Genomic DNA, 56,578 nt, shown 5'->3' with positions numbered 1-56,578 from the left:
CCGAACAAGCCGGGCAACCTGCTGCCGAAGTGCCCCGTCAACTGGCTGACGGGCCTGAACTGCCCTGCGTGTGGTGTCACGCGCATGGTGCACGCGTTGCTGCACGGCGATGTCGTCAGCGCGTTCCACTTCAACGCCGTGTTGCTCGCGCTGGGCGTGCCTTTGGCCGTGTGGCTGTTCGCGCGCTGGACCCGCGACCGGTGGAACGGCGAACGGCGATCCGTGCCGAAGCCGGTCGGTTTCGCCGTTCTCGTCGTTGCCGCAGTGTGGGGCGTGGGCAGGAATCTGCTGGGGATCTAGGCCGTGTCCCGGAAGTTCGTCCGGTGGCAGGCGCGGGCGAGAGACCCGGAGACGGCGCCGCCGCGATGCCCTCATACCGGGCGTATTCGGGCATCGCGGGGGTGTCGTCTCCGGGGCCCTCGGCCGCCACTGCCGCCCGACGAGACTGCCGGGACACGGCCTAGTCCCGGAGCTTGCGGCCCTGCGCGTCCGTGCCGCCGTTGACCAGGATGATGATCCCGTCGATCAGCGACCAGATGCCGCAGCCACCGCACGTCAGCAGCTGCGCGACGGCGATGCCGGTGTGCCCGGTGTAGAAGCGGCCGATGCCCAGGTTGCCCAGGAACAGCTGCAGCACGCCGGCGGCGATCTTCGACTTGTCCGACAGCGGCACGCCGGTGATCGGGTCGTAGCCGTACGGAGCGCCCGGGCTGCCGTAGCCGGGCGGGGGCGGCGGCACCGCGTACTGCGGGCCCGTCGGCGGCGGGTAGTACGGCTGGGTCTGCTGGGGCGGGTAGCCGGGCGGGGCCGGGGGCACGGCGAACGGCACCGACGGCGGCGCGAGGAACGGCGGGTGGGGCTGCGGCAGGTCGCGGAACAGCTCCGCGAGCTCGGCGTAGCTCTGCGCGCCGGACGCGCGGTTCACGCGGTCCTGGTACTCGCCGATGTCGAGCCGCGCCATCGCGAAGTGGTCGTTGAGCGCGGTGATCGCCTCTTCGCGCTGCTGGTTGCCGATGCGTTGCTGCTCGGGCCCGAATGCTTCTGACACGGCTCGCACGGTATCCGATGCAGCAGATCGATATCGGGAATACGCTGCGACGATGCTGGTCGGTGTCCCAAAGGAGATCAAGAACCACGAGTACCGCGTCGCGATCACACCCGCCGGAGTGGTCGAGCTGGTGAGCCGCGGGCACGCGGCCGTCCTCGAGCGCGACGCCGGTGCGGGGTCGTCGTTCCCCGACCACGAGTACGTGGCGGCGGGCGCGCGGATCGCCTCGTCGGCCGACGAGGTCTGGGGGTCGGCGGACCTGGTTCTCAAGGTCAAGGAACCGATCGAGCCCGAATACCACCGCATGCGCCGCGACCAGGTGCTGTTCACCTACCTGCACCTCGCGGCCTCGCCGGCGTGCACCGCGGCGATCGCGGCCTCCGGCATCACGGCCATCGCCTACGAGACCGTGCAATTGCCCGACGGGTCGTTGCCGTTGCTGGCGCCCATGAGCGAGATCGCCGGGCGGATGGCCGCCCAGGTCGGCGCGCACTGCCTGGAACGAGCCCAGGGCGGGCGCGGGGTGCTGCTCGGCGGGGCGCCCGGAGTGGCGGCGGGCAAGGTCGCGGTGATCGGCGCGGGCGTGGCGGGGATGAACGCGGCGGCGATGGCCGTGGGCATGCAGGCCGAGGTGGTCGTGCTGGACAAGAACGTCAACCGGTTGCGGCAGATCGACTTCACCTACCGCGGGCACCTGCAGACGATCGCCTCGAACGTCTACGAGGTCGAGAAGGCCTGCCAGTGGGCGGATCTGGTGATCGGCGCGGTGCTGGTGCCGGGCGCGAAGGCGCCGAAGCTCGTCAGCAACGAGCTGGTGTCGCGGATGCGGCCCGGCAGCGTGCTCGTGGACATCGCGGTCGACCAGGGCGGGTGTTTCGAGGACACGCGGCCGACCACGCACGACGCGCCGACGTACCGCGTGCACGACTCCGTGTTCTACTGCGTCGCGAACATGCCCGGTGCCGTGCCGAACACGTCGACGTACGCGCTCACGAACGTGACGCTGCCGTACGTCATCGCGTTGGCGGACAAGGGTTTTGATCGCGCTGTCGCGGATGACCCGGCGCTCGCCAAGGGTGTCAACGCGCGTGCTGGAGAGATCGTGTTGGAAGGGCTGGAGTGATTGCCGATCTGGTGGCGACCTATCTCGACCACCTCGCCGTGGAACGCGGCACCGCCCGCAACACGCTCGACTCCTACACCCGCGACCTGCGTCGCTACACCGAGCACCTGGAGTCCATAGGTGTCACCGACTTGGCCGCGGTGACGGAACTGCAGGTGAGTGAGTTCCTGGCCGTGCTGCGCGAAAGCGGGCTCGCGGCGTCGTCTGCCGCACGGACGTTGGTCGCCGTGCGCGGGCTGCACCGCTTCGCACACCGTGAAGGCGTTGTGCCGCATGACGCCGCACGGGCCGTGCACCCGCCGTCACCGCCGAAGAGGCTGCCGAAAGCATTACCCATCAATGAGGTTCTCACCCTCCTCGACACTGTGGGAAACCTCAGGGACAAAGCACTGCTGGAGCTGCTGTACTCGACGGGAGCACGAATCTCCGAGGTCGTCGGGCTGGACGTGGACGACATCGACGCTTCCGAGCGGACGGTCCTGCTGGACGGGAAGGGCGGGAAGCAGCGGCTGGTCCCGGTCGGGCGGCCGGCGTTGGCGGCGGTCGACGCCTACCTGGTCCGAGCACGTCCCGAGCTGGCGGCCAAAGGCCGTGGCACACCCGCGTTGTTCTTGAACGCACGGGGCGGAAGGCTCTCGCGGCAGAGCGCGTGGACCGTTCTGAAGACCGCGGCGGAGCAGGCGGGGATCACCTCGGTGGTGTCCCCCCACACGTTGCGGCATTCGTTCGCCACCCATCTGCTCGAAGGGGGTGCCGACGTTCGGGTGGTGCAAGAACTCCTCGGGCACGCATCCGTTACGACCACTCAGGTGTACACACTGGTAACCGTTACGACTTTGAGGGAGGTCTACGCAACTGCACACCCTCGGGCCACTGGAACATGAGGCTTCCACGGGTACGGTGGGCAGGTGCCGAACTTGGACGAGCCGTCCCCGCAGGCCATTGATCTAGCCGCTGTGCTGCACGCGCTGAGCGACCCGACGAGGCTCGCGGTCGTGCGCCAGATCCAGTCGAGCGGCGAGAGGCTGTGCGGGGCCTTCGAGGTGGACGTGGCTAAGTCGACCCTCTCCCAGCACCTGCGCGTGCTGCGCGAAGCGGGCATCACCCGAACACGCTGCCGGGGAAACCAGCGCTGGGTGTCATTGCGTCGCGATGACCTGGATCTTCTCTTCCCGGGTCTGCTGGACGTGGTGCTGTCCGCGGCGGACAGGCGAACACGAACGGATGTCTCGGTCTAACTCAGTCTTGACAAACACCGGCGAGGCGCGTTGCCGCTCGCACGGGTGCGGCCTACGCTGCGCCCGGAGAGACGACTACGACCAGACGAGGGAACGCCAGCCATGTCGACACCGGAGCACGCTTTCGCGCCCCGTGCCGACCTGAACCTGGCCCCGCACGCCGCGCCCGTGGACGACGTCGCCACGGAGCAGGTCGACGGCATCGGCCCGACGGGCAGACCGCGTCGCCACATCCCCGATCCGCCGCCGTTGCTGCACCACGGTCCGGCGAAGATCCTGGCTGTCTGCAACCAGAAGGGCGGCGTCGGCAAGACGACGACGACCATCAACCTGGGCGCGGCGCTGGCCGAGTACGGCCGCCGGGTGCTGCTCGTCGACTTCGACCCGCAGGGCGCGCTGTCCGTGGGCCTCGGCGTGCACCCGCACCAGCTGGAAACCACGATCTACAACGTCATCATGGAGAACGACACCGCCGTTCCCGACGTGATCCGCAAGACCATGGTCGACGACATGGACCTGCTGCCGAGCAACATCGACCTGTCGGCGGCCGAGATCCAGCTCGTGTCGGAGGTGGGCCGCGAGCACACGCTCGTGCGCACCCTTCGTCCTGTGATCGACCACTACGACTACGTGCTGGTCGACTGCCAGCCCTCGCTCGGCCTGCTCACGGTGAACGCCCTCGCGGCCGCGGACGGTGTGCTGATCCCGCTGGAGTGCGAGTTCTTCTCGCTGCGCGGGGTGGCGCTGCTCATCGACACCATCGAGAAGGTCAAGGAACGCTTGAACCCCAAGCTCAACATCACCGGCATCCTCGCCACGATGTACGACCCGCGCACGCTGCACTCGCGTGAGGTCATGGCCCGCGTCGTGGAGGCGTTCGGCGAGATCGTGTTCGACTCGGTCATCAACCGCACGGTGCGCTTCCCGGAGACCACCGTGGCCGGCGAGCCGATCACCCGCTGGGCACCGCGATCCGCGGGCGCCAACGCGTACCGCGCGCTGGCTCGCGAGGTGATCGCCCGGTGAACCGTCGCCCATCGCTACCGGGGGCCGCGGAACTGTTCAGGCTGACCGCTGCCGCGCCCTCCACCGAGGTCTCCTCGTCCGAGCAGGCTCCGCAGCAACGCCGAGGCTCCGGCCGCACCAAGCACACCACGAAGATCACGGTCTACGTGTCCGACGAGGAGCTCCTCGCCCTCGAACAGGCACGGCTCGTGCTGCGCGGTGAGCACTCCCTGGCCGTCGACCGGGGCCGCGTGGTGCGCGAGGCGATCGCCATCGTGCTGGACGACCTCGAAACGCACGGTGACGCGTCGTTGCTGGTACGCAGGTTGCGCGAGCAGTGACAGAGCCGGCCCCTGCTGAGACCCCGGTTGACGACGGCAAGTTCAAGGTTCGGCTCACGAACTTCGAAGGTCCGTTCGACCTGCTGCTCCAGCTGATCTCCCAGCACACGCTCGACGTGACCGAGGTGGCGCTGCACACGGTCACCGACGACTTCATCGCGCACCTCCGCGGCATGGGCGAGAAGTGGGACCTCGACGAGACCACCGAGTTCCTGGTCATCGCGGCCACCCTGCTGGACCTGAAGGCCGCCCGGCTGCTGCCCACCGGTGACGTCGAGGACGAGGACGACCTGGCGTTGCTGGAGGCACGCGACCTCCTGTTCGCCCGGCTGCTGCAGTACCGCGCCTACAAGCAGGTCGCGGCCCTGTTCGCCGAGCTGGAGCAGGGCGCGTACCGGCGCTACCCGCGCTCGGTGTCGCTGGAACCGCGCTTCGAGGGCCTGCTGCCCGAGGTGATGCTCGGCGTCACCCCCGACAAGTTCGCCCTCATCGCGGCCGCGGCCTTCCGCCCCAAGCAGAAGCGGACCCTGTCCGTCGCGCACATCCACCAGCACCGCGTGTCGATCCGCGAGACCGCCGACCTGCTGCGCGCGATGCTGATCGAGAAGGGCACCGCGTCGTTCTCGGAGATCGTCGCCGAGTGCACCGAGACCATGGAGGTCGTGGCGCGGTTCCTGGCACTGCTGGAGCTGTACCGCGAGAAGTCGCTGGCCTTCGAGCAGGAGGACCCGCTCGGTCCGCTGCAGGTGACGTGGGTCGGCGGGACGTTGGAGGACGCGCAGGCGCAAGTGCACGCCGGCGACGAGGACGAGGACTACGGCGGATGAGCGAGCCACTGGTCGGGCCGGACGCGGCGGAGATCGAGAGGCCGGGGCCGGCGTTCGACGGCACCGGGCCCGAGGCGGACGCCGCGCTGGACGACGCCGCCCCCGCCTCGGCTGAGCTGGAGGTGCCCGAGGTGGTGGCCGAGCCGGGCCACGTTCCACCCGGACCGGAGCCCGACGCCGCGCTCGACGACGCCGCCCCCGCCGCTGTCGTGCTCGACGAGCCAGACCCGGCCGACACCGAGGACGCCGCCACCCTCGAGGCCCAGCTCCTCGCCGCGGCCCCGGAGGAGGCCATCGAGGACAGCGGCCTGCCCGACCTCGCCGACGACGCCACCTTCGACGCGGCACTGGAGTCGGTCCTGCTGGTCGTCGACAGCCCGATCGGCGAGGACGCCCTCAGCAGTGCTCTCGAGCAGCCGGTGAAGCGGGTCAAGCAGGCACTCCGTAGACTCTCCACCCGGTACACCGAGTCCGGCAGCGGCATCGACCTGCGCAGGGCGGGGGACGGCTGGCGGTTCTACACGCGAGACCGGTTCGCTCCGTTCGTGGAGAAGCTGTTGCTCGACGGCCAGCGCGCGAAACTCACCCGCGCTGCTCTGGAGACGCTCGCGGTGATCGCCTACCGGCAGCCCGTGACGAGGGCGCGGATCGCGGCGGTCCGGGGCGTCAACGTGGACGGTGTGATCCGGACCCTGGTCGCACGAGGGCTCATCGAGGAGACGGGCACCGACAGCGACACAGGTGGGATCCTGTACCGCACGACCGAACTGTTCCTGGAGCGGTTGGGGCTGTCGTCACTTGCCGACTTGCCGCCAATCGCCCCGCTGCTGCCCGAAGTGGATGCGATCGACGATGTCTGAGAACGAGGGCGTGCGCCTGCAGAAGGTGCTCGCGCAAGCGGGGATCGCCTCGCGCCGCGCTTCCGAAGAGCTGATCGAGCAGGGGCGGGTGCAGGTCGACGGCAAGGTCGTGCGCGAGCAGGGTCGGCGGATCGACCCGGAGACCGCGGTCGTGCACGTCGACGGGCTGCGGGTGCAGATCCGCGAGGACGTCGTCACGATCGCGCTGAACAAGCCGTTCGGGATGCTCTCCACGATGGAGGACGACCTGGGCCGGCCGTGCGTGGGCGACCTGGTGCGCAACCGCAAGGAGCGGCTGTTCCACGTCGGGCGCCTCGACGCCGAGACCGAGGGGCTGCTGCTGCTCACGAACGACGGCGAGCTCGCGCACCGGCTGATGCACCCGAGCTACAACGTCAAGAAGACGTATCTCGCCGAGGTCCCCGGCCCGGTCGAGAAGGGCCTCAACAAGAAGCTCAAGGCGGGCATCGAGCTGGAGGACGGACCGGCCAAGGTCGACTCCTTCAAGCTCATCAGCGCCGTGCCCGGCAAGGCGCTGGTCGAGATCGTGCTGCACGAGGGTCGCAAGCACATCGTCCGCCGCCTCATGGAGACCGCCGGGTACCCGGTGCAGTCGCTGGTCCGCGTCGCGGTCGGTGACGTGTCGCTCGGCAACCAGCGGCCCGGTTCGATGCGCGTTCTGAACCGCCAGGAGGTCGGCGGGCTGTACAAGCTCGTCGGTCTGTGACCGGAAGCTGAACCCCGCTCGTCCCTCCGGTGCCCGAACACCGGAGGGACGACCAGCGGTGAATCCCCATTCACCTTGCGACGAGAACGCTACGGCGACGACGTTGTAAGGGGTCGGAAGTGCGGATTGAACAACAGGGTGTGGACAATCGGTCTCAGGGGGAGATCGACATGCCACGCACCGAACGCCCGCTGGAGAGCGCGGACAGCGAGCTCGGCCGGTTCGCGGCCGATCTGAGGAAGCTCCGCGACGAGGCGGGTACACCGTCCTACCGCGCACTCGCTTCACGCGCGCATTACTCGGCGGCAACGCTGTCCGGCGCGGCCGGGGGCAAGAAGCTCCCGAGCCTCGCGGTCACGCTCGCCTACGTGAAGGCCTGCGACGGCGACGTGCGGGAGTGGGAACAGCGCTGGCGCGACATCGCCGCGCCGCCCGCCCCCGCGGGTGAAGCGCCGTACGTGGGCCTCAAGGCGTTCCAGAGGGAAGACGCGGAGCGTTTCCACGGCCGCGAGAAGCTCACCGCGAAGCTCCTCGAACTCACGCGGACGCGTCCGCTCGTCGGTGTCTTCGGCGCCAGCGGCTCGGGCAAGTCGTCACTGCTGCGCGCCGGCCTGCTGCCGCGGCTCGACCAGGCTCTGGTGCTCACACCCGGTGTGCAGCCGCTCGACGAGTGCGCCGTCCGCCTCGCGCAGCTCACCGGGCACTCCGCGGTGGTCCTGCACAGCGAGCTCACCGACCCCGCGGCTTTGGGCCTGCTCATCAGGCAGCACGACGAGCGCCTCGTCCTGGTCGTCGACCAGTTCGAGGAGGTCTTCACCCTGGCGAGCCCGGAGCAGCGCGACTGGTTCGTCCAGGCCCTCGTCGCGGCACCGCACGTGGTCATCGGCGTCCGCGCCGACTTCTACGGCCACATCGGCCGCCACCCCGAACTGGTCGAGGCCCTCGAAGGCGCCCAGCTCCTCGTCGGCCCGCTGACCACCGACGAACTGCGCCGCGCCATCGTCGAACCGGCCCGGCACGTCGGTGCCACCGTCGAGTCGGCCCTGGTCACCCGCCTGGTCGCCGACGTCGCGGGGCAGGCGGCCGCCCTGCCGCTCGTCCAGCACGCCCTGGTCGAGACCTGGCACCGCCGCCGCGGCATGACCCTGTCGCTCGTCGGCTACGAGGAGGCGGGCGGCGTCGAGCACGCCATCGCCCGCACCGCCGAGGCCGTGCACTCGCAGTTCACGGAGGAACAGCGGCAGACCGCCCGCCGCACGTTCCTGCGCCTGATCGCGCTCGGCGACGGCACCGAGGACACCAAGCGGCGCGCGAACCGCGAGGACCTCGACGCCGAGGTGCTCGACCGGCTCGCCAACGCCCGGCTGGTGACGCTCACCGAACAGCACGCCGAGCTCACCCACGAGGCGTTGATCCGCTCCTGGCCGCGGCTGCGCGACTGGATCGCCGAGGACCGCGAGAAGCTGCGCGTCCACCACCAGCTCACCGAGGCCGCCGCCGGGTGGGGCGGCGATCGCGACCTCCTCTACAAGGGGGCGCGGCTGGCCCAGGCCGCCGACCTCGACACCACCGATCTCACCGAACCCGAACGCGCCTTCCTCACCGCGAGCCAGGCAGCCGGTCGTCGCCGCACCCTCCGGGCCCGTGCGGTGATCAGCGTCCTGTCGGTCCTGGTGCTGCTGCTGGCCGGCACGGCGGTGTTCGCGGTGGCCAAGACGCGGGAGGCGACGCAGCAGCGCAACGACGCGCTGGCGGGCCGTGCCGCGACGGAGGTCATGCGGCTGATCCCGGCCGATCCGCTGCAGGCCGCGCGTCTCGCCCTCGCCGCGTACGCGGTGACGCCCGGCCAGGCGGCGCGCGACGCGGTGCTCAACGCCGACGCGGCGAGACTGGCGCAGAACACGCCGGCCGGACCCGAACTCGCCGACGGGTCCTCCACGATGCAGACGGACGGCGAGTTGTTCGTCGTGACCGGGAGGTCCGGCCCGGCCAGGATCGCGAGCAGGTACGACGCGGGGAGGAGCGGTCCGGCGATCGGCACCGACGTCGCCAGGGCCGTGCTCACCGCCGACGACCGGCGCGTCTTCGCCTTCGAGAGGTCCGGTGTGACGGGCATCTGGGACGTCGCGGATCCCGGCCGGCCGAAGCAGGTCGGTGTGCTGCCGTTCGGCTGGGGAGACGTCTGGGTCGACGTCGACCGCGCCGGCACGTGGCTGGTCACCACGACGTTGCGCGGCAACGGCCCGGACGCGCGTGCGGCCGTCTGGGACCTGCGGGATCCGGCGAGTCCACGGGAGTTCGCGCTGCCGTCGAACCGGGTGGCGCACGTCGAAGTGGCCCCGGACGGCCGGAAGCTGGCCCTGCTGGAGTGGGCGGACAGCGTCGAGGACAAGACGCTGCGGATCTGGGACATCGGTGACGGGGAGCCGGGCCAGGACAGGACGATGCGAGTCCCCAACGAGTTCATCGAGTCCGCGATCAGCAACGACGGGGAACGGCTGGCGCTGCGGTCCGCGAGCAGGATCGACGTCTGGGACATGTCGGTCGCGTCACCACAGGTGCGGGTGACGGTGCCGCGGGTGCCGGGGGACTTCACCGCGCAGTTCGCCTTCAGCGCCGACGACCGGCAGATCGCCGTGCTGGGCAAGAACGCCGTCGAGGTCTGGGACGTCGGCGGCGAGGGCGAGGCCGTCAACGCGGGATCCTTCGGCGCGTTCCGGGGACCGGACGGGCTGCGCTACCGGACGCGCGAGAAGGCCTTCGCCGTCATCGACGGCGGCCAGTCCACCTGGACCCTGGGCACCAGCCTGGACAAGGTCCGCAACGGGCTGTGCCGGGAGCGGGAGATCCAGTTGAGCGACGACGAGTGGCGGCGCTACTTCCCTGACGTGGCAAGGGTGCCCGTGTGCTGAGTGCGTGAGCCGTGGGCGGCCGTGCGCGGGCCGCCCACGGCCACTCCGGCGCCGGTTCGGGGCGCGAGCACCGGGTCTTCCCCGTAGATGTGTCCGCCTCGACGTTAGGGCGAACGGGTTGTTCACGGTCATGTGTTGGCCGCTGAACAAAGTTCTCTGAACAATGACGGGATGCCGAGACGGGAACGCCCTCTCGACGAGGGCGAGAGCGGTCTCCTGCGGTTCGCGGCGGATCTGCGGCGGCTGCGGGAGCGTGCGGGCAGCCCCACCTACCGGGAACTGAGCCGGCGGGCGCACTACTCGGCGGCGGCGCTGTCGGAGGCGGCCGGTGGGCGGAAGCTGCCGAGCCTCGCGGTCACCAAGGCGTACGCGAAGGCCTGCGACGCCGATCCGGAGGAGTGGGCGCGGCGGTGGCGCGCGGTCGTCGAGTCCGAACCCCGTGAGGCGAACGACAACCCGTACGTGGGGCTCGCGATGTTCCAGCCCGGCGACGCGCCGAAGTTCTTCGGGCGCGAGCGGCTGACGGCCGAGCTGCTCACCACCCGGAACCGCTGCACCGGCGTCTTCGGACCGTCCGGTGTGGGCAAGTCCTCGTTGCTGCGAGCCGGACTCATCGCCCGCACCCGCGAGCCGGTGCTGCTGTTCACGCCCGGCGCGAACCCCGTGGAGGAGTGCGCGATCGCGCTCGCCCGGCTCACCGGCGGGGAGGCGGCCGCGCTCGCCGGCGAACTGGAGGACCCCCGCGAACTCCGCCGCAGGCATCCGCACCTCGTGGTCGTCGACCAGTTCGAGGAGCTGTTCACGTTGTGCCGCAACGAAGAGCTCCGCCGGTGGCTGATCGAGGCGCTCCTCGGTTGCGCGAAGGTCGTCATCGGAGTGCGGGCCGACTACCACGGTCACTGCGCCCAGTACCCCGAGCTGGTCGACGCCCTCGAAGGCGCGCAGCTCCTCCTCGGCCCCATGACGTCCGACGAGCTCCGCCTCGCCATCACCGAACCCGCGGCGGCCGTGGGAGCCAAGGTCGAGACCGCGCTGCTGGCACGGCTCATGGCCGACGCGGTCGGGCAGGCGGCGGTGCTGCCGTTGCTGTCGCACGCGCTTGCGCAGACCTGGCAGCACCGGCGCGGCATGACGCTGACGCTCGCCGGTTACGAGGAGGTGGGCGGTCTCGAACACGCCGTCGCCCGCACCGCGCAGGAGGCGTTCGACTGGCTGTCCCCGGCCGGGCAGGAGCAGGCGAGGCAGATCCTGCTGCGGCTCGTGACCGCGGACGGCACCCAGCGCCGCGCGCAGCAGTCCGAACTCGAAGCCGACGACGAGGTGCTGGTCGCGCTGGCCGCGGCGAGGCTCGTCGTGATCGACCGCGACGGCGTCGAGCTGGCGCACGAGGCGTTGATCCGCAGCTGGCCCACGCTCCAGCGCTGGGTCGAGGAGGACCGCGAGAACATCAAGGCGCAGCGCGAACTCACGCACGCCACGCGGACGTGGGAGTCGCTCGACCGCGACCCCGGTGCGCTGTGGCGGGGACGCCGCCTGGTGAACGTCCCCGGAGGACTTTCCCTGAACGCCGCCGAACGCGCCTTCCTCGCCGCGAGCCGGGCCGCGGAGCAGGAGGTGTCGGCGAGCGCCCGAAGACGCACCCGCCGGCAGCGCCAGCTGCTGGCCGCGCTCGCGGCACTCGTGGTCGTCGCCGTCAGCTCGACCGTTTTCGCTTTGCGGGCGGGCATCGCCGCCGAGGAGCAACGCGCCAACGCGGCCGTGCTGACGGCAGTGGGAGAGGCCGCCGCCCTGCGTTCCACGAACCCCGCCCTGGCGCAGCAGGTCGCGCTCGCCGCCTACCGGCTCGTGCCGTTGCCCCAGGCGCGCAACGGGTTGAGGCAGGAGGACGTGCCGTCCCAGGTGCTGCGCGAAGCGCAGTCCGACGTCACCGCGCTGGCGGTCGGCCCGACCCGGCAGCAGGTCGCGACCGGGCACCGCGACGGGGCGGTCGTGCTGACGGCGCTGGACGACCTGCCGTCCCCACGCACCTCCCACGACGCCACCAGGCACTCCGGTGCCGTCACCGCGCTCGCGATGGACGCGGCCGGCGGCCTCTTGGCGTCCGCCGCCGAGGACGGCACCGTGCACGTGGTCGACGTCTCCCTCGGCAAGCCGCGCGAACTGGCCCCGCTTCCCGTGCGCGCCACCGCGATCGCCTGGCAGGGCGGCACCCTCGTCACCACCGGCGCGGACGGCGCCCTGAGCTTCTGGACCGATCTGCGCCGCGAACGCCCGAGGTTGCTCACCACCGTCCAGCCGGGCCTGGGGCCGCTGGCGGGCATGTCGTTCCGCCCGGACGGCCAGGTGCTCGCCGCCGTCACCACCGGCCACGCCGTGCACCTGGTCGACGTCACCGACCCGCGCGACGTCAAGCTCCTGTCGCTGACCAGGGAGTTCGCCCGCGGTGCCCAGTTCGCCGGCGCGGACCGCCTCATGACCACCGCCGGCACCGCCGTTCACCTCTGGGACACCGCCGACCCGCGCGACCCGGTCCTGCGCGCCGTGGTCCGGTCGGGCGGTGGCGAGGTCACCTCCGCCCGGCTCACCGCGGGACAGGTCGCGGTCGCCACCGACGACGGGCTGGTGAGGCTCTGGCGGCTCGGGGACGGCGAACCGGTCGAGCAGGCCCTGCTGCGCGGGCACACCGGGCCGGTCACCGCGGTCGGCCTCACGCCGAAGGGTGACGAGGTCGTGACAGGCGGTGCGGACCGGGCGGTGCGGCTGTGGAACGCCGACCCGCGCGACCCGGCGGTGAGGATCTGTGAGCAGGCCTTTCCGCGGATGAGCCGCGAGGAGTGGGAGCAGTACTTCGGTGATCTGGACTTCACCCCGCCGTGCCGCGGCTGAAAGTCCCAGCACCGGAGTGGTGGAACGATCACGAAGCGCACGTCCGGATGGTGAGCGATTAGCGGTCCGTTAGACGGAGGGCAAACCTCTGGTGGACAATCCGGCCAGGAGGCGGCATGCCAAGAGGGGAACGTCCGCTGGGTCCGGAGGACACCGCGCTGCTGCGGTTCGCCGGTGACCTGCGCAGACTGCGTGACCAGGCAGGCAAACCGAGCTATCGCGAACTGGCCCGGCGCGCGAACTACTCGCCGACCGCGTTGTCCGACGCGGCCGGTGGGCGCAAGCTGCCCTCACTCGCGCTGACGCTCGCGTTCGTGCGGGCCTGCGAGGCCGATCCCGCCTCCTGGACCAAGCGGTGGCGCGAACTCGCCGCTGAGCACAGCCAGCCGCTGCACCCGAACGCTCCGTACCCCGGCGGCGAGCCCTTCACCGAGGCCGACGCGAAGCGGTTCTTCGGCCGCGAGTGCCTCGTCGAGCAGGTCGTCGAGTCGGTCAGGGCGACGCCCGTCACCGTCGTCTTCGGCGCCTCCGGATCGGGCCGCACGTCGCTGCTGCGGGCCGGTCTGCTGCCCGCCCTGGACGACGCCGTGGTGATCACGCCGGGGCAGGACCCGGTCCAGGACCTCGCCGCGGCCCTCGCCGAGGTCTTCGAGAACACGACCGAGAGCCGGCTGGCCGAGGAGCTGCGGCAGGACCCCGACCACCTCCGGCTGCGGATCCGCCAGCACCGCCCCGGCCTCGTGCTCCTCGTCGACGACTTCGAGCGGGCGCTGGACGCGGACGACTTCGTCGCCGCCGTGACCCGCTGCCCCCACGTCGTGCTCTCCGTGCGCGCCGACGAGCGGCGGCGCTGGCACGACCAGGGCGTCGACGCCGCCGAGATCACCATCGAGCCGATGAGCGCCGACCAGGTGCGCCGCGCGATCACCGAACCCGCGGCCAAGATCGGCGCCACCGTCGAGACGGCGGTGATCGCGCGACTGGTCGCCGACGCCGCGAACCAGCACGCGCTGCCGCTGGTGCAGCAGGCGCTCGTCGAGACGTGGCGGCGCAAGCGCGGCATGACGCTGTCGCTCGCCGGCTTCGAGGAGTCCGGCGGCATCGAGCACGTCGTCACGCAGTCCGCCGAGACCTTCTTCGCCGGGCTCGGCGAGGCCGACCAGCGCGCGGCCAGGCAGCTGTTCCTGAGGCTCGTCTCGGTGCCGCGCAACGGGATCGTGCAACGCCGCAACCGTCTGCTGGACGTCGACCCCCGCCTGCTCGGCCTGCTGCTGAAGGCGAGGCTGGTGACGGCCACCGAGGACGGTGTCGAGCTGACCCACGACGCCGTGCTGCGCTGGCCGAGGCTCGCGAGGTGGATCGACGAGGAGCGCGAGAACCTCAGGACGCACGAGCAGCTCGTCACCGCGATCGAGCTGTGGGAGGCGAGCGACCGCGACCCGCTGGCGCTCTACCGGGGCGTGCGGCTGCGCAAGGCCAAGGACCTCGGCGACTTCCTGACGTTGCAGGAACGCCGGTTCGTCGACATGAGCACCAGGCGCGAGACGCGCCGCTCGACGGCGTTGATCGCGGTCATGGCGGTGCTGATCGCACTGGTGCCCGGCACCGTCGTCTACGCGCTCTCGAACGAACGCAAGCTCACCGAGATGAACGACAGGGCGCTGGGCGGCAAGGCCCTGTCGCAGTCCGAGGCGCTGCTGGAGCAACGCCGGCCGTACGCCGACAAGTACGCGCTGGTCGGCTACGAGGTCAGCCCGTCGGCCGAGGCCGAGAAGGTGCTGCGCCTCGCGAACGCGGTCGCGAGCGGCATCCCGTTCACCGGCACGCCGAAGGACGACGCGGACGTGGTGGTCGCCCCGCGCGGGGAGATGGCGGCGGTGACCGACGAGGACGGCACCGACCGGATGTGGGGCATCGACGACGGCAAGGCGTCGCCCGGCAAGAAGTTCGCCGACCGCCATCGGGTCGTGAAGCTCGCAGAACGCCGTGCCGTCACGAGGGACTTCATCGGCCAAGAACACCTGTGGGCAGTCAACGACGCGAACGACATCACCTACCTGACGGCGTTGCCCAGCCGGTTCCGCACGCTCGACCTCAGCCCGGACGGGTCCCGGCTCGTCGGCAAGGTCGGCAGCTCGGTCGAGGTCGGGCTCCCGACGCCGGACGAGTCCGAGTACGCGGAGCTCTACGACCTGAGCGACCCGCGCAGCCCCCGCAAGCTCCCGATGCCGGTGAGCAACCCCGGCACCGTCGCGCTGAGCCAGGACGGCCGCGAGCTCGCGACCGGTGTCTGGGACTCGGTCACGGGCACCACGACGATCGAGTTCTGGAGCATCGGCGGCACCGCCGAGTCCGCGGGCCCGCCGATCTCCCAGCACGCGTACGCCCGCAGCATCACCTACAGCGGTGACGGGCGCTGGCTCGCCGTCGAGCACTCCGCGCCGGAGTCGATCGTCGAGGTGTGGCAGCGCGTGCCGAGTGGCACGCCCGTGCTGCGCGCACGGCTCGACACGGCGCTGCGGGCCGGAGCCCGGGTCACGTTCTCCGATGACGGCCGCGTGGCCGTGGTCCGCGACAACGTCTTCGAGGTCCACCAGCTCTACACGAGCGACCGTCCGGCGGACCGGCTCGTGTACGTCGTCGGGCACGGCAACTCGACGCGTGCGGTGTACCGGCCGCAGAACCGCGACTTCCTGGTGCGCAGCGGGGGCCAGGATCCGGAGCTGTTGCCGTACGACCTCGACACCGGCCGCATCATCAAGAGGATGTGTGAAAAAGACGGAGCGAGGCTCACTGACTCCGAATGGGTGAAGAGCTTCGGCGAAGTGGCGCGCGTGGAGGTCTGCTGAACCGCCGCGATGTGGGGCAAACAACCCGGAGTTGAGCGTGCACGCATTGTGAACTGGAGATCCACTCTCTAGGGTGACCGAGTGCGTGCGTTCACAAGGGGACTCATCGGCATTGCCGGGTTCCTCGCGCTCTGGGAGCTCTTAGGACGCTCTCCCCTTCTACCCGCGGATGCGCTGCCACCACCGTCCCTCGTGTTCGGTGAGCTGGTCGTGCAGTTGACATCCTCGGAATTCATCAGTCATGTCGTGGCAACGGTTCTGGCGGTGCTGATCGCCATCGCGATCGCCATCGCCATCGCCGTGCCGAGTGGACTGGTCCTCGGCAGCGTCCCGGCCGTGCGTCACGCGACCAGGGCGGTCATCGAGTTCCTGCGTCCCATCCCTTCTGTGGCACTGATTCCGCTCGCGCTCGTGGTGCTGGGCTTCGGCCCGGAAACGAAGATCACGCTCGCGGTCTACGCGGCACTGTGGCCGATCCTGTTCAACACCATCTACGCGCTCGACGAACTGGACCCGTTGCTCGTGGAGACGTCACGCGTCTTCGGCACGGGACGTGTCGGCGTGCTGTTCCGGGTGGCGCTGCCGAGCGCGTTGCCGTTCGTCCTCACCGGAATCAGGCTCGCGGCGACGACGGCGCTGATCGTGATGGTGAGCGTGGAGCTCATGGCCGGCAGCCAGATCGGCCTCGGCTACTTCATCATGGAGGCCCGCAGCGGGCCCGGCCGGATGGACCAGGTGCTGGTCGGCACCGTGGTCGCGGGCGCGATCGGCGTCCTGCTGAACAGCGGTCTCGAGCGCGTCCGCCGGCGTTGGGTGGCCTGGTGAACAAGTTCCTTCAACGGTGGACCGTGTTCGCCGGTCTTCTGGTCGTGTGGCAGCTGGCCGGCATGGCGGCCGACGACCCGTTCTTCCCACCACCGTCCGACATCGTGACGGCGGCCTGGGAGTGGTGGGTCCTGGAGCCGCAGAACGTCACCGAGCACATCCTGCCGTCGATCGGCCGGCTGCTGTCGGGCTGGGCGATCGCCTCGGTCGTCGGCGTGGCGCTGGGCCTGCTGCTCGGCCGCTCCGACCGGGCGATGGAGTACGCGGGACCGCTGCTGGTGTTCCTGCGCTCGATCCCGCCGCCCGCGCTGGTGCCGGTGTTCCTGCTGCTGTTCAGGGGCGGCACGTCGATGCAGCTCGCGACCATCGTCTTCGGCGTGATCTGGCCGGTGCTGCTCAACACCGTGGACGGTGCCCGTTCCGTCGACGTGACCAAAGTGGACACCTCCGCGGTCTTCCGGATCCCTCGTCACCAGTGGGTTCTCGGGGTGGTGCTGCCCGCGGCCTCACCGAAGATCTTCGCCGGGCTGCGGGTGTCGCTGTCGCTCTCCCTGGTGCTGATGGTCATCTCCGAGCTCGTGGGCACGGACAACGGCATCGGTTCACAACTCATGACGGCACAGCGCGAGTTCGACTACACGCGCATGTGGGCCGGCATCGTCCTGCTGGGCGTGCTGGGCTACGGACTCAACACCGCGCTTCTGGCGGTGGAACGCAGGGCTTTGGCTTGGCAACCGAGGAGCAGGGATGAGCAACATGCTTGAGGTGGCCGACCTAGGCCACACCTACGGTGACTACGAGGCCATCGGCGGCCTCACGTTCAACGTCCGCGCCGGAGAGCTGGTGTGCGTGGTCGGACCCTCCGGGTGCGGCAAGTCCACACTGCTGCGCACGATCTCGGGACTCATCGCGCCCTCCCGCGGTGACGTGTCCCTCCACGGTTCCCACCTCGCGGTGGTGTTCCAGGACTACCAGCGATCGCTCTTCCCGTGGCTGACGGTGCAGGGCAACGTCGAGTTCCCGCTGCGCTCCCTGCCGCGCGCCGAACGCCGCGCCCGCGCCGCCGAGGCCCTGGCGTGGGTGGGTCTCTCGGCGGCCGCCAAGAAGCGGCCGTGGCAGCTTTCCGGTGGCATGCAACAGCGTGTGGCGATCGCGCGTGCTCTGGCGTACCGGCCGGCATTGTTGTTGATGGACGAGCCGTTCGCCTCCGTCGACGCGCAGACCCGGTTCGAGCTGGAGGACCTGTTGCTCCGAGTGCGTCGCGAGCACGACACGACCGTTCTCGTGGTGACGCACGACATCGACGAGTCGGTGTACCTGGGTGACCGCATCCTGGTGCTCTCCGGCTCGCCCGCGAAGCTGGTGGCGGACCTGGAGGTGCCGTTGCCCGCCGAGCGCGACCAGGTGACCACGCGGACGGACGAGGCCTTCGTGGCGCTGCGGTCCAAGGTGGCCCGGCTGCTGAACGTCGGCGGCAAGCCCACCCTCGACGTGGACAAGTGGGCCGCGGCGGAACGGGAATCGCTCAGCGAGACCGTCTCGTCCTGACAGTCGCAACGGACAGCAGAGCCCCGGACCCGCCGCGGTCCGGGGCTCTGCTGCGTTCTCAGTGCCCGCAGGAGGATGTGGACACTGTGTGGAGCACACGGACGCCCGCGCTCGGGGGCAGAGCGCTGAGCGCCCGTCGTGCGGTCACGGGGACGTTCAGAGGTGGATGTCGATGTCGCCGTTGCCGACGCCGCCGTCGAGCACGTCGACGTCGCCGAGCTTCACGTCACCGATGACCTGGCCGAGGTCGGTGTGCACGTCGCCGACCTGCGCGACGTCCTGCACCACGTTGCCGGTGACGTTGTCGGTCACGTCGAGGACGTCCTTGACATCGACGTCCACCGAGCCGACGACGTCCTTCACCAGCACGTCGGTGTCGAGGTCGTGCACGTTCACCACGTCGGTGACCTCGGTGACGACGGAGTTGTCGTGGGCGACGCCGGTGACGGTCGTGACGACCTCGTTGGCGTTCACGGCGTCGAGGGTGCCGGTCACGTCGCCGATGTGGTCGAAGTCCGTGACCAGCGCGGTGATCGCGGTGGGGGCGGCGATGCCGGCGATGCCCGTGACGCCCTCGAGGTCGCCGGTGATCAGCTTGAGGCTGTCGACGGCGGTCAGGTCGCCCGCCTCGACCAGGACCTTGTCGATCGCGTCGATCTTCACGACGGACGCGCTGTCGAGCACCAGGGGCAGGATCTCGTGGACGTCGACCGGAGAGATGTCGCCCAGCCCGGCGGCCTGCAGGGTGCCCTCCGGGTCGAGCTGGAACGCCTCGCGGGCGTCCAGGTCGCCGAGCAGGGTGAGGGTGAAGTCGTGCAGCGTCTGCTGGGTGCCCATGGAACTCAAGCTCCTGTAGGTGGATCGGGGGATGTCGTGATGAACCGTATGGATGAACGACACCCCCCGGCATCGGGAGTTGGCCCCAGATCGTGACGTGACGAGGTCCCTAGGGGATCGGTTTCACTCGTTAGGGGAGCGGGGATCTCACCCTCTAGGGCTGATTTTTACCCATCAGGGACCGACGTAGTTCTCCGCGAAGGTGGCGCGGTAGGCGGGGGACTCGGCCAGGTGCTCCAGCCTCGCCTGGGCCAACCGTCCGAAGAACGGCGAGCTCACATCGGTGTGGATCATGTTCACCATCCACTGGGAAAATTCCTGTGCCCTCCAGACGCGGCGCAGGCAGTCCTCCGAGTAGGTCTTGAGACCGGTCTCGGATCCGGTGGCGTAGAAGTCGATAAGCGCACGTCCGAAGGTTGCGGCGTCGTTCATGGCGAGGTTCATGCCCTTGGCGCCGACCGGGGTGATGATGTGGGCTGCGTCACCCAGGAGGTAGAGCCGGCCGTAGGACATCGGCTCGACCACATGGCTGCGCATGTCGAGAACGCGCTTCTCGATGATCTTTCCTTCGGTCAGCGCCCACTGCGAGTCGTGCAGCGTGAAACGTTTGTGCAAAGCTTCCCAGACCCGTTCGTCGGACCAATCCGAAGCATTGGTTCCGACCGGTACCTGAAGGTAGAAGCGGGATACCGTGGGGGACCGCAACATGTGTCCGGCGAATCCGTCTTCGTGCAGCGCGTAAATGATGGCTTTAGTCGACGGAGGGGCTTCCGCGAGAATGGCGAGCCACTCGATGCCGTGCTGGTGCGTGAATTCTGAGAGCGCTCCCACAGGAATGGACGCACGACTCACGCCGTGGAATCCGTCGCACCCCGCGACGAAGTCGCTCGTGATGGTCTCCCGGACCCCGTCTGCGCTGGTGAAGGCCACCGACGGGCGGGAGGACGTCAGCTCCCGCAACTCCACGTCGCTGACCGAGAACCGGATGTCACCTCCTCTGTCCAGAAATCCCCCGATGAGGTCCTTGACCACTTCCTGCTGGGGGTAGACGTAGTGTTCGCGGCCGCCGTAGAGGTCGCTGTACGACACCTGGAACGCCTGGCCGCTCACGCGGAATTCACACGTTCCGTGACGGTCTGCTTCCATCAGCAAACGATCTGCCAGACCGAGTGACTCCAACATGGTCACGGAGCGATGCTCCAGGACTCCTGCCCGTGCTCGTGTTTCCACTTGGGCTCGACTAGCTTTTTCGAGCACGACGCAGTCGATACCTGACTGCTGGATCAAGTTTGCCAAGGTCAGACCGGCCGGCCCTGCGCCGACAACGGTCACGGAGCGCTTCAACTGGGGTTCTCCTAGCCCTAGACCTGCTGTGCTTAGATGCTCACCGCAGGTAGTTGACTGGAACCTGCTCGTGTCGGTCAACTGGGGTCTTTTGGAGCAGCGCCATTACTCTGAGTGGTTGACCGTCGCGATCCTTCCCCGCAACGACGACACCGCTCCGACAGGAGAGTGCTCCCGATGACTCGAAGAGTCCGCCGTATGGCCATCCGTGGCATCGCCCTTGCCACGCTGCTCGCCACCGTGGCGAGCTGTGGTGCGCTCGGCGGCAAAGAGCAAGCACCCCCGGCCGATGCGAACAGCAGCGGCCCGGTCGAGAAGGCCAAGATCAGCCTGGGGGTCCTGCCGATCCTCGACGTGGCCTCCGTCCACGTGGCGATCAAGAAGGGTTACTTCAAGGCCGAAGGCCTCGAGGTCGACCTCAAGGTCATCCAGGGTGGAGCCGCGGCGATCCCCGGCCTGGTCAGCAAGGAGCTGGACTTCACGTTCGGCAACTGGGTCTCGTTCTTCGCCGCCCAATCGAAGGACGCCGCCAAGGCGGTCGAAGGAATCAAGCTCATCTCCGACGGCTACCAGGCGAAACCCGACATGTTCCTGATCTTGGCGGCCGGTGACTCGGCCATCAAGAGTCCTGCCGACCTCGCCGGCAAGACCATCGCGATCAACACGTTCAAGAACATCGCGGAGCTCACCGCGAAGGCCACGCTCGAGGCCGCGAACGTGGACGTGAACTCGGTCAAGTTCAAGGAGATGCCGTTCCCGGACATGCAGGCGGCGGTCCAGAACAAGACCGTTGACGCGGCCTTCATGGTCGAGCCGTTCATCACCCGCGCCCAGCGCGCCGCCGGTCAGATCAAGGTGCTGGACGCCGCGGCCGGCCCGACCGACAACATCCCGATCGCGGGCTACGCGACCACCGGTGCCTTCGCGAAGGAGAACCCCAAGACCGTCGCCGCCTTCCAGCGCGCGATGGCCAAGGGCCAGGCCGACGCCGCCGACCGTCCCACGGTCGAGCCGCTGCTCGTCGAGTACGCCAAGGTCGACAAGGAAACCGCAGGTCTTGTCCACTTCGGCGCCTTCCCGACGACGCTCGACGCGACGCGTCTGCAGCGCGTCGTCCAGCTGATGCAGCGGTACGGGATGCTGGACAAGGAGCTCGACGTCAAGCCGATGCTCATCCAGCCCTCCGGCAGTTGACGAACAGCGCGGGTGGCTGTGATCAGGCCGTGATCACGGTCACCCGCGCGATCGTTTCCGCCAGATGAATTATCGTGCGAGGGCCGTTTAGCCGCGCAGGTCAAAGTTGTTGATTCTCGAACCACTGTTTTGTCGTCCGAACGGCGGTATGAGAACAGCGCGTTTTACTCCAAGATCCACCAGGTTTGCAGCTATTAAACGGGCGGGGAGTGTTGACGGTGCGCGGTCGTGAGGACCAGCGAGGCATCGACCGGTTCCGCCTACGCAACTGGCGGTTGCGGAGCAAGCTCGCAGTGGTGTTGCTAGTTCCGGCTCTGAGTACCGCGACTCTCGCGGGGCTGCGGCTGAACACCCAGCTCGACGACGTCGAACTCTTCGGCAACGTCCAGCGCGAGCTCGCCGTGAGCCACCAGGCCGCGAAGGTGGAAAACGCTCTACAGGTCGAACGTGACTGGGCAGTGCAGTGTGTGGCCGCCGGCAGGCAGAACGCGTGTCCCGAGCACGCCGCCAGGACGGGTCTCACTGACACGGAATTGGGCAAGTACCGGGATTCGGGCGCGACGGCCACGGCCTTGAGCGCGCCCTTGCAGGAGACGTTCACCAAGTCGCTCCAGTCGCTCGACGGACTGGCGAGCTTGCGCGTGACGTTGTTGACCACGAAGTACCCCGACGTCGCGGTGATCAGTGCGTACAACCAGATCATCGCCTCGCTCGGCACGGTGCACCGCGCCGCGATCTCCAGCCTGAGCGAGCCGCAGATCGTTCCGCTGGTGGCCGCCGCGCAGGCGCTGTACACGGCTCAGGAGCAGCTGGGCCAGCAGAACTCGATCCTGACGTCCACCGCGCTGCGCCGGGGCTTCGCACCCGGTGCCGCGGACGAGCTGCGTGCCGCGCAGTCGCGTTTGGACGCCGCGTTCAACGAGTTCAACGACGCCGCGTCGCCGGCGAACAGGCAGAGGTTCCAGGACATCGTGTCCGGTGCGTCCGTGGACGGTCGCAACCGGCTGGTGCGGCTGGCACTCGCGCAGGACTTCGAGCGCGAGCCGGTGTCCATCACGGACGCCGAGGTCCTCAAGATCGGCCAGGACACCGCGAACCTGGTTCGCGAGGTCGCGACCGACCTGGAGGGCCAGGCCGACGCGACGACCACGCGTCTCGCTGACACGGCTCGTTCGGACGCCTGGCGTGACGCGGCCCTGGTCGCCGTCTCGCTGCTGATCGCGTTCGGTCTGATGGCGATGGTCGCGCAGTCGATGCTGCGGCCGCTGCGCGTGCTGCGCCGCAGTGCGCTCGACGTGGCCCGCAACCAGCTGCCCGAGGCGATCAAGCGAATCCGTTCGCACCGCGACCCGGAACGGGCCGCGGAGGAGGCGATCGTCCCGGTGCCGCTCAACACGACCGAAGAGGTCGGCCAGGTGGCACGGGCGTTCGACCTCGTGCAGCGCGAAGCCGTCCGCCTCGCCGTCGAGCAGGTGGCACTGCGCGCGAACGTCAACGACATGTTCATCAACCTGTCGCGGCGGTCGCAGGCGTTGGTGGAGCGGCAGATCAGCGTGATCGACCGGCTCGAGCAGGACGAGCAGGACCCGGACCACCTGGCGTCGCTGTTCGAGCTCGACCACCTCGCCACGCAGATGCGCCGCAACAGCGAGAACCTGCTGGTGCTCTCCGGCACGACGGTCAACCGCCGCGTCACCCGCCCGGTCGCCATCGCCGAGGTGCTCGGCGCCGCGGTGTCCGAGGTGGAGAAGTACGCGCGCGTCCAGATCGCGCCGACGCCGGAGCTGATGGTGCAGGGCCGCGTGGTCAACGACCTCGCGCACCTCGTCGCCGAGCTGCTCGACAACGCGACGGCGTTCTCCAAGCCCACCACCAAGGTCACGGTGCGCACGATCGAGACCCGCAGGGGCGAGGTCGCGATCCGCATCCACGACCGCGGCGTCGGCATGCAGGAGAACGACGTCGTCGAGTTCAACGCGAAGCTCGCCGAGCCGCCAGAGGTCGACGTCTCGGTGGCCCGCGAGATGGGCCTGTACGTGGTCGGTCAGCTGGCGAAGCGGCACGAGATCCGCGTGACGCTGGCGAACAACGACGACATAGAGGGTGGTGTCACCGCACAGGTGATCCTGCCGGTCTCCTTGCTGCACAAGGGATCGGCGCCCGCGCTGCCGTTGCCGGCCGCGCCGCTGCCCTCCTCGGCCGAGTCCACCAGCACCGGTGAGGCCCTGTCCGGCGTGCCCAAGTGGACGCCGGAGCACCCGGTCGTCGTGCCGTCGCCCGCCACCGAGGACGAGAACTCCGGGCGCCACCGCATCGAGCAGACGTCGACCGACGGCCTGTTCACCGCGCGGATCGAGGCGACGGAAGACGCCGCCGAGGACGGGTACTCCTACGAGCCGCCGGTCGAACGCCCCAACGACCCGGCCACGGAGATCTTCCCCGCCATCGTCGACGAGCCGCTGATCTCGCACGACGACCTGTCGAGGTGGTTCCAGACCCCCTCGGCCCCCGAACCCTCCGTCAAGGACGTTCCGTCAGCGGAGCCGGAACGCGCCGCGCACCACGACGACGAGGACGCGGAGCCCGCCACCGTGAACGGCCTGCCCAAGCGGCAGCGTTCGGCGGACACCGTGAAGATCGAGGCGCCGACGGCGGTGCCGCGCGCGGTAGCCGACTACGCCGAGTCCGACTGGGGAGCGGCGGACGAAGGCTGGAAGGCCGCGGGCGCGCTGGACAAGGGCGCCGCCGCGCAGACCACGGAGAACGGTCTGCCCAAGCGCGTCCCGAAGGCGCGCCTGGTTCCCGGCTCGCTGCCCAAGCCGTCATCGCCGGCGCCCCAGCTGGCGACCGCGGCCGCCATCCCCGGCCGGTCGGCAGACCGGTTGCGCCAGCGGTTCGCCACGTACCAGAAGGGTGTCCAGATGGGCCGTGAGTCGCTCTTCGACTCCGCCGTCGGAGGCATCCCCGTGATCGCAGAAAGGGAACGCCAGTGACCACCGCGACTGAGGAACTGGACAACTTCAGCTGGCTGGTCGAGGACTTCGTCAGCAGGGTGGCCGGTGTCGCGCACGCGATCGTCGTCTCCGCCGACGGCCTGTTGCTCGCATCGTCGGACCGTCTCCCGCACGACCGCGCGGAGCAGCTCGCCGCCGTCTCGTCCGGACTGGTCTCGCTGAACCTCGGCGCGGCGCGCTGTTTCGAGGCCGGTGAGGTCAAACAGACCGTCGTCGAGATGGAACGGGGCTATCTTTTCCTGATGTCCATCAGCGACGGGTCCTGCCTCGCCGTACTCGCCGCCCCCAACTGCGACATCGGGCTCATCGGCTACGCGATGACCCGCCTGGTGGAGCGGGTCGGTCTTCAGCTGACGCCGGAGATCCGGGCCCAGCTGCACGTCTCCATGCGAGCCTGAGTAGAGAGAAGTTCCCATGAGCAACGGTGCTCCGGGTCGTCCGGGGTCACCTGGGGCGGGCCTGAACGTGATGTCGTCGAAGATCGTCGTCGCGGGCGGGTTCGGTGTCGGCAAAACGACGTTCGTCGGGTCGGTCTCCGAGATCACCCCGCTGACGACCGAGGCCGTGATGACCCAGGCCTCGGTAGGAGTCGACGACCTGTCCGCGGTGCCGGACAAGGTGACCACCACGGTGGCCATGGACTTCGGCCGGGTGTCGCTGGACAAGGACCTGATCCTGTACCTGTTCGGCACGCCCGGTCAGCACCGGTTCTGGTTCATGTGGGACGACCTGGTCCGCGGTGCGATCGGTGCCGTCGTCATGGTCGACACCCGCAGGATCGACGAGGCGTTCGCGCCCATCGACTTCTTCGAGGACCGAGACCTGCCGTACGTGATCGCGGTGAACTGCTTCGACGGCCTGATGCACCACCGGGCCGAGGAGATCCGCGACGCGCTGACGATCTCGGCGGCGGTGCCGATAATCCCGTGCGACGCGCGGAACCGGCAGTCGACGAAGCAGATTCTGATCGCGCTGGTGGAGCACGCGCTGCGCCAGCCTTCGTTCGCCTAGAACGTCGTACCCGCTCCCGCGGAAACGGGGCCGGTGCCGTGCGCACCGGCCCCGTTCGCGTTCAACCATCCGGTCCATCAGAACCAGAAGCGTGTGAACAGTTATTCGCCCGTTCGGCGGCGCCCTGTTCGAGGCCGCGGAACGGGAAAAACCCGTTGGTAGGGCACGTTTCCGCTCACCAGGTCGTACGTCCGGCCTGGCAGCGCGCTGATCACCTACGAACGCTCTTGACCGTGTCAGTGCCGGTTCACACTTGACCCTTCTTGTGCGCCAACGGGTCGGCGATACAGTCGGGGTGCAATTACCCTGCATTGCGAGGAGATTCCTGTGTCCCTGCGCAAAACAATTGCTGTGCTGGCCAGTGCCGCCGCCCTCTCGGGCAGCGTCATCGGCACCGCGGAAGCCGCGGCCCGCATCGTCACCTACAACTCGAGCAACACCGGCGAGTTCCAGGCGGCGATCGACAAGGGTGCCCAGGTGTGGAACAGCAGCGTCACGAACGTGGTGCTGCGCAAGGTGCCTGGCGCCGCGAACATCACCGTGCGCGTCGACAACCAGTGGCCCCGGGCCTACGTGACGAGCCTCGGCCGCGGCAGCTGGGTCATGGGCCGCCAGGCGGTCAACGAGGGCCACGACACCGTGCGCATCTCGTCGCACGAGTTCGGGCACCTGCTCGGTCTGCCCGACCGCCGGACGGGCCTGTGCACCGACCTGATGTCCGGTGCCAGCGCCGGCACTTCCTGCAAGAACCCCAACCCGAACGCCAAGGAGAAGGCTGAGGTCGAGGCGAACTTCCGTTCGCTGGTGACCGTCCAGCCGACGACCTTCTCGGACGCCGCCTAAGCAGCGGGTGGGTGGTTGTGGTCTCCCTGACGGCCACAACCACTCACGGCGAGACCACCAGGTCGACGCCCAGGGCCCCGAGCTCGTCCGGGTCGCCCGGCCCGCCGATCACGTGCACGCCGGCCGACCGCAGCAGCGGCACCATCAGCGCGAGGCCCCTCCGCGCCAGCCGTTCCGAGGGCGGCCTGGCCAGCCGGACACCCCAGACCGGACCGCGGTCCACCGTGGACAGTCCGCCGAACCCGCCGCCGAACTCGTGCAGCAGGACGTGCACGCCCATGTCGTGCAGCACTTCCAGGTTCTCCTCGCCGTCGGGCATCGACCTGACGTCCAGCGCCAGGAACAACGACGAGACCGGGAACGAACTGGCCCGCACCGTGGACCGCACGTGCGCGGCGAGGTCCGGGTCCCGCGACTGGTCAGGGGACAACCTGACGAGCACCGGTTCGCCGCGGGAGCACGCGTCCCGCAGCACCAGCTGCCCGAGCCGAGACGCCAGGCCGAGGGCGTCCGCGTAGGCCACGACGTCGTCGTGCCGGGTGGCACCCCAGCGCAGGGACGCCTCCACGAAGGCCGTCGGCCCCGAAACCCACGACACCGGCGCGTACTCCACGGAGATCTCGCCGTTCTCGAAGGCACCGGGCATCGCCGCGATCCGCGCGAACCGGGCGCGGTCGGCGGCGTCGGCCTCGTGGTCGTAGATGCCCCACTGCCTCTTGCCGCCGATCTCGGCTCTGCGCAACGTGGAGTGCGCACGTCTCAGCACGGCCGTGGGATCGACGCCGGGGCCGGAGGTGTGCACGAAGCCGATCGACGTCGACACCGCGACACCGGCGCCCTCCAGGTACACGGGCTCGGAGAGCTCCTCGTCGATCATCGCCGCGAGCGCCGCGACGTCGGGTGACCCGTGGATCAGCACCACGAACTCGTCACCGCCGACCCGCGCCACCACCGCGTCCGGCAGCACCGACCGCAACCGTCGCGCCACCTCGACCAGCACGGCGTCGCCCGCCGCGTAACCGAGGCCGTCGTTGACGATCGTGAGGCTGTCGACGTCCAGGTAGCCCAGCGTGTGCGGCTCGCCGGACGCGAGCGCGGACTCCAGCTTGTCGGTGAACGACGCCCGGTTCGGCAGCCCGGTCAGCAGGTCCGTCAGCGACTGGTGCCGCAGCCACTCCTGGAGCATGCGCTGCTCGGTGACGTCCTCGATCAGCGCGACGTGGAACTTCGGCAGGCCGTCCGAGCCGCGCAGCACGGACAGCACGACGTTCGCCCACACCGTGTCCCCGTTGCTGCGGGCCAGTTCCCACTCCCGCCGGTCGCTGTCCACAGAGGACGCGAGCATCCGTTCGCAGGCCGCGGCCAGCGCGATCGCGTCGGGTTCGGCGAAGAGCTCCTTCGGCATCTCCTCGTGGCCGAGGATGGCGGCCAGCGCCTCGTTCGCCTCCACGACCGCGCCCTGCAGGTCGAAGATCGCGATGCCCACCGCCGTCGTCGCGAAGACCTGGGCGAACCGGGCCTCGCTGTCGTGCAGGTCGCGCTGCGCGTCCTCGACGGCCTTCAGCAGCGAGACCTTGACCTTCTCCTGCTCGGCGAACAACTGGTCGCGCGTCGCCCGCACGTACCCCGACGCCAGCGCGCCGAGGACCTCCGGCGAGAACTCCTCACCGAGCACCTCCAGCGTGCGGCGCAACGAGTCCGGTCCGGTGAAGCGCTTGCGCACCAACCATTCGCCGACGGCCACCGCCGCCTGCCCAGCACGCAGCCGGGCGGCGTGCTCGTCGAGGTGCTGCGTCAGCTTCCGCCGCGACATCGGCGAGTACGCGCTCTCGATCAGAACAGCCGCCCAGCGCTGTGCGAGGGGCGAGGCGGGCATCAGGGCTTGCGACCGACCGCGGCGTAGAGGTTCGCCTTCGACGGTTCGTCGCCGACGTCCTCGGGGGTCTCCGGCCGCCACTGCGGCGTGAACACGATGCCGGGCTCGATGATCTCCGTGCCCGCCAGCATGTCCGCGACCTGGGCCTTGGTGCGGGGCGTGATCGGCTCCGCGGTCTTCGCGAAGATCTCCGCGCCGGCCGCCATGGCCGCCGGCATGCTGTCGGCGGTGAAGTGCGACAGCGCCAGGTACGACCCGGACGAGAGGGACTCCACGTAACGGGACAGCACGCCCCACGGGTCGTCCGCGTCCGGGATGAACTGCAGGACACCGACGACCAGGAGCCCGATCGGCTGGGAGAAGTCGAGGTGCTTCGAGGCCTGCGCCACGACCTTCTCCGGTTCGCGCAGATCCGCCAGCAGGGCCGTCACGTTCGGCTCGTCCGCCAGCATCAGTTCGGCGTGCGTGATCGCGACCGGTTCGAAGTCGACGTAGACGACCTTCGACTCGGGAGCGACCTCGTGCGCCACCTCGTGCACGTTGCCGACGGTCGGGATGCCCGAGCCGAGGTCGAGGAACTGCCGGATCCCGAGGCCCGCCAGCTCCAGCACCGCACGGCGCAGGTAGGCGCGGTTGAGCCGCGCCATGCCCCGCACCGGGAGGACCTTGATCAGGGCTTCCGCCGTGGCGCGGTCCGCCTCGAAGTTGTGTCCACCGCCGAGCAGGTAGTCGTAGATCCGGGCGGAACTCGGGACGTCGACGTTGACACCTTCCGGAACCCAGCTGACTCGATCGACCACAGCGGCACACCTCTCGCGATGCGAATTCTGAGCGTCGACAACCCTACTGGCCCCGGTTGTAGGCCGATCGAATGAATTGCGCCATCACACGAATGTGAGTCAGAGGATGAACCAATCGGTGCAACCACTGGCGAACCGGAACTTCACGGGTCCTCGCGGCGCGACCCCCATCACGAACATCCCCAGTTCGTCGACCGCCGCGGTCTCGTGGTCACCGTTCGGCGTCACCAGCGTGACCGGGCCGGTCGCCGGCATCACCTGGCCGGTCACCCCCGCCGCGGACACCTCGACCTGCAGCGTCACGCCGTCCGCGTCGAACACCAGCTGCCGCGCCGTGGCCGTGGACCGCGCACGGGCGAACAGCGTGTCGTCCAGCACGGAGTCGTACGACGTGATGAGCAGCAGCTCCTCATCGATGTTCCGCCAGGTGAACGCGGCCTTCGCGGCCTCCACGAACTCCGGCGGGACGTCGTCCTGGGGTGTGCTCAACGCGTCGCGCAAGGCGTCGAGCAGTACCTCGTCACTGTCCCAGTCGTGCCGCACCCAGCACACCTCCTCTCTTCTGCTGTGCCATTCCCTTGGCGGAGCCCAGGAAGGCCGAGATCGCAGGGGTCTTGCGCAACTTCTCCAGGCACCGGATCCGCGTCGGGCCGATGCTGCCGACCGGCATCGCGAGCTCTTCGCTCACGACCTGGTAGCTCGGCGGCGGGTCCGTCATCAGCTTCTGCAGCAACCGCTTGCACTGGTCCGTGAGCTCGGCGAACCCGTCGCGCAACGCCTGCCGCCGTTCCACCGCCAGCAGGTCCGCCTCCACGTCCGCGTCCGCCTGCTCCGACTCCAGTGCGTCGGACTCGGACAACGGGTCGTAGAGGTGCGTCCGCTGCTGCACGCGCAGCACGCGCAGGCATTCGTTGCGGGTGGTCGTCATGATCCAGCCCGGCAGCGCCTCCGGCTCGCGCAGTCGTCCGATCTGCTCCACGAGCCGAAGCCACAGCGTCTGGTTCACGTCGGCCGCGTCCGCGGGGCGCAGCCGGTGCTTGTAGATCACCGACACCACCAGCGGCGTGTAACGGTCGACGATCTCGTTCCACGCCGACTGATCGCCCTCGGCCGCCGCGCTCACGAGCGCGGCGATCGGGGATGCAGAACTCACGTCGACTCCTTGCGGTCACAACTGGCGGAGGCGGAGGTTGCCTCCCAGATACAACTATTTGACGAAAATTCCGTAGCCGGGGTGGAACTCCGGCCCCGTCAGCAGCTTGTCGCGCGCCTGACGTGCGTCGATGCCGTCCGAGACCATCGTGGCGGCGATCCTGCCGGTGACCAGGGGAGCGGCGAACGACGTGCCGTACCAGTACGCCCACAGCGCGAACGGCGTGGCCGCGGCCTCGCCGGGCAGCTGCCACTCGCCCTTGAGGTAGGTCGAGGCGCGGTTGCCGATCGCGCACGCGTCGACCCAGTGGCCCCAGTTCGAGTAGAACGCGGGCCCGATCGACCCGTCCCGCTCCTGCTGGGCGGCGGCGACGGCGGTGACCCCGCACAGCGCGGCGGGCCAGCTCGGCCGCTGCGTGCCCTGGTTGCCGGCGGAGGCGACCACGACGATGTCGTCGGGCAGCGCCTCGATGGTGCGCCGCAACGGCTCGGAGGCGACGTCGTCCGCGGTGAAGCAGCCGAGCGACAGGTTGAGCAGGTTGATCTTCTTGCGGCCCAGCTCGGTGATCTTGCGGCAGATCCGTTCCTCATCGCCGAAGCCGTTCGGGTCGAGGCCCGCCTCCGGGTCGAAGGTGACGCCGGGTGCCGCGTTCTGGATGACGCCCGCGACGAACGTGCCGTGCCCGCCCTGCAGCGCGAAGTGGTCGCCGCTGCTGTAGGCGGCGTCGACGTCGTCGGCCTCCTTGGCGTAGCGGCCGTCGAACCAGTCGGAGTGGTCGCTGTCGGCGCCCGAGGAGATGCCGGTGTCGATGATGCCGACGCGGACGTCCTTGAGGCGCTCGTCGAACTTCGGCGCCGAGACCGGGTCGGCCGGGTGGGGCCGGTCGCCGGGGTTGCCCATGACGAGACCGCCGTGACCGACGATCACGTGGTGCGGCTGCACCAGCGGCACGCGTTCGTTCGGCCACGTCCGCTGGTCCCGCAGCAGGCGGACAATGCGGGGAATGTCCTCCGCGTTGTCCGGCAACGTCAATCGCGCCAAACCGGCGAATCCTTCGCCCGGCCGGGCGATGATGTTGTTTTCCCGGAGCTTTTCGACCACGCGTTGTTCGTCCTCGGCACCGACGAGCAGCTGACCGGGTCGATAAAGGAATTCACGCCCGCGTTCGGCGTGGAAGCTGATGGTCTTGTCCTCGGCGATGAGCTGCAGGAAAGCTCTTTGGTAAAGCTCCGCGCTTTCTGGCGTTTTCGACACCACGGCCTCACTAAAGCAGCGTTGACGGGCACCCCGACCGAGCTTGATCAAGCTACCACAGCGGATAAAGTGTTGCCGTGACCGACTTTTGTGCGGAGGACGCGCTGGAGGCCAGGCAGCGCAACCCGCGCGCGGCCGTGGAGATGGCCCGCGCTGTCCTCCGCGCGACGGAAGATCGTTCGGAATGGTCGATCGCCGAGCGCGCGATCGGTCTCGCGTTGCGGGAGATGCACGACTTCCCCGGCGCGGCCCGGCACCTCCGCCGCTCGATCAGGATCGCCTCCGAGGCGTCGCTGCCCCGGCTGGCCGCGCTGGCCCAGATGAGCCTGGCGTGGGTGCTCGCCTACACGGGCAAGCAGAAGGCCGCGCTGACGTTGCTGGACGACGCCATGCCGGAGCTGACGGGCGCGGACTCGGTGGCCGCGCTGATGCAGCGCGGCGTCGTCTTCCACTACCTGACCCGCTACGACGACGCGCAGCGCGACTACACGGCGGCCATCGCCGGTGCGCGCCGCGTCGGGGACCGGCTGGTCGAGGCGCGCGCTCTCAACAACCGCGGCCTCGTGCGCGCGTACGTGGGGAACATGCGTGAGGCGTCGGCCGACTTCTCGCTGGCAGCATCGCTGCTGGGCGAGCTCGGCCAGGAGCTCGGCGTCGCCGACGTGCACTGGAACGCCGGCATCATGGCGACGCGCGGCGGTGACGTGCCCGCCGCGCTGACGCTGTTCGACAAGGCCGAGGAGGTGTACCGCCGCCTCGACGTGATGCGCCCGGTGCTGCTGGTCAACCGCCTGGAGCTGCTCGTCTCGGTGCCGCTGCTGGACGAGGCCCGCGCCGCGGCCGACCGCGCGATCACCGAGCTGAAGACCCTGAAGAACCCGCTGGGCGTCTCCGAGGCGCTGTACTTCCGCGCCCGGATCGCCCTGCTGGACGACGACCCCTCCGCGGCGCACTCGTTCGCCGCCGAGGCGCGTCGTCGGTTCCGCCGCGAGCAGCGCCTGCTGTGGGCGGCCGGCGCGCGCTACCTGGAGCTGCACGCGGCCGTGCTGCGCGGCGACCGGTCACGTCCGCTGCGCCTGGCGCTGTCGCGGGTCGCCTCCGAGCTGGACGCGATGGACTGGCGGCTGCCCGCGCTGGAGGCCCGCATCGACGCGGGCCTGGTCGCCGCGGACCTGGGCCACCGCGTGCGCGCGGTCGCGGAGCTGTCGGTGGCGGCCGGTGCGCGGCTGCGCGGCCCGGCCGGTCTGCGCGTGCGCGGCTGGTACGCGGAAGCGTTGCGGCGCAAGCTCTCCGGTGACGTTCGGGGAACCTCGTCCGCCCTCCGCCGCGGCATCGGGCTGCTGGACGAGTACCGGGTGTCGCTGGGCGCCGCCGAGCTGCGCGCGTCGGCGGGCGTGCAGGGCCAGGCTCTCGCGCTGGAGGGCCTGCGGCTGGCCGTGGCCTCCGGCAACGCCGCCCGCGTGCTGTCGTGGACCGAGAGCTGGCGTGCCGGCGCGCTGCGGATGAAGTCCGTGTCGCCTCCCGACGACCCGCGCCTGGAGGACGCGCTGGCGTCGCTGCGCGCGGTGGCGGCGGACGTGGAGTCCGCCGTTCTGGCCGGGAAGCCCGCGGGCGCCCTGCGCGCCCAGCTGGTGCGCGCCGAGCAACGCGTCCGCGACCTGACCCGCCAGGTGTCGGGCGAGGTCTCCGTCTTCAAGCCGCCGTCGGTCCCGTCCCTGGTCTCCGCCCTGGGTGCGTCGGCGCTGATCGAGTTCGTGGAGGACGACGGCACGCTGATGGCCGTCGTGCTGGCCGGCGGCCGCGCCTCCCTGCACTCCCTGGGGCCCGCGGAGGGCGTGGTCCGCGAGATCCGCCTGCTCCGCTTCGCCCTGCACCGCCTCGTCACCCTGCCGCCCCAGCTGCCGAACCTGGCCGTGGCCCGCTCATCGGCCTCGCACGCCGCCGCGCTGCTCGCCCGCCGCCTGCTCGACCCGCTGGCCGCTCGCATCGACGGCCGCCCGCTGGTCGTCGTGCCGACCGGAGCGTTGAACGGGCTGCCCTGGGCAGTGCTGAACCGCCAGGTGACGGTCGCGCCGTCCGCGTCCGTCTGGCTGCGCGCCACCTCGGTACCGGACGCCTCGGGTGAGTCCGTGCTGGCCGCGGGACCGCGCATGGCCGCGGCCCCCGCCGAGATCAAGGCCATCAGCGCCCACGTGCCGGGTCGCGTCCTGGTCGGCGGCGAGGCGACCGTGAGCGCCGTGGCGTCCGCAATGGACGGTGCCGCGCTGGCCCACATCGCCGCCCACGGCTCGTTCCGCGTAGACAACCCGCTGTTCTCCGCATTGGAACTGGCCGACGGGCCTCTGACCGTCTACGACATCGAACGGCTCCGTCAGCCGCCCACGCGCGTGGTGCTGTCAGCGTGCGACACGGGCCAGTCCGCCGTTCGTCCCGGTGACGAGTTGATGGGCTTCACGGCGGCGCTTCTCGGGCTGGGCACGCGGACGTTGATCGCGCCTGTCGTGCCGGTGCCCACCGACGGCACGGCGCCGGTCATGGTGGAGCTGCACCAGAGGCTTGCCGCCGGGATGGCACCGGCCGAGGCCTTGGCGGCGGTGCAGCGCGCCGCTGTGGACGACGCGGCTTACGCGGCCGCCGTCGGCTTCGTCTGCTTCGGCGCGGGGTGACGGGTTCGTCGGCGGGGGAGGAAGCGTGGTGAGCACCTCGTTCGCCGCGTCGCCCGCAGGACCTCAAGTTCACGAGCGCGATCGCGCCCGCACCGAGTCCGGCGACCAGCAAAGCCGCTGTCCCCAGGGCTTCCGTATGAGGACATCACCGAGAGGCATACCGGAACTTGAGTGTTTCGCTTACGGTTGCTCGTCATGACAACGAGGTCGTGGTGGGGCTGGGGCACCGTCGAGGACGCCGTCACCCCGGAGGAACGCCGTGCGCTGGTCGAGCGGGTGCGGGCGGTGCTGCCGGACGCGGACCTGACGTTCCACGAGCCGCCGGATCCCGCGGCGCTCGACCTGCCCGCGTCGCGGATCGAGCCGGGTGAGCTCTACTCGACCGATCCCGTCGACCGGCTCGCGCACGCTCGCGGGCAGGCCTACCGCGACGTCACCCGCAACCTGGCCGGCGACGTCGGCCAGCTACCCGATGCCGTCGCCCGTCCGCGCACCGAGCAGGACGTCGCCGACGTGCTCGACTGGTGCGGGTCGAACGGCGTGGCCGTGATCCCCTTCGGCGGCGGCACTTCCGTGGTCGGTGGTGTCGAACCGCGCGACCTCGACCGGGTCGTGACGATGGACCTGCGGCACCTGGACCAGGTGCTGGAAGTCGATCCGACGAGTCGTGCCGCGCGCATCCAGGCCGGGGTGCTGGGGCCGTCGCTGGAGGCCCAGCTCAAGCCGCACGGCCTGACGTTGCGGCACTTCCCGCAGTCGTTCGAGTTCTCGACGCTCGGCGGCTGGCTCGCCACGCGCGCCGGCGGCCACTACGCGACGCTCTACACGCACGTCGACGACCTGACCGAGTCGCTCAGGGTCGTGACGCCCCAGGGGATCAGCGAGTCGCGCCGGTTGCCGGGATCGGGTGCGGGGCCGTCGCCCGACCGGCTCTTCCTGGGTTCCGAAGGCACCCTGGGCGTGATCACCGAGGCCTGGATGCGCCTGCAGGAGCCGCCGACGCACCGGACGGGGGCCTCGGTGCGGTTCGCTTCGTGGGAACGGGCCGTCGAGGCGACTCGGCTGATCGCGCAGTCCGGGCTCCACCCGGCCAACTGCCGTCTGCTGGACCCGGCGGAGGCGTTCCTCAACGCCGGGTCGCCGTCCTCGGTGCTGGTGCTGGCCTTCGAGTCCGCGGACCACCCGGTCGACGCGGAACTCGCGCGGGCGCTGGAACTGTGCGGTGGTGGCGAGGTCGTCGAGGGCGCGGCGCAGCAGTGGCGGAAGTCGTTCCTGCGCATGCCCTACCAGCGTGACGCGATGGCTCAGCACGCGATGATCACCGAGACGTTCGAGACGGCCTGCACGTGGGACCGCTTCCCCGAGCTGCACGCGGCGGTGACGGAGGCGGCGACCAGGGCACTGCGGGAGGTGTGCGGCATCGGCATCGTCACGTGCCGCTTCACCCACGTCTACCCGGACGGCCCCGCGCCCTACTACGGCGTCTACGCGCCGGGACGCTGGGGCAGCCTCACCGCGCAGTGGGACGAGATCAAGGCCGCGGTCTCCGAGGCGCTCATCGCGTCAGGCGGCACGATCACGCACCACCACGCCGTCGGCCGCGACCACATGCCCTGGTACACGCGCCAGCGGCCGGACGTCTTCGGCGCGGCCCTGGCCGGTGCCAAGGCCGCGCTGGATCCTCAGGGCCTGCTCAACCCCGGCGTCCTCACGACACGACCGACCTGAGGATCAGCGCCGCGATGAACACCAGCGTGAACGCCAGGTCGAGCCCGAACCCGCCGAACCGGACCGGCGGCAGCACCCGGCGCACCGGCGACAGCACCGGCTCGGTGATGCCGTGGGTCACCCGGCGCACCTTCCACACCCAGTCACCGCGCGCCTGGAACGTGACTGCCCAGTCCACGATCATCCGGCCGATCATCACGAGGATGAACAGCGTCAAGAGCCAGTAGAGCAGCCAGCCGACCAAGCCGAACAAAATGGCCTCCTTCGTCCTGTACGTCCATGAAGCCACACGAAACTGAGAGGCGCCTGGCAACTCGCTGAGACAGTATTCAGCGCGTGGCGTACGACGAGGGCCTGGCCCACCGCGTGGGGGAGTCGCTGGGCGACCTCCCGGACCTGACCACGAAGAAGATGTTCGGCAGCCTGGTGTTCCTGTGGCGCGGAAACATGCTGGTAGGAGTGTTGAACTCCGACCTGATAGCGCGGGTGGGCCCCGAGGCGCAGGCCGACGCGCTGGCGCAGCCGGGCGCCCGCGTATTCGACTTCACCGGACGGCCGATGAACGGCTGGGTGGTCGTCGGCGGGGAGGCCGTGGCGGAGGACGAGGCGCTGGAGGACTGGATCGCGCGCTGCCGCGAGTTCGTGGAAGCGCTGCCGCCGAAGTGACCGGCGCGGTGAGGCGTCAGAAGCGCACCAGCGGGCCTCCCGTGAAGAACTCGTGGACGAAGTTCACGAAGAAGAACCCGAAGAACACCACGTTCAGCACCAGCACCACGTGGTGCCACCACCGGGGCCTGGCCGGGCGCGGCAGCCGGGAGTTCAGGTACATCAACGCGAACGGGAACATCAGCGCGCCCAGGTTCGACATGTTCGCCGAGATCTGCACGAGCTCCACGGGCAGCGCGAGGTGCAGCGCGCCGGCGATGACCGCCAGCACCACCAGCATGAACGGGTAGTAGAACCGGCGCGGGTCGTCCTCGATGCGGCGCCGCAGCCGGGGTGAGACGGCGTGCACGGCGTCGGTGAAGTTGCGCACCAGCGCCTCGAAGATGCCGAGCTGCGTGGAGAACAGCACCAGCACCCCGACCACGAGCATCAGGTAGAACATGCCCTGGCCGTAGAGCAGCCCGAGCTGTTCGGCGGAGAACGTCGGCACGTTCGCCGCCGTCGGCTGCTGACCGGACACCGTGACGAGGTGGGCCATCAGCACGGTGGGGAGCAGCATGCCGAGCATCGCGCCGACGAAGAACACGGCCCACTGGTCGATCAGCAGCAACCGGTACCAGCGGCGCCACAGCGAGGCGTTCTCCGGGGTGTCCACAAAGGTCACCCCGACCGGGCGCAGCTCCTGCTTGCCGCCGCGCATGCCCGCGATGAACCCGACGTGGTGGCCCATGCCGTACCCCTTGTCGCGGTAGTGGCTCATCGCGTACCAGTTCAGCCCGGACGCCAGCGCCGTGAAGCCGGCCAGGCCGCCGAGCTGCGTCGCCGTGATGCCCTCCGGGGGCGCGGCCGGGGTCACGAGGCCGCGAACGCCTTCCGACCACACGGAGAACGGCACGACCGCGAGCGTCACGACGATCATCACCAGCAGCAACGAACCGACCAGCACCCAGTTCGTCAGCTCCAGGGCCCTCGACACCTTGCGGGCGGCCGCCGTGATCAGGAAGACCACGACGAGCAGGCCGATCGCGAGCAGCCGCACGTACTCGATCTCGTCGGGGCGGTAGCCGCGGCCCGCGATCAGCGCGAAGAGCCCCTGTCCGGCGCCCGCCGCCCAGCCGCCGAAGATGAACGCGAAGTAGAACACCCCCAGGGACACCGGGACCCAGAACTTCCAGCCGGGCGGTACCCGGCCCCAGCCGACGACCGGCGTCTCGCCCGTGGCCATGACGTACCGGGCGATCTCCACGTTGTAGAACGTCTGCAGCAACGCCGACACCGTGATCACCCAGCCGATGCCGACGAAGCCGAACTTCCCGACCGCCTGCGGGCCGAGCAGCCACTCGCCGCTGCCCACCGAGATGCCGAGCGCGATGAGGCTCGGGCCGATGACGAACTGGACCACCTGGACAGGCCCGATCTTGCGGACCTCGAACACCTTCTCCGGTTCCGGCAGGTCCGCCACGTCGAGCGGCGGCCTGCTCACTCCGATCTGCATCGACGACACTGTCGACCTCCCGACACGTCGGGGAACGGAATCCACCACTTTCCCGGCGTACTGAGTACTCGGTCAACACCTCCCGCGGACAACCGACCTTCGGACGTGTCGGCGGCCCGAGAAGCAGCAGGCGCTCGCCGACCAGAAGGCCGCGGGCCGTACCACCGGGCAGATCAAGGAGTCGCTGGCCGAGTACGACCAGTGGGACCACTTCGACTACGACGCTCCCTTCGAAGGCGGCAGGACGTGTACGTCGAGGCGTCCAATGAGGACGGCAGCTGGACGCAGCTCGTCGGACTTCTTCACGTTGCACATCAACGGCAAGGCGTCCTACGTCCGCGGCGCGGGCCCTGAAGCTGCCGGCCGCCGGAGCCGGCCTGAAGGTTCTCCGGCAGAGCGGCACGTCCATGACGGTGAAGTTGTTCAAAACGAAGTAGCGTCGATGCATGACTGCTGAAGACATGCTCGCCGTCGCCGTCGAAGAGGCGCGGATGGGACTCGCCGAGGGCGGGATCCCCATCGGCGCGGCACTCTTCGACGGCGACGGCCGTCTGCTGGGCCGGGGCCACAACCGCCGCGTGCAGGACGGCGACGCCTCGATGCACGCGGAGACCTCGGCCTTCCGCAACGCGGGCCGCCAGCGCGGCTATCGCGGCACGACGATGGTCACCACCCTGTCGCCGTGCTGGTACTGCAGCGGCCTGGTCCGCCAGTTCGGCATCTCGAACGTCCTGATCGGCGAGGCCACGACGTTCCACGGCGGGCACGACTGGCTGGCGGAGCACGGCGTCGGCATCACGGTCGTCGAGGACCCGGCGCTGATCGAGCTGATGACGACGTTCATCGCCGAACGCCCTGAGCTCTGGTACGAGGACATCGGTCAGGAATAGCGTGGGACGCATGGCTGCTGTGCTGATCACCGGCGCGGACGAGGACGCGGAGGTCGCGCGCCGGCTCGTCCACGCCGGTCACACCGTCCGGTTCGCGCCACTCGACGGCGCCTCGGCCGAGTCCCTGGACTCGCTCGACGTGCTCGTCAACACCGGCGGAGCCGGGGAGGAGACGTTCGAGGCGGCCGTCGAGAGCACCGCGCGCGTCCTGCAGACCTACCTGCCGCTGCTGGAACGGTCCGCTTCCGCCGTCGTGGTGAACGTCAGCGGCCCCCTGGACTCGCCGTCCGCCGCGGCGGTCAACCTCGTCACCGTGCAGTACGCGAAGACGTTCCCCCGGATGCGGATCAACGCCGTCGAGCAGGACGCCGCCGCCATCGTGAGGATGGCGCAGATCGGACAGGACGGTCCGACCGGCGCCTACTTCGACGCGACGGGCACCGCCCTGGTGATCAGGACGAGTACCGCTGCGCCGCCTCGTCCACCGACCTCGCGATCGTGAACACCGCGTCGAGCCCGGTCGCCTCGATGGGACGCAACGCGGCCCGGGTCGACGCGACCACCACGAACTCGACGCCGGTCTTCGCCGCGCGCTGCTGCCCCAGGACCAGGGCCTCCAGGCCGGCGGACCCCAGGAACCGTACCCCGCCGAGGTCCACCACGACGGCCCGCAGGCCTTCCGTCACGTGGCTCTCCAGCGGGCCCGTCAGCGAACCGCTCGAGGTGGTGTCGAGTTCACCGGACACACGCAGCACGACAACGTCGGGGGTGAGCCGGTCGACGACCACGGTGGCCAGAGCAGTGGGGTCAGGCACGTGATCTCCTTCGTCAGCTGTCAGCACCCCACGTTAGCCCGGCCGGAAAGCTGCGGTCGACGGCCCCTCAACGAGGTGCGGCCCGCCCGCAGCGAGGAGTGGACGTGCTGGGTGAGGCGGGCGTGCAGTTCGTGGCACGCGGTGAAGCCGAGGCGGACGTCCTCGGGCGGGCACTGGACGGGCAGCAGCTGCGCGAACGGATCGCCACCGATCGTGTCGACCGCGGTCAGGAAGCCGACGAGGGCCCCGACGAGTCGCCGGTGCAGGCCGAACAGCGACAGCGCGTTCGCCAGTGCGAGAGTCGGGGCGGGCATGTCCTCCACGCCGGCGAACGGGTCCAGGTCGCGCAGCGTCACGGTGAACAGCACCGAATGGGTGCGCGCCGACCGCGTGCCGTAGGCGTCGCCGTGGATGTCGCGCAGCACCGAGCGCATCTCGCGGCGCGGCTGCCAGAACGCGTGGTGCCGGTCCAGCTCGGCGCGACCCTCGTCCGACAGCACCGCGGGTGAGGTGACCTCGGTCAGCGACCGCAGCGCCTCCTCCCAGCGGGCTTCCAGCGCCGCGTGGAACTGGGCCAGCGCCGGGTGGTCCTCCCAGCCGGTGGCGACGTCGTCGAAGCCGCGCATCCGCAGCTCGTAGCAGATCCACAGCGACAGCTGCAGGTCGTCGTCCTGCCAGGCTTCCCTGGTGCCGCCGCTGACGAGCAGCGCGGGCCGCGGCGAAGGCGGCTGGCGCAGCGCTGTGACCAGGGCTGAGCTCATGTGGCCGCGGGGAGCGGGGAGGCGCATCAGGTTTCCTCACGCGTTCGGGCGATCAGCATGTCCACAAGGGACTCGGGGTCCGGGCAGCGTCGTTGCCGAGCGGCACCGCAGCCGTTGTGGCGCAACCAGTCCAACTGCTGCTCCACAGTAGACAGAGTGCCGCGTTCGCGCAGCGCGACTGAGACGTGCTCCACGAGCGACACCGCCCGGTCGAACGCGGGGGAGAGTTTTCCGGTGTGTGGATCGGCGGCCAGTCCGTCGACCCCGTCGCGCGACGCCCGCCAATATGCCGCCCGCAGCACGGAGTCGTCCACCCGCTGTTCGGAGGGTTCCGTCACGACGAGTGCCCGGATCAGCTCGGCCAGGACCGCGACTTCCGTTGCCAGCTGCGGGATGTCCGCGACGCGCACCTCGACCGTCGGATGATCGGCGGACGGGCGGACGTCCCAGTACACCATCGCCCTGTCCATCAACGCTTCCGAGCTGATCAGCGCCTCGACGGCCCGGTCGTAGTCGGCGGGGCCGTGCCAGAACGGCGGCGGCCCGCTCACCGGCCACCGCGACCACACCATCGACCGCCAGCTGGCGTACCCGGTGTCCTCTCCCTGGTAGTACGGGGAGTTCGCGCTCAGCGCGAGCAACGTCGGCAACCACGCCCGCAGCTTGTTCGAGGCCTCCAGCGCTTCGGCCTCGGAGGAGACGCCCACGTGGACGTGCAGTCCGCAGGCACCCGTTCCGGTCACGAGCCGTCGATGGGAGTACTCGATCCGGTGATAGCGGGGGTCATCCGATCCGGGAGGGGGCCCGGCTTCGCCGATCGGCGGCATGCCCGTCGCCACGAGGCGGCACCCGGCCTCGTCGGCGGCGTCCACGAGCACCCGGCGGCCGAGCCGGACCTGCTCGGACAGCTCGTCGAACGAGGAGGTGACGCCGGTGGCGATCTCGATCTGGAACGGGGTGAGCTCGCCCTGCACGTCGAGGTCCCCTGGCGCGCGGGAGATCTCCCTGACCCGGGGTGCCAGTGCCACCGGCCGCCGCGAATCGGGATCCACGAGGAGGAACTCCTGTTCCACACCGACCGTGTAGTGATTCATCGGCGAGCGGGTACCCGCGTTCCATGCTGATCAATCCCGGGGTGTCCAGATGAGACTGCGGCGGAGCATCACCGCAGGTCCGGGCTGGACGCGGCGCAGGCACGGCAAGGGCTTCCGGTACCTCGACGCCGACGGCGGGCCGCTGTCCGCGAGCGACGTCGAGCGGGTGAAGGCCCTCGTCATCCCACCCGCCTGGCGCGACGTCTGGATCTCACCGCACCCGAACGGCCACATCCAGGCCGTCGGGTACGACGACGCCGGCCGCCGCCAGTACCTCTACCACGACAAGTGGCGGGCCGACCGCGACACGGAGAAGTTCGCCCGCGTGCTGGAGCTCGCCCCGAAGCTCGGGAAGTTCCGCGAGCAGATCGAGAAGGACATGAGGTCGCGCGGGCGGAGGCGGCTGCTCGCCATCGCGCTGCGGATGCTCGACCTCGGCGTCTTCCGCGTCGGCCACGAGGAGTACGCCGAGGAGAACGGCACGCACGGCGTCGCGACCCTGCTCTGCGAGCACCTCTCTGTCACCGGGGACAGGGTCCGCTTCCGGTTCCCCGCCAAGCACGGTGTCCAGGTCGACCACGAGGTCACCGACCGCGCGCTCGCGAGGGCCGTCCGGTCGCTGCTGCACGACCGGACGCCGGACTGCCGCGTCTTCGACCTCACCGCCGACGACGTCAACGAACGCTTCCGCGAACTGGTCGGCGACGAGTTCAGCGTGAAGGACCTCCGCACCTGGCACGCCACGGTCTTCGCCGCCCAGGCGTTCGCGCAGGCACTGCGCGAACGCGGCAAGCCGTCTAAGCGCGCGATCAGCGCGGTGATGAAGGAGGTCGCGCAGGACCTCGGCAACACGCCGTCCGTGGCGAGGAAGTCCTACGTGGATCCGCGCCTGGTGGAGGCGTTCGAGCACGGCAAAGTCATCGGCGGCGGTGACCCCGAACGGGCCGTGCGGAAACTGCTCAAGCAGGCTTGACGGCGGAGGCGGCGGCGCGGTCGCACTGACGGCACCACGCCGCGCCCTGCGCCGTCGCCAGCGAGGCGAACCCGGCGAAGAAGTGCAGCGCGTTCGAACCGGGGTTGACGTTGAGGAAGTTCACGACCTCGCCGTCGTAGCGGGCCAGGCCGAGCCCGAACATCACCAGGAACAGCACCGCCAGCAGCAGTCCGGTGCCGCTGAGCGCCTTCAGGCGCGGCACCGCGAACAGCAGGGCCGCGCCGAAGACCAGGTGGATGACGTTCTGCAGCGGGTTGACGCGCAGACCGAGCACCCAGGTGCCGGCCTCGCCCGCGAACGACGAGAAGCCGGTCACGAAGAACCCGGCCACGCCCCACAGCACCAGCAGGACCCCGGTGCCGATCGCCAGCTTCTGGGGCCACCGCAACCGGTTCATGAACCCAGTATCGCCAGAACCCGGCATTCCCGCTCGCTCATTTCACTCCTCCGCCAGCAAGTCGTGCCGCAGCTGCTCGAGGGACTTGGTGAGCAGGCGCGACACGTGCATCTGCGAGATGCCCACCCGGCGGGCGATCTCCGTCTGGGTCAGCCGGCCGAAGAAGCGCAGGACCACGATGGTCCTCTCCCGGCGCGGAAGGCCCCGCAGCATCGGCTGCAGGGCCTCGTGGATCTCCACGCCTTCCAGCGCTGGATCGTCGACGGTCGAGCTCTCCAGTGAGTCGAGAGGCGCGAACGCGACGTTCTTCTCGATGCGCAGGCCCTCGTAGACGTCGCTGAGCGACACCCCGAGGTGCCGGGCGATCTCCGAGGGGGTGGGAGACCGCCCGGTCTTGTGCGAGAGCTCGGCGGTCGCGCCGTCGATGGCGTCGCACAGCTCCTTCAGCCTGCGGGGCACGCGCACCGCCCAGCACTGGTCACGGAAGTGACGCCGCACCTCGCCCGTGATCGTCGGCACGGCGTAGGACAGGAAGTCCGTCTGCCGTGACACGTCGAACCGGTCGATGGCGTTGATCAGTCCGACCGCCGCCACCTGCGCGAGATCTTCCATGGGCTCGCCGCGTTCGCTGAAGCGGCGGGCGATGTGCCGGGCGAGGGGGAGGTACTCGCGCACCAGTTGGTCCCGCAACACGTAGTAACGCGGCGAGTCACGGCTGGTGCGGGCGAGTTCCTCGAACGCCGCGTGCTGGTCTGGCGTCAACGTGCACCGCGATCAGACCTGGGGCGGCGGCGTCACGTCGCCTCGCCAGGCGCCCGTCTCGGCGCCCCGGTTCTCGATGAACTCCTTGAACCGCTTCAGGTCACCCTCGATCCGGTGGCCGACGACGCCCAGCGCCGCTCCGGCCTTCTCGGTGATGGTCTCCGGTTCGTACTCCATCTGGAGGTGCACTCGGGTCGTGTCGTTGTCCAGGCGGTGGAACGTCACCACGCCACCCTGCGGCGGTCCGTCGACCGTGGTCCACGCGACTCGCTCGTCCGCGTGCTGCTCGGTGATCTCCGCGTCGAACTCGCGGACGACCCCGCCGATCTTCGTGGTCCAGTGGGTCCTCGTCGGCGTGATCTGGTCGATCTTCTCGACCCCGTCCATGAACGCCGGGAAGGATTCGAACTGGGTCCACTGGTTGTAAGCCGTGCTCACGGGCACGTGGACGTCCACCGACTTCTCAATGGTGGTCACGAAACCTCCTCCTTCGATTGGTGTCGGAAGGTGAGTACCCGAGCAACGCGGCGTTACACATCCGATAAGTGTCCACTGTGGACTGTCACGCAGAGTGTCGAACCGCTCGCCATCCGCACATCACGAAATCGCCCGCAGTGGTCAAAGCGCTCTGTGATCCAAGTCTCACGGGCGGCATACTGCGCGGTATGTCAGGGGCCCCTAGGAGGCGCTGGTGCTCGAAGCGAACAACCTCGAGGTTGTCTACGACGACGTGATGCTGGTGCTCCGGGGCGTGAGCCTGCAGGTGCCCCAGGGCAAGGTCGTGGCGCTGCTCGGTGCGAACGGAGCGGGCAAGACGACCCTGATGAGGGCCTTCAGCGGCCTGCTCGACGTGCACGACGGCAAGGTCACCAAGGGCTCGATCACGCTCGACGGTGAACCGATCCACCGCCTCTCACCAGCGAAGATCGCGGATCGAGGCATCAAACAGGCCCTGGAGGGCCGCCGGATCCTGTCCGAACTGACCGTCGAGGAGAACCTCAAGGTCGGCGGCCACGCGAGACCCAAGCGGCTCAAGCAGAACCTGGACCGCTGCTACGAGCTCTTCCCGCGGCTGCTGGAACGGCGAAGACAAAGCGCTGGCTACCTGTCCGGTGGCGAGCAGCAGATGCTCTCGATCGGGCGGGCGCTGATGTCGGAACCGTCCTACCTCCTGCTGGACGAACCCAGCCTCGGCCTCGCGCCGTTGCTCGTCCAGCAGATCCGCGACCTCGTCGTGAAGATCAACGAACAGGGCACCACGGTGCTGCTGGTCGAGCAGAACGCCAGCATGGCGCTCTCCATCGCCGACCACGGCTACGTGCTGGAGACCGGCAAGGTCGTCATGGACAAGCCGGCGGAGGCACTTCTCGCCGACGACGACATCCGCGAGTTCTATCTCGGCCTCGGCACCTCCTCGTTCCGTGCGGTCAAGCACTACAAGCGCAGGAAGCGGTGGCTGTCATGAGTGCCGACGTGCGTACCTCGGCGGAGAAGCCGTCCACCGCCGTGCTGCGGGTCGAGGACGTCCGGCTCGCGTTCGACGGGGTCGTGGCGGTCGACGGGGTGTCGTTCGAGGTCGGCGAGGGCGAGCTCTTCGCCGTCATCGGCCCGAACGGCGCCGGCAAGACGTCCATCTTCAACGTCCTGAGCGGCGTCTACCGGCCGCAGGAGGGCACCGTGCGGTTCCGCGACCTCGACCTGATCGGCATGCGGCCGCACCGCATCGCCGCGCAGGGCATGGCCCGCACGTTCCAGAACATCGAGCTGTTCTCCCACCTCACCGTCGTCGACAACCTCATGCTCGGCCGCCACAACCACATGCGGTACGGCGCGCTGTCCGCGTTGTTCTGGCTCGGCAAGCCGCGCGCCGAGGAGCTGAAGAACAGGGCCGCGGTCGAGGAGGTCATCGACTTCCTGGAACTGGAGCAGTGGCGCCGGTTCCCGGTCGGGCTGCTGCCCTACGGCGTGCAGAAGCGCGTCGAACTGGGCAGGGCGCTCGCGATGGAGCCCAAGCTCCTGCTCCTCGACGAGCCGGTCGCCGGCATGAACGTCGAGGAGACCGAGGACATGGCCCGGTTCATCCTCGACGTCCGGGAGGAGCTCAACATCCCGATGATCATGGTGGAGCACGACATGGGTCTCGTGATGGACCTGGCAGACCGCGTGATGGTCATGGACTTCGGCCGCCCGATCCGCACCGGCACGCCCGCGGAGGTGCAGCAGGACCCCGACGTCATCCGCGCGTACCTCGGCGAGCAGCACAAGAGCGTGACGCCATGACCACACCGACGACGACCACGACCGTGGTCACGCGCGTGAAGGACCGCGCCGAGCGCACGCCCGGCCAGATCGCGCTGCGCGCCAAGGACTTCGGCATCTGGCAGGAGGTCAGCTGGTCCGGCTACTGGGCGAACGTCGAACTGGTCGGCCACGCGCTGCTCGCGCTGGGCCTGCAGCCGGGGGAACGGGTGGCGATCCACTCCGAGAACCGCCGCGAATGGCTCTACGCCGACCTCGGCGTCGTCGCCGCCCGGGGCATCACCGTCGGGCTCTACCCGACCAACCCCGCGTCCGAGGTCGCCTACCTCCTGTCCCACTCGGGCTCGCGGATCCTGATCGCCGAGGACCAGGAACAGGTCGACAAGGCGCTGCTGGTGCTGGAGGACACCCCCGACCTGGAATGGATCGTCTACGTCGAGCCGCGGGGCATCAAGGGCCGCTACGACAACCCGAAACTGCTGGCCTGGGAGGACTTCCTGGCGCTCGGCGCCCAGCACCGCGACTCGTTCCCCGAGGAGCTCGCCGAACGCATGGCGGCCGTCGAACCCGACGACGTCATGACGCTGATCTACACCTCCGGCACCACCGGCCCGCCCAAGGGCGCGATGCTCACCGTGGCGAACGTCGAGTTCGCCGTCCACGTGCTGGTGGAGGGCGGCGGGTTCACCTCACCACCGCCGTCCTCCGCCGACGTCACGCTGTCCTACCTGCCGCTGTGCCACGTCGCCGAACGCATCTTCACGACGTGGTTCAGCGCGGCCAGCGGCGTGCAGGTGCACTTCGCCGAGTCGATCGAGACGGTGCAGCCGAACCTGCGCGAGGTGCAGCCCACGATCCTGTTCGGCGTGCCCCGCATCTGGGAGAAGGTGCTGGCCGGCGTCACCATCGGCGTGTCGTCGGCGTCCTGGCTCAAGCGAACGACGACCAGGTTCTGGCTGCGCAGGGCCGAGAGCCTCGGCGAGACGCTGGTGAGGACCGGCGGCAGGCACACCGCGAGCAGCAGGATCGTCTACGCGCTGGGCTGGCTGTTCTGCTTCCGCGCGCTGAAGGCCAGGATCGGCATGCGGCACGTCCGGTACGCGGCCTCGGGTGCCGCGCCGATCGCCCCGGACGTGCTGAAGTTCTTCATGGGCATCGGGGTGCCCATGCACGAGGTCTACGGCATGACCGAGAACACCGCCGTGGCAACGGGAAACCGGCCGGGGCGGGTGAAGATCGGCACGGTCGGCGAACCGCAGCCCGGCATCGAGCTGCGCATCGACGAGGAGACCGGCGAGATCCTCACCAGGCACGGCGGCACGTTCGCGGGCTACTGGCGAGATCCCGAGTCCACGCGACGCGTGTTGGACGACGGCTGGCTGCACACCGGCGACGTCGGCGAGTGGGTCGACGGCACGCACGTCAAGATCACCGACCGGATGAAGGACATCATCATCACGGCGGGCGGCAAGAACATCTCGCCGTCCGAGCTGGAGAACGCGCTCAAGACCTCCCCGTACATCAAGGAGGCCGTGGTGATCGGCGACCAGCGGGCCTACCTCGTGGCGCTGATCGGCATCGAGTACGAGACGGTCGGCCACTGGGCGCAGCAACGAAAGATCACTTACACCACCTACCGGGACCTGTCGGAGAAGCCCGAGGTCCAGGAGCTGGTGCAGAAGATCGTGACCGAGGTGAACGGCAGGTTCGCCACGGTCGAGCAGATCAAGAAGTTCCGGATGTTCCCCAAGGAGCTCGACCACGAGGACGGCGAGCTGACCGCGACCCAGAAGGTCAAGAGATCCGCGCTGGGCAAGATGTTCGACGACCTCGTGGAGAGCATGTATGGATGAGTTTCTCCAGTCGCTGATCCGGGGTCTCGGCACCGGGTCGATCTACTCGCTGCTCGCGCTCGGCTTCGTGATCATCTACAAGTCGACGCAGGTGATCAGTTTCGCGCAGCCGGCGTTCATGCTGGCAGGCGCGGTGCTGGTCTCGTACCTCTCGCCCGCGGTGTCGTTCGTCGGGGCGGTTCTCGTCGCCGCCGTGGTGATCGCGGTGCTGGCACTGGGCGTGGAACGCACGGTGCTGCGGCCGATGGTCGGCAAACCGGTGTTCGTCGTCGCGATCATCACCATCGGCGTGGACGTCGTGGTCAGGGTGGTCACCAACGCGTTCATCGGTCTCGACGTGCGGCAGGTCGGTGATCCGTGGGGGCTGGACACGGTCAGCTTCCTCGGAGCCGAGGTGCAGCAGCGCTACCTCGTGATGATCGCGACGACCGCGGTCGTGACGACGCTGCTCTTCCTGTTCTTCCGCTACTCGCGGATCGGGCTCGCGATGCGGGCGGTGGCCTACGACCAGGAGGTCGCGCTGGCGCAGGGCATCTCCGTCGGATCGGTGTTCGCGCTGTCGTGGGCGCTGGCGGGAGGGCTCGCCGCTCTCGCAGGCGTGTTCGTGGCCACGGGCGCCGGTGTCGACCAGCAGCTCTGGATCGTGGCGCTGAAAGCGTTGCCCGCGATCATCCTCGGCGGCCTGGAGTCGCTGGGCGGGGCGGTGGTCGGCGGGCTCGCGGTCGGTGTCGTCGAGTCGCTCGTCGGCACCTACCAGGGCGACTTCGCGCCGTGGCTCGGGTCGAACTTCGCGCTCGTCGCGCCGTACGCGTTGATGCTGCTGGTCTTGCTCGTCAGACCGTACGGACTGTTCGGCAAGAGAGAGGTGGAAAGGCTTTGACTTCTCCTCGCCCTGAAGGACTCGGATTCCCTCCCGCCGTGCGGCGGGTAGCGCTTACGAGCTGTGCCTCACGGCACGGGGTTCCTGTTTCACTGCCGATCGCGGAAGGGAGGGCCCTTGCCGTCTGACATCAGCTCCGCAGGCATCACCCGAGGCAGTGTCTCGGGTTACGGCTCGACCAGCCGCAAGGATGTTCTTGGCCGCATTGAGGTCCCGGTCGTGCCGGGTGCGGCAGCCCGGACACGTCCAGTGCCGGACGGTCAGGGCGAGTTCGGCCAGCACATGGCCGCAGACCGAACAGGTTTTGCTCGAGGGAAACCAGCGGTCGATCACCACGAAAGTTCGGCCGGCCCGGTTGCACTTGTACTCCAGTTGCCTGCGGAACTCGCCCCAGCTCGCGTCGGAGATGGCGCGGGCGAGGTGGCGGTTGCGCACCATGTTCCTGACCGACAGGTCCTCGATCGCGATCACGTCGGCCGAGCGCACCAGAGCCGTGGTGGTGCGGTGCAGGAAGTCCTGGCGTGCGTTGCGGACCTTGCGATGCGCGCGGGCGACCTTGGTCTGAGCCTGGCGGCGGTTGCGGCTGCCGCGCTGGCAGCGGGCCATCCGTCGTTGGTAGCGGGCCAGGTTGCGGGCCTTACGGGCAAGGTGCCGTGGGTTCGCGATCCGCTCACCGTCACTGGTCACCAGCAAGTCGGTCAAGCCGAGGTCAACCCCGACGGCGTGCCCGGTGGGCTCGGCCGGCGCGGGCTTGTCAGCGTCCACGGCGAACGTCAAGTACCAGCGTCCGTCCGGCTCCCGGGAGACCACGACCATCGTAGGGTCCAGCTTCGCCAAGTCCACGTTGTGGAACGACCATGCGAACCGCAGCGGTGTGCTGGTCTTGGCCAGCGTCAACTCGCCGTTTCGCATTCGGAATGCCGAGCGGGTGTAGTGCGCGCTCTGGCGGCCAGTGCGCGACTTCAACCTCGGATAGCGGGCACGTCCGGCGAAGAAGTTGCCGAACGCGGTGTGCTGATGCCGCAGCGTCTGCTGCAACGGCACACAAGACACCTCCGACAGGAACGCGAGTTCCTTGCCGCGTTTCCACGCGGTCAGTGCGGCATCGGTCTCCCGGTAGGACGTGCGCGCACCCTCGGTGTGGTAGCGGCGGCTCCGTTCAGTGAGGGTTTTGTTCCACACCAGTCGAACACACCCGAACGTGCGAGTCACGACCGCAGCCTGTTCGGGGGTCGGGTAGACCCGGCACTTGTACGCCGTTCGCACGAACCACAATCTACCGGGAGCACCATGACTACTCAGCCTCCGGGCCTCCGGCTTGTGCATTGCGTGCAAGAACCACGCCGGTTCCGCCGGGACGCAGTCCGGATTCCTTCCCTGCCTGAAGGCCGGGACTTCCTCCGGAGGCTCAGGTGAAGGGTCGTCCTGAGCTGTACACCTCATATGGGCAGGACATGGGTTTCCTGAACACGCGTCCCAAACGCGCGTGGTCAGGCGGTCTGGTCGTGCTCGCCCTGGTCCTGCCGTTCATGATCACCGACGACCTGCTGCAGCTGCTCGCGACCGGGTTCGTGGCGGCGATCGGCGCGATCGGGCTGAACATCGTCACGGGCTACGCGGGCCAGGTCTCGCTGGGCCACGCGTTCTTCCTCGCGATCGGCGCGTACACGGCCGCCGCTCTCAGTGGTCCCGAGACCGGGCGGGTGATCGGCTTCGGCATCACGTCGCTGCCGGTCTGGCTGCTGGCCTCGGGGCTGGTGGCCGCGCTCTTCGGCGTCCTGGTGGCGCCGGTGGCCGTGCGGTTGCGCGGGCTCTACCTCGCGATCGTGACGCTGGGACTGGTCTTCCTGGGCGAGCACGTGTTCCGGGAGTGGACGTCGCTGACCGGCGGGCCCGGTGTCGGCCGGCCCGCGGCCGTGCCCGAGCTGTTCGGGGTGCGGCTGGACCGGGACAGCGCGTTGTTCACGGCGGCGCAGCAGCTGTACCTGCTGATGTTCGTGCTGCTGGTGATCTTCGGTGTGCTGGCGCGGAACCTCGTGCGCTCGCGGGTCGGGCGGGCGTTCGCGGCGGTGCGGGACCGGGACCTGGCCGCGTCGGTGATCGGTGTGGACCTGACGAAGTACAAGGTCCTGGCGTTCGCGGTGTCCTCGTTCTACGCGGGTGTCGCCGGCGCGTTGTTGTTCGTGGTGAACGGGTTCTTCGATCCGGGCTCGTTCAGCCTGCTGTTGTCAGTGCAGTACATCGCGATGGTGCTCATCGGCGGCGCGGGCACCATCTCCGGAGCGGTCATGGGCGCGCTCTTCATCACTCTGCTGCCACGCATCACCAGGGAACTGCCCGCGGTGCTGCCGTTCATCAGTGGTGACGCGACCGGCGTGATCACGGTCTTCCAGCTGGAAGCCGTGCTCTACGGCGTGCTCATCATCGTGTTCCTCATCGTCGAGCCACGCGGGTTGTTCGGCATCTGGGTCCGCGTCCGCAACTACTGGCGCACCTGGCCGTTCTCGTACTGAGGAGAGATTCCCCATGTCTGGTAAGAGACTTGCAGCAATATTCGTAGGGGCGCTACTTCTCGCCTCGTGCCGGGGCGGGGACGGGGCGGCGCCGCAGGAGGGCGCGGGCGGCATCAAGGTCGACGCCGGCGTGACGAAGGAGGCGTGCCCCAACGCCGTCGACAAGTCCAAGGGCTGCATCTACCTGGGCACCATCTCGGACCTCACCGAGGGCCCGTTCAAGACGCTGGCGGTGCCGATCACGGACTCGCAGAAGGCGTTCTGGAAGCGCGTCAACGACAAGGGCGGCATCGGCGGCTACGAGGTCGACGTCACCAAGTACGTCAAGGACAACAAGTACAACCCGCAGATCCACAACCAGGTCTACCAGGAGATCAAGGGCAGCGTCCTCGCGCTGACGCAGACGCTGGGCTCGCCCACCACCGTGGCGATCCTGCCGGACCTCGAGAAGACCCCGATGGTGTCCGTGCCCGCGTCCTGGACCTCGTTGTGGGGTCATCAGGAGGTCGTGCTGGAGTCCGGCGCGAACTACTGCGTCGAGTCGATGAACGCGGTCGACTACGCCACCGAGAAGATGGGCGTGAAGTCCGTCATGGCCGTGCACAACGCTGGTGACTACGGCGACGACGCGGCTGCCGGGACGAAGATCGCGGCCGAGAAGCGCGGGCTGACGTTCGAGAACGTGACCACCACGGCCGGTCAGGACAACCAGGGCGGTGCGATCGACGCCGTGGTGTCGAAGAAGCCCGACCTCGTGATCCTGACGACCGGTCCGACCGACGCCGCCGTGATCATCGGACAGGCCGCGGCCCGCGGTTACAAGGGCAAGTTCATCGGCACCTCGCCGACGTGGAACCCCGGTCTGCTGAAGTCGCCCGCCGCTCCCGCGATCAAGGCGCTGTACATGCAGTCGGCGCCGTGGAAGTCGTGGGGCACCGAGTCCGTCGGCCACACCGCGATGCGCGCGGCACTGCCGGGCGTGACGCCGAACGACGGCTACACCGCGGGCTGGGTGTGGGCGTACCCGCTCAAGGCCGCGCTCGAGAAGGCCGCGGCGAACAAGGACCTGACGCGTGCCGGTGTGCTCGCCGCCGTGCGTCAGCTCTCGTCGGTGGACTACGAGGGCATGCTTCCCTCGGGTGCGGGCAACTTCTCCGCTTCGCCGCAGGACGGCCTCTTCCGCCAGTCGACCCTCTACCGGCCGGACGACGCCGCTCCGACCGGCGTGACGCTGGTGGAGGACTTCTTCACCGGCTCGACTGCGAAGGACTTCAAGTTCGAGAAGCCCTGCTACCAATGAACCGAACGGGTGACACCCGACGCTGAAACCGGACATCGCCGACTAGTCTCGCTGCTGAGGCTTTTGTAGGAGGTTGTGACGGTGATGTCGTGCGTCGAGGTTCGCCGCGCCACCGGAGGCCTCCGGTTGTTCGTCCGTCCCCCGGCCGCGTCGCGCTGGAGCGCGCGGCTGGGGTACGAACGGGTGTCGGAGTTGCTGACCGCGATTCGTCAGGCGGAGTCGTGCACGGTGCCGGACGTGGCACTGCGGTACGTGCCCGACCAGCGCACCGGTGAGGCGGTGCTGGCCTGCGAGACGGGGTCCGTTCTGCTGGACGCCGACGAGGTGTCGGCGTTGCACGACACGCTGCGGGCGCACATGCCCGACAGGATGAGGCCCCTCCCGGTCTAGGTGAGCCGGCGCGCGAGCCACGCGGTGCGCGTGCGCCTGGCCTGAACGGACAGCCCGGCGTCGGGGAAGAGCGCGTCGAAGCCGTGGAAGCCGCCTGCCCAGGTGTGCAGTTCGGCGTCACCGCCCGCGGCCCAGATGCGCGAGGCGTAGGCGACGTCCTCGTCGCGGAACACCTCCGCGGTGCCGGTGTCGACGTACGTCGCGGGCAGCCCGGACAGGTCCTCGGCCAGAGCCGGTGACACGTAACGGGAAACGTTCGCGCGGTCGCCGAGCACCGAGCGCCAGCCGAACTCGTTCATCTCGCGGGTCCACACGCCGGGCTCACCGGAGTACTGCGTGCTGGACGTGGAGTCGTTGCGGTGGTCGAGCATCGGGCAGATCAGCACCTGGGCGGTGATCTCCGGGCCGTCCAGGTCGCGGGCCATCAGCGCGACCCCGGCGGCCAGGCCGCCGCCGGCGCTGATGCCCGCCACGACGATCTTGCCGATGCCGAGCTCCTCCGCGTTCTCGACCGTCCACAACAGACCGCGGTAGCAGTCGTCGACGAGTGTCGTCCCGGTCGCCTCCGGTGCGAGCCGGTGCTCGACGGTGACCACGACGACACCGAGCTCTTCCAGCCACTGCAACGGGATGTCGATCTGGGAGAAGCGGTCGCCCATCACCATGCCACCGCCGTGGATCCAGTAGACGCACGGCGCGGGCCGGTCGAGTCCCCGTGGGCGGAAGACGGTCAGCGTGATGTCGCCGACCGTCACGTCGTGCCGTTCGGCGTCGGTCTTGAACGGCGGTGACGGCATCTGGCGGAACTGCTGGAGCATCTCGTGGGTGAGGTCCGCCGACAGCGGCATCCCGGCGAGGAGTGCGCTCAGCTCGGGGTCGAACGCGGGGCGGGCCATCAGAACGCCGCCTTGCCGCCGACGGGCAGCTCGTCGGAGTACGTGGACTCGCCGTCGAGCAGGGTCTGGAGGTGCGCGACGAGGGCCTGGGCCTCCTCGGTCGCGAAGAAGGCGCTGTGCGCCTCGGCCGTCGTCCAGCCCTCGGTCACGTGGACGACGTCGGGGTGGGAGGCCGAGCGGCCGACCAGGAAGACCACGCAGTCGTCGTTGGTCAGCGCCGGGGCGCCGAGCAGGAACTCGACGACCTCGTCGCCCTTGCCGGGCCGTGCGGTCAGGGTGGCGTGGAAACCGTGCGCGACGCTCATCCGTTCCTACCTTCCGTTCGTTCTGCTGTTCTGGCGATGGACTCATCAGATCAGCTTGAACAGGGGTGATAGGAGATCAAAGCTGCCGTGCTCTTGCCCAATCCTACCGGCTCAGGTGATCGGTGCGGGAGAGCTCGCCTCCGGCACCAGGATCGCGGGAGCTCCCGAACCGTCCGCGGGCACCGCCCACACGTCGTTGAGGCCGTCGTCGCGCTGGATGCCGTACGCGACCGTCCTGTCGTCGACCCAGGCCGGCTGGTCGTCGACGCTGCGGGTCTCGGCGAGCTCGGTGATCGCACGCGTCGCGAGGTCGAGCACGGACACCCGCCAGCCCTTCTGCGGGTCGCCGCCGACCGCCTTCTTGTAGGCGATGCGGGTGCCGTCGGGGGAGAGCGACGGGCACTCGACGTCGTCGAGGTCCGTGAGCGGGCGGATCTTCCGTGCCGCGAAGTCGCCCTCGAGCAGGTAGCGGTGGCCGGCGGTGGACATGGTGGCGTAGAAGCGGTTGTCGTCGGCGGTGAACGTGACGCCCCAGTAGTTCGTGTCGACCGGCCGTTGCGGCATGCCCTCGACCGCGAACTCCTCCAGCGACGTGACCAGCGCGCCGGTCCTCGTGTCGAGGATGCCCGTGCTGGTGGAGAACCCGTTGGCGGCGTAGGAGTGCCCGTCGACGAACAGCGTCCACGCCACCATCCGGCCGCTGGCCGACACCCGCGTGCGGTTCGGGAACCCGGTCAGCGGGACCGTCCTGAGCTCCTTCAGATCGCGGTCGAGCACGGCCAGCTCGCTCGCCTTGAGCGCTCCGACCGGCCGCAGGCAGGAGATCGTGCCCGCCGCCGAGTAGACGCGGTCGCAGCGTTGTTCGGTGACCTCCCGGGAACCGGCCGGGTCGGTCTTCGGCACCGTGGAGAGCTTGCCGTTGCTCAGGACCATCAGCCGCGGCCCGGCGCCGGCGGGAACGGACCGCGCGGCGTCGTCCGGCGCGGCGCCGGACAGCGCGGTGTAGCCGGCGGCGACGCCTCCGAGCAGGACTGCGGCGGTCAGGGTGATCAGCAGGCGCTTGTTCATGTGCGGCGTCCCAGCAGAGCGGCGGTGGCGATCAGGGCGCAGACCACCGCGACGGCGGCGATCCGGGTGGCGGTCTCGGGGCTCCAGAACTGCCAGGCGAGGCCGAACAGCACGGAGGAACCGAGGTAGGCGAGCGCCTGTCCACTTTGGATCAGCGCGATGCCGGTGGTGCGCAGGCGTTCCGGCAGCACCGGCCCCGCGAGCGCCATCAGCACGCCGTCCGTGCACGCGTAGAAGACGCCGTAGAGCAGCACCACCAGCACGAGCAGGGGCCAGCCGCCCAGCGGTCCGTGCAGCAGCAGGTAGACGGCGGTCAGCGCGACGTAACCGGCCAGCACGACCTTGAGCCTGCCGATCCTGTCGGCGAGCGCGCCCAGTGGTGCGGCGAGCAGCAGGTAGACCAGGCTCGTGCCCACCGCGAGCAGCGGGAACCAGCCGAACGCGAGCCCCTCGCGCTTCTGCAGCAGCAGGTACACGAAGCCGTCGCCGATGGTGACCAGGCCGAGCAGGGACGCGGCCAGCACGATCCTGCGGACGGCCGGGTCCTTGAGCAGCGCGAGCTTGAGAGGTTCCTTGCGGGCCAGGGGTTCCGGCCGGTCCCGCACGTAGAGCACGAGCACCAGCACGCCGAACGCGGCGATGCAGGCGCTGGTGACGAACACGGCGTCGAACGACTGGGCGGAGGCCGCGAGCACGGCCATCGCGACCAGCGGCCCGGCGAACGCGCCGATGCCGTCCATCGCCCGGTGCACGCCGAACGCCCGCCCCAGATCGCCGCTGGGCGTGGAGAGGGTGATCAGCGCGTCGCGCGGGGCGGTCCGCAGACCCTTGCCCGCGCGGTCGGCGGTGATCACGAGACCCAGCGCGGTCAGGGAGTTGCCGGCGGCGAGGAGTCCGAGCTTGGCCACCGCCGAGATGCCGTAACCGAGGCCCGCGACGGCCTTGCGCCTGTTCGTCCGGTCGGCGAGGTAGCCGCCCGCGAGTCTGAGGAGCGTGGTGGCGCCGGTGTAGACGCCGTCGATCAGCCCGTACGCGGCGGGACTGAGCTGGAGGCCGATGACCAGGTACAGCGGCAGGACCGCGGCCACCATCTCCGACGAGACGTCGGTGATGAGGCTGACCGTGCCGAGGGCGAAGACGTTGCCGCTCAGCCCCTTCCAGTTCGCCGTCCTGGGTTTGTCGATCGTGGACAGGTACATCATCGGCCTCCAGCGGTCCGTCAGTGGCAGTTGGTGGTGCCGCTGTCGGTGTAGGTCTTGCCCGCCTCGGGGACGAACTGCCAGTCGAAGCTGTTGCTGTGCAACGTCAGCTTCAGCACGCCGCGGGTACCG

56 protein-coding genes (2 of these 56 only partly in view) are annotated in these 56,578 nt (G+C 69.5%); 34 read left to right on the top strand and 22 right to left on the bottom strand.

Features of this window, described 5'->3' with window-relative positions; translation table 11 throughout:
• Positions 1 to 300, top strand: the 3' portion of a protein-coding gene (locus tag ORI60_RS27140) for a DUF2752 domain-containing protein (protein WP_266040827.1). 96 nt of this gene lie to the left of the window's left edge; the window shows 300 of its 396 coding nt (coding positions 97–396); the start codon falls outside the window, past its left edge; its stop codon occupies positions 298 to 300.
• 160 nt (positions 301 to 460) lie between these two features.
• On the opposite strand, the gene ORI60_RS27135 is transcribed toward ORI60_RS27140, so the two are convergent.
• Positions 461 to 1,048, bottom strand: coding sequence for an NINE protein (locus tag ORI60_RS27135; RefSeq protein WP_266040826.1), 588 nt, complete (start codon positions 1,046 to 1,048; stop codon positions 461 to 463).
• A gap of 52 nt (positions 1,049 to 1,100) precedes the next feature.
• Here ORI60_RS27135 and ald point away from each other — a divergent pair, with 52 nt between their 5' ends.
• The 14 genes from ald to ORI60_RS27065 all read left to right on the top strand — a co-directional run bounded on the left by ald (position 1,101) and on the right by ORI60_RS27065 (position 18,189).
• Entirely contained in the window at positions 1,101 to 2,171 is a 1,071-nt protein-coding gene (gene ald / locus ORI60_RS27130) for an alanine dehydrogenase (protein ID WP_266040825.1), read from the top strand.
• Positions 2,168 to 3,055 (top strand): site-specific tyrosine recombinase XerD, encoded by an 888-nt coding sequence (xerD, locus tag ORI60_RS27125; protein ID WP_416234494.1) that lies wholly within the window; start codon positions 2,168 to 2,170, stop codon positions 3,053 to 3,055. The genes ald and xerD overlap by 4 nt, the downstream gene beginning before the upstream one ends.
• A gap of 24 nt (positions 3,056 to 3,079) precedes the next feature.
• Positions 3,080 to 3,409 (top strand): ArsR/SmtB family transcription factor, encoded by a 330-nt coding sequence (locus ORI60_RS27120; protein WP_266040824.1) that lies wholly within the window; start codon positions 3,080 to 3,082, stop codon positions 3,407 to 3,409.
• Between the two features lie 102 nt (positions 3,410 to 3,511).
• On the top strand, positions 3,512 to 4,435 hold the full coding sequence (locus ORI60_RS27115; protein ID WP_266040823.1) for a ParA family protein: 924 nt from the start codon (positions 3,512 to 3,514) through the stop codon (positions 4,433 to 4,435).
• Positions 4,432 to 4,755 (top strand): hypothetical protein, encoded by a 324-nt coding sequence (locus tag ORI60_RS27110; protein ID WP_266040822.1) that lies wholly within the window; start codon positions 4,432 to 4,434, stop codon positions 4,753 to 4,755. Before ORI60_RS27115 ends, ORI60_RS27110 begins: the two co-directional genes overlap by 4 nt.
• Positions 4,752 to 5,582 (top strand): segregation and condensation protein A, encoded by an 831-nt coding sequence (locus ORI60_RS27105; protein WP_266040821.1) that lies wholly within the window; start codon positions 4,752 to 4,754, stop codon positions 5,580 to 5,582. Before ORI60_RS27110 ends, ORI60_RS27105 begins: the two co-directional genes overlap by 4 nt.
• Positions 5,579 to 6,442 carry an SMC-Scp complex subunit ScpB gene (scpB, locus tag ORI60_RS27100; RefSeq protein ID WP_266040820.1) on the top strand — a complete coding sequence of 288 codons (864 nt, stop codon included), beginning with the start codon at positions 5,579 to 5,581 and terminating at the stop codon, positions 6,440 to 6,442. Before ORI60_RS27105 ends, scpB begins: the two co-directional genes overlap by 4 nt.
• Positions 6,435 to 7,169: a pseudouridine synthase gene (locus ORI60_RS27095; protein ID WP_266040819.1), complete on the top strand. Its 735-nt coding sequence runs from the start codon at positions 6,435 to 6,437 to the stop codon at positions 7,167 to 7,169. The genes scpB and ORI60_RS27095 overlap by 8 nt, the downstream gene beginning before the upstream one ends.
• Before the next feature lie 170 nt (positions 7,170 to 7,339).
• Entirely contained in the window at positions 7,340 to 10,081 is a 2,742-nt protein-coding gene (locus ORI60_RS27090) for a hypothetical protein (RefSeq protein ID WP_266040818.1), read from the top strand.
• A 171-nt stretch (positions 10,082 to 10,252) separates the two neighbouring features.
• Complete coding sequence (locus ORI60_RS27085) at positions 10,253 to 12,967, top strand: helix-turn-helix domain-containing protein (protein WP_266040817.1); 2,715 nt, start codon at positions 10,253 to 10,255, stop codon at positions 12,965 to 12,967.
• A gap of 116 nt (positions 12,968 to 13,083) precedes the next feature.
• Positions 13,084 to 15,816, top strand: coding sequence for a helix-turn-helix domain-containing protein (locus ORI60_RS27080; protein ID WP_266040816.1), 2,733 nt, complete (start codon positions 13,084 to 13,086; stop codon positions 15,814 to 15,816).
• A gap of 246 nt (positions 15,817 to 16,062) precedes the next feature.
• Positions 16,063 to 16,641, top strand: a complete 579-nt coding sequence (locus ORI60_RS27075) for an ABC transporter permease (protein WP_323055948.1) — start codon at positions 16,063 to 16,065, stop codon at positions 16,639 to 16,641.
• Positions 16,638 to 17,405: an ABC transporter permease gene (locus ORI60_RS27070; protein WP_266040814.1), complete on the top strand. Its 768-nt coding sequence runs from the start codon at positions 16,638 to 16,640 to the stop codon at positions 17,403 to 17,405. Before ORI60_RS27075 ends, ORI60_RS27070 begins: the two co-directional genes overlap by 4 nt.
• Positions 17,389 to 18,189, top strand: coding sequence for an ABC transporter ATP-binding protein (locus ORI60_RS27065; RefSeq protein WP_266040813.1), 801 nt, complete (start codon positions 17,389 to 17,391; stop codon positions 18,187 to 18,189). Before ORI60_RS27070 ends, ORI60_RS27065 begins: the two co-directional genes overlap by 17 nt.
• Positions 18,190 to 18,345: 156 nt before the next feature.
• On the opposite strand, the gene ORI60_RS27060 is transcribed toward ORI60_RS27065, so the two are convergent.
• Entirely contained in the window at positions 18,346 to 19,026 is a 681-nt protein-coding gene (locus tag ORI60_RS27060) for an IniB N-terminal domain-containing protein (RefSeq protein WP_266040812.1), read from the bottom strand.
• 174 nt (positions 19,027 to 19,200) lie between these two features.
• The gene (locus tag ORI60_RS27055) at positions 19,201 to 20,358 is read right to left on the bottom strand and encodes a 4-hydroxybenzoate 3-monooxygenase (protein WP_266040849.1); all 1,158 of its coding nucleotides are present in this window, start codon (positions 20,356 to 20,358) and stop codon (positions 19,201 to 19,203) included.
• A gap of 210 nt (positions 20,359 to 20,568) precedes the next feature.
• On the opposite strand from ORI60_RS27055, the gene ORI60_RS27050 reads away from it, so the two are divergent.
• The 5 genes from ORI60_RS27050 (at position 20,569) to ORI60_RS27030 (ending at position 26,432) form a co-directional block, all read left to right on the top strand.
• The gene (locus tag ORI60_RS27050) at positions 20,569 to 21,564 is read left to right on the top strand and encodes an ABC transporter substrate-binding protein (protein ID WP_266040811.1); all 996 of its coding nucleotides are present in this window, start codon (positions 20,569 to 20,571) and stop codon (positions 21,562 to 21,564) included.
• Between the two features lie 218 nt (positions 21,565 to 21,782).
• Positions 21,783 to 24,557 carry a nitrate- and nitrite sensing domain-containing protein gene (locus ORI60_RS27045; RefSeq protein ID WP_266040810.1) on the top strand — a complete coding sequence of 925 codons (2,775 nt, stop codon included), beginning with the start codon at positions 21,783 to 21,785 and terminating at the stop codon, positions 24,555 to 24,557.
• A complete protein-coding gene (locus ORI60_RS27040; protein ID WP_030468876.1) occupies positions 24,554 to 24,976 on the top strand; it encodes a roadblock/LC7 domain-containing protein in 423 nt (140 codons plus the stop codon). The genes ORI60_RS27045 and ORI60_RS27040 overlap by 4 nt, the downstream gene beginning before the upstream one ends.
• A gap of 16 nt (positions 24,977 to 24,992) precedes the next feature.
• Complete coding sequence (locus ORI60_RS27035; protein ID WP_266040809.1) at positions 24,993 to 25,589, top strand: GTP-binding protein; 597 nt, start codon at positions 24,993 to 24,995, stop codon at positions 25,587 to 25,589.
• 327 nt (positions 25,590 to 25,916) lie between these two features.
• The gene (locus ORI60_RS27030) at positions 25,917 to 26,432 is read left to right on the top strand and encodes a snapalysin family zinc-dependent metalloprotease (RefSeq protein WP_266040808.1); all 516 of its coding nucleotides are present in this window, start codon (positions 25,917 to 25,919) and stop codon (positions 26,430 to 26,432) included.
• A gap of 43 nt (positions 26,433 to 26,475) precedes the next feature.
• Here the strand turns inward: ORI60_RS27030 and ORI60_RS27025 are convergent, their stop codons facing one another.
• From ORI60_RS27025 to ORI60_RS27005, 5 genes are all read right to left on the bottom strand, one after another.
• Positions 26,476 to 28,308: a diguanylate cyclase domain-containing protein gene (locus tag ORI60_RS27025; RefSeq protein WP_266040807.1), complete on the bottom strand. Its 1,833-nt coding sequence runs from the start codon at positions 28,306 to 28,308 to the stop codon at positions 26,476 to 26,478.
• The gene (locus tag ORI60_RS27020; RefSeq protein WP_266040806.1) at positions 28,308 to 29,108 is read right to left on the bottom strand and encodes an SAM-dependent methyltransferase; all 801 of its coding nucleotides are present in this window, start codon (positions 29,106 to 29,108) and stop codon (positions 28,308 to 28,310) included. The genes ORI60_RS27025 and ORI60_RS27020 overlap by 1 nt, the downstream gene beginning before the upstream one ends.
• Before the next feature lie 99 nt (positions 29,109 to 29,207).
• Complete coding sequence (locus ORI60_RS27015; protein WP_266040805.1) at positions 29,208 to 29,651, bottom strand: hypothetical protein; 444 nt, start codon at positions 29,649 to 29,651, stop codon at positions 29,208 to 29,210.
• Positions 29,629 to 30,261, bottom strand: coding sequence for an RNA polymerase sigma factor (locus ORI60_RS27010; protein ID WP_266040804.1), 633 nt, complete (start codon positions 30,259 to 30,261; stop codon positions 29,629 to 29,631). The genes ORI60_RS27015 and ORI60_RS27010 overlap by 23 nt, the downstream gene beginning before the upstream one ends.
• Before the next feature lie 54 nt (positions 30,262 to 30,315).
• Positions 30,316 to 31,188: a S8 family peptidase gene (locus tag ORI60_RS27005; protein ID WP_266040803.1), complete on the bottom strand. Its 873-nt coding sequence runs from the start codon at positions 31,186 to 31,188 to the stop codon at positions 30,316 to 30,318.
• On the opposite strand from ORI60_RS27005, the gene ORI60_RS27000 reads away from it, so the two are divergent.
• From ORI60_RS27000 to ORI60_RS26990, 3 genes are all read left to right on the top strand, one after another.
• Positions 31,174 to 31,596 carry a hypothetical protein gene (locus tag ORI60_RS27000; RefSeq protein WP_266040802.1) on the top strand — a complete coding sequence of 141 codons (423 nt, stop codon included), beginning with the start codon at positions 31,174 to 31,176 and terminating at the stop codon, positions 31,594 to 31,596. The two genes, ORI60_RS27005 and ORI60_RS27000, sit on opposite strands and share 15 nt — an antisense overlap.
• Entirely contained in the window at positions 31,593 to 34,181 is a 2,589-nt protein-coding gene (locus tag ORI60_RS26995) for a CHAT domain-containing protein (protein ID WP_266040801.1), read from the top strand. The genes ORI60_RS27000 and ORI60_RS26995 overlap by 4 nt, the downstream gene beginning before the upstream one ends.
• 195 nt (positions 34,182 to 34,376) lie before the next feature.
• Positions 34,377 to 35,909 (top strand): FAD-binding oxidoreductase, encoded by a 1,533-nt coding sequence (locus ORI60_RS26990; protein ID WP_266040800.1) that lies wholly within the window; start codon positions 34,377 to 34,379, stop codon positions 35,907 to 35,909.
• On the opposite strand, the gene ORI60_RS26985 is transcribed toward ORI60_RS26990, so the two are convergent.
• A complete protein-coding gene (locus tag ORI60_RS26985; RefSeq protein WP_266040799.1) occupies positions 35,890 to 36,162 on the bottom strand; it encodes a YggT family protein in 273 nt (90 codons plus the stop codon). The genes ORI60_RS26990 and ORI60_RS26985 overlap by 20 nt on opposite strands.
• Positions 36,163 to 36,245: 83 nt before the next feature.
• On the opposite strand from ORI60_RS26985, the gene ORI60_RS26980 reads away from it, so the two are divergent.
• Positions 36,246 to 36,575: a TfoX/Sxy family protein gene (locus tag ORI60_RS26980; RefSeq protein WP_266040798.1), complete on the top strand. Its 330-nt coding sequence runs from the start codon at positions 36,246 to 36,248 to the stop codon at positions 36,573 to 36,575.
• Positions 36,576 to 36,591: 16 nt separating this feature from the next.
• Here ORI60_RS26980 and ORI60_RS26975 read toward each other — a convergent pair whose 3' ends face one another.
• Positions 36,592 to 38,070, bottom strand: a complete 1,479-nt coding sequence (locus ORI60_RS26975) for an Nramp family divalent metal transporter (RefSeq protein WP_266040797.1) — start codon at positions 38,068 to 38,070, stop codon at positions 36,592 to 36,594.
• A 446-nt stretch (positions 38,071 to 38,516) separates the two neighbouring features.
• Between ORI60_RS26975 and ORI60_RS26970 the strand changes: the two genes are divergently transcribed.
• Positions 38,517 to 38,960 (top strand): nucleoside deaminase, encoded by a 444-nt coding sequence (locus ORI60_RS26970; protein ID WP_266040796.1) that lies wholly within the window; start codon positions 38,517 to 38,519, stop codon positions 38,958 to 38,960.
• Positions 38,961 to 38,970: 10 nt separating this feature from the next.
• Positions 38,971 to 39,462 (top strand): hypothetical protein, encoded by a 492-nt coding sequence (locus tag ORI60_RS26965; RefSeq protein ID WP_266040795.1) that lies wholly within the window; start codon positions 38,971 to 38,973, stop codon positions 39,460 to 39,462.
• Here ORI60_RS26965 and ORI60_RS26960 read toward each other — a convergent pair.
• The 3 genes from ORI60_RS26960 to ORI60_RS26950 are packed head-to-tail and all read right to left on the bottom strand — an operon-like array spanning position 39,413 to position 41,630.
• The gene (locus ORI60_RS26960; RefSeq protein WP_266040794.1) at positions 39,413 to 39,775 is read right to left on the bottom strand and encodes an STAS domain-containing protein; all 363 of its coding nucleotides are present in this window, start codon (positions 39,773 to 39,775) and stop codon (positions 39,413 to 39,415) included. The two genes, ORI60_RS26965 and ORI60_RS26960, sit on opposite strands and share 50 nt — an antisense overlap.
• 20 nt (positions 39,776 to 39,795) lie before the next feature.
• Positions 39,796 to 40,563, bottom strand: coding sequence for an iron-containing redox enzyme family protein (locus ORI60_RS26955; RefSeq protein WP_266040793.1), 768 nt, complete (start codon positions 40,561 to 40,563; stop codon positions 39,796 to 39,798).
• Positions 40,563 to 41,630 carry a carboxylate-amine ligase gene (locus tag ORI60_RS26950; protein WP_266040792.1) on the bottom strand — a complete coding sequence of 356 codons (1,068 nt, stop codon included), beginning with the start codon at positions 41,628 to 41,630 and terminating at the stop codon, positions 40,563 to 40,565. Before ORI60_RS26950 ends, ORI60_RS26955 begins: the two co-directional genes overlap by 1 nt.
• 49 nt (positions 41,631 to 41,679) lie before the next feature.
• Here ORI60_RS26950 and ORI60_RS26945 point away from each other — a divergent pair, with 49 nt between their 5' ends.
• A complete protein-coding gene (locus tag ORI60_RS26945; RefSeq protein ID WP_266040791.1) occupies positions 41,680 to 42,603 on the top strand; it encodes a DNA topoisomerase IB in 924 nt (307 codons plus the stop codon).
• Here ORI60_RS26945 and ORI60_RS26940 read toward each other — a convergent pair.
• From ORI60_RS26940 to ORI60_RS26930, 3 genes are read right to left on the bottom strand one after another with little or no spacing between them, the layout of a single operon-like run.
• Positions 42,590 to 43,021 (bottom strand): DUF4383 domain-containing protein, encoded by a 432-nt coding sequence (locus ORI60_RS26940; protein WP_266040790.1) that lies wholly within the window; start codon positions 43,019 to 43,021, stop codon positions 42,590 to 42,592. The genes ORI60_RS26945 and ORI60_RS26940 overlap by 14 nt on opposite strands.
• A 42-nt stretch (positions 43,022 to 43,063) precedes the next feature.
• Complete coding sequence (locus ORI60_RS26935; RefSeq protein WP_266040789.1) at positions 43,064 to 43,783, bottom strand: SigB/SigF/SigG family RNA polymerase sigma factor; 720 nt, start codon at positions 43,781 to 43,783, stop codon at positions 43,064 to 43,066.
• 12 nt (positions 43,784 to 43,795) lie between these two features.
• Positions 43,796 to 44,260 carry an SRPBCC family protein gene (locus ORI60_RS26930; protein WP_266040788.1) on the bottom strand — a complete coding sequence of 155 codons (465 nt, stop codon included), beginning with the start codon at positions 44,258 to 44,260 and terminating at the stop codon, positions 43,796 to 43,798.
• A gap of 211 nt (positions 44,261 to 44,471) precedes the next feature.
• On the opposite strand from ORI60_RS26930, the gene ORI60_RS26925 reads away from it, so the two are divergent.
• From ORI60_RS26925 to ORI60_RS26910, 4 genes are read left to right on the top strand one after another with little or no spacing between them, the layout of a single operon-like run.
• On the top strand, positions 44,472 to 45,248 hold the full coding sequence (locus ORI60_RS26925) for an ABC transporter ATP-binding protein (protein ID WP_416234496.1): 777 nt from the start codon (positions 44,472 to 44,474) through the stop codon (positions 45,246 to 45,248).
• Complete coding sequence (locus ORI60_RS26920) at positions 45,245 to 46,063, top strand: ABC transporter ATP-binding protein (RefSeq protein WP_266040786.1); 819 nt, start codon at positions 45,245 to 45,247, stop codon at positions 46,061 to 46,063. Before ORI60_RS26925 ends, ORI60_RS26920 begins: the two co-directional genes overlap by 4 nt.
• Complete coding sequence (locus tag ORI60_RS26915; protein WP_266040785.1) at positions 46,060 to 47,895, top strand: AMP-dependent synthetase/ligase; 1,836 nt, start codon at positions 46,060 to 46,062, stop codon at positions 47,893 to 47,895. The genes ORI60_RS26920 and ORI60_RS26915 overlap by 4 nt, the downstream gene beginning before the upstream one ends.
• A complete protein-coding gene (locus ORI60_RS26910; protein ID WP_266040784.1) occupies positions 47,888 to 48,775 on the top strand; it encodes a branched-chain amino acid ABC transporter permease in 888 nt (295 codons plus the stop codon). The genes ORI60_RS26915 and ORI60_RS26910 overlap by 8 nt, the downstream gene beginning before the upstream one ends.
• Positions 48,776 to 48,829: 54 nt before the next feature.
• Here ORI60_RS26910 and ORI60_RS26905 read toward each other — a convergent pair whose 3' ends face one another.
• On the bottom strand, positions 48,830 to 50,041 hold the full coding sequence (locus tag ORI60_RS26905; RefSeq protein WP_266040783.1) for an RNA-guided endonuclease InsQ/TnpB family protein: 1,212 nt from the start codon (positions 50,039 to 50,041) through the stop codon (positions 48,830 to 48,832).
• 146 nt (positions 50,042 to 50,187) lie between these two features.
• Between ORI60_RS26905 and ORI60_RS26900 the strand changes: the two genes are divergently transcribed.
• The 3 genes from ORI60_RS26900 to ORI60_RS26890 all read left to right on the top strand — a co-directional run bounded on the left by ORI60_RS26900 (position 50,188) and on the right by ORI60_RS26890 (position 52,978).
• Entirely contained in the window at positions 50,188 to 51,288 is a 1,101-nt protein-coding gene (locus tag ORI60_RS26900) for a branched-chain amino acid ABC transporter permease (protein ID WP_266040782.1), read from the top strand.
• 13 nt (positions 51,289 to 51,301) lie between these two features.
• Positions 51,302 to 52,588, top strand: coding sequence for an ABC transporter substrate-binding protein (locus tag ORI60_RS26895; protein ID WP_266040781.1), 1,287 nt, complete (start codon positions 51,302 to 51,304; stop codon positions 52,586 to 52,588).
• Between the two features lie 75 nt (positions 52,589 to 52,663).
• Positions 52,664 to 52,978: a hypothetical protein gene (locus tag ORI60_RS26890; protein ID WP_266040780.1), complete on the top strand. Its 315-nt coding sequence runs from the start codon at positions 52,664 to 52,666 to the stop codon at positions 52,976 to 52,978.
• Here the strand turns inward: ORI60_RS26890 and ORI60_RS26885 are convergent.
• The 5 genes from ORI60_RS26885 to ORI60_RS26865 form a co-directional block, all read right to left on the bottom strand.
• Entirely contained in the window at positions 52,975 to 53,874 is a 900-nt protein-coding gene (locus ORI60_RS26885; RefSeq protein ID WP_266040779.1) for an alpha/beta hydrolase, read from the bottom strand. The two genes, ORI60_RS26890 and ORI60_RS26885, sit on opposite strands and share 4 nt — an antisense overlap.
• Positions 53,874 to 54,179: a putative quinol monooxygenase gene (locus ORI60_RS26880; protein WP_266040778.1), complete on the bottom strand. Its 306-nt coding sequence runs from the start codon at positions 54,177 to 54,179 to the stop codon at positions 53,874 to 53,876. The genes ORI60_RS26885 and ORI60_RS26880 overlap by 1 nt, the downstream gene beginning before the upstream one ends.
• Positions 54,180 to 54,290: 111 nt before the next feature.
• The gene (locus ORI60_RS26875) at positions 54,291 to 55,247 is read right to left on the bottom strand and encodes a hypothetical protein (RefSeq protein WP_266040777.1); all 957 of its coding nucleotides are present in this window, start codon (positions 55,245 to 55,247) and stop codon (positions 54,291 to 54,293) included.
• Positions 55,244 to 56,446 carry an MFS transporter gene (locus ORI60_RS26870; protein WP_266040848.1) on the bottom strand — a complete coding sequence of 401 codons (1,203 nt, stop codon included), beginning with the start codon at positions 56,444 to 56,446 and terminating at the stop codon, positions 55,244 to 55,246. The genes ORI60_RS26875 and ORI60_RS26870 overlap by 4 nt, the downstream gene beginning before the upstream one ends.
• A gap of 20 nt (positions 56,447 to 56,466) precedes the next feature.
• Positions 56,467 to 56,578: the end of a DNRLRE domain-containing protein gene (locus tag ORI60_RS26865; protein WP_266040776.1), read on the bottom strand. It continues 1,247 nt past the right edge of the window; 112 of the gene's 1,359 nt are visible here — the last part of the coding sequence; the start codon falls outside the window, past its right edge; its stop codon occupies positions 56,467 to 56,469.

It is taken from the genome of Lentzea sp. NEAU-D7, assembly GCF_026242055.1.
In the GTDB taxonomy this organism is placed as follows: domain Bacteria; phylum Actinomycetota; class Actinomycetes; order Mycobacteriales; family Pseudonocardiaceae; genus Lentzea.
This window is presented reverse-complemented; position numbering and strand designations above follow the sequence as displayed.

Bases quoted from the DNA above. Each gene is read 5' to 3' on its own strand.
- ORI60_RS26950 (WP_266040792.1), bottom strand. From the start codon at position 41,630: ATGAATCACTACACGGTCGGTGTGGAACAGGAGTTCCTCCTCGTGGAT.
- ORI60_RS26880 (WP_266040778.1), bottom strand. From the start codon at position 54,179: ATGAGCGTCGCGCACGGTTTCCACGCCACCCTGACCGCACGGCCCGGC.
- ORI60_RS26910 (WP_266040784.1), top strand. From the start codon at position 47,888: ATGGATGAGTTTCTCCAGTCGCTGATCCGGGGTCTCGGCACCGGGTCG.
- ald (WP_266040825.1), top strand. From the start codon at position 1,101: ATGCTGGTCGGTGTCCCAAAGGAGATCAAGAACCACGAGTACCGCGTC.
- ORI60_RS27085 (WP_266040817.1), top strand. From the start codon at position 10,253: ATGCCGAGACGGGAACGCCCTCTCGACGAGGGCGAGAGCGGTCTCCTG.
- ORI60_RS26945 (WP_266040791.1), top strand. From the start codon at position 41,680: ATGAGACTGCGGCGGAGCATCACCGCAGGTCCGGGCTGGACGCGGCGC.
- scpB (WP_266040820.1), top strand. From the start codon at position 5,579: ATGAGCGAGCCACTGGTCGGGCCGGACGCGGCGGAGATCGAGAGGCCG.
- ORI60_RS27035 (WP_266040809.1), top strand. From the start codon at position 24,993: ATGAGCAACGGTGCTCCGGGTCGTCCGGGGTCACCTGGGGCGGGCCTG.
- ORI60_RS26895 (WP_266040781.1), top strand. From the start codon at position 51,302: ATGTCTGGTAAGAGACTTGCAGCAATATTCGTAGGGGCGCTACTTCTC.
- ORI60_RS27060 (WP_266040812.1), bottom strand. From the start codon at position 19,026: ATGGGCACCCAGCAGACGCTGCACGACTTCACCCTCACCCTGCTCGGC.
- ORI60_RS26940 (WP_266040790.1), bottom strand. From the start codon at position 43,021: ATGAACCGGTTGCGGTGGCCCCAGAAGCTGGCGATCGGCACCGGGGTC.
- ORI60_RS27080 (WP_266040816.1), top strand. From the start codon at position 13,084: ATGCCAAGAGGGGAACGTCCGCTGGGTCCGGAGGACACCGCGCTGCTG.
- ORI60_RS26885 (WP_266040779.1), bottom strand. From the start codon at position 53,874: ATGGCCCGCCCCGCGTTCGACCCCGAGCTGAGCGCACTCCTCGCCGGG.
- ORI60_RS26970 (WP_266040796.1), top strand. From the start codon at position 38,517: ATGACTGCTGAAGACATGCTCGCCGTCGCCGTCGAAGAGGCGCGGATG.
- ORI60_RS26975 (WP_266040797.1), bottom strand. From the start codon at position 38,070: ATGCAGATCGGAGTGAGCAGGCCGCCGCTCGACGTGGCGGACCTGCCG.
- ORI60_RS26915 (WP_266040785.1), top strand. From the start codon at position 46,060: ATGACCACACCGACGACGACCACGACCGTGGTCACGCGCGTGAAGGAC.
- ORI60_RS26870 (WP_266040848.1), bottom strand. From the start codon at position 56,446: ATGTACCTGTCCACGATCGACAAACCCAGGACGGCGAACTGGAAGGGG.
- ORI60_RS27025 (WP_266040807.1), bottom strand. From the start codon at position 28,308: ATGCCCGCCTCGCCCCTCGCACAGCGCTGGGCGGCTGTTCTGATCGAG.
- ORI60_RS26920 (WP_266040786.1), top strand. From the start codon at position 45,245: ATGAGTGCCGACGTGCGTACCTCGGCGGAGAAGCCGTCCACCGCCGTG.
- ORI60_RS26990 (WP_266040800.1), top strand. From the start codon at position 34,377: ATGACAACGAGGTCGTGGTGGGGCTGGGGCACCGTCGAGGACGCCGTC.
- ORI60_RS27050 (WP_266040811.1), top strand. From the start codon at position 20,569: ATGGCCATCCGTGGCATCGCCCTTGCCACGCTGCTCGCCACCGTGGCG.
- ORI60_RS27115 (WP_266040823.1), top strand. From the start codon at position 3,512: ATGTCGACACCGGAGCACGCTTTCGCGCCCCGTGCCGACCTGAACCTG.
- ORI60_RS26965 (WP_266040795.1), top strand. From the start codon at position 38,971: ATGGCTGCTGTGCTGATCACCGGCGCGGACGAGGACGCGGAGGTCGCG.
- ORI60_RS27065 (WP_266040813.1), top strand. From the start codon at position 17,389: ATGAGCAACATGCTTGAGGTGGCCGACCTAGGCCACACCTACGGTGAC.
- ORI60_RS26875 (WP_266040777.1), bottom strand. From the start codon at position 55,247: ATGAACAAGCGCCTGCTGATCACCCTGACCGCCGCAGTCCTGCTCGGA.
- ORI60_RS27095 (WP_266040819.1), top strand. From the start codon at position 6,435: ATGTCTGAGAACGAGGGCGTGCGCCTGCAGAAGGTGCTCGCGCAAGCG.
- ORI60_RS26955 (WP_266040793.1), bottom strand. From the start codon at position 40,563: ATGCGCCTCCCCGCTCCCCGCGGCCACATGAGCTCAGCCCTGGTCACA.
- ORI60_RS27090 (WP_266040818.1), top strand. From the start codon at position 7,340: ATGCCACGCACCGAACGCCCGCTGGAGAGCGCGGACAGCGAGCTCGGC.